This window comes from Paenibacillus sp. B2(2019), from assembly GCF_008370385.1.
In the GTDB taxonomy this organism is placed as follows: Bacteria; Bacillota; Bacilli; order Paenibacillales; family Paenibacillaceae; genus Paenibacillus_AQ.
Map to the genome: position 1 here is coordinate 57,672 of NZ_VTZR01000030.1, position 57,671 is coordinate 115,342.

General features: G+C 43.4%; 39 protein-coding genes and 1 pseudogene (2 of these 40 cut by a window edge). 6 read left to right on the forward strand and 34 right to left on the reverse strand.

Translation table 11 applies throughout. From position 1 onward, the window contains the following. The 4 genes from PAENI_RS29840 to PAENI_RS29855 form a co-directional block, all read right to left on the reverse strand. Positions 1 to 484 carry the 5' portion of an MBL fold metallo-hydrolase gene (locus PAENI_RS29840; protein ID WP_149647740.1) on the reverse strand. The gene continues 239 nt to the left of window position 1, outside the view, so only the first 484 of its 723 coding nucleotides appear in the window; the start codon lies at positions 482 to 484; its stop codon lies off the left edge, out of view. A 203-nt stretch (positions 485 to 687) separates the two neighbouring features. Further along, positions 688 to 2,535 carry a hypothetical protein gene (locus tag PAENI_RS29845; RefSeq protein WP_223179031.1) on the reverse strand — a complete coding sequence of 616 codons (1,848 nt, stop codon included), beginning with the start codon at positions 2,533 to 2,535 and terminating at the stop codon, positions 688 to 690. 541 nt (positions 2,536 to 3,076) lie between these two features. Continuing rightward, positions 3,077 to 4,243: a DUF4317 domain-containing protein gene (locus tag PAENI_RS29850; RefSeq protein WP_149647742.1), complete on the reverse strand. Its 1,167-nt coding sequence runs from the start codon at positions 4,241 to 4,243 to the stop codon at positions 3,077 to 3,079. A gap of 203 nt (positions 4,244 to 4,446) precedes the next feature. Further along, positions 4,447 to 5,979, reverse strand: coding sequence for an MFS transporter (locus PAENI_RS29855; protein ID WP_149647743.1), 1,533 nt, complete (start codon positions 5,977 to 5,979; stop codon positions 4,447 to 4,449). A 249-nt stretch (positions 5,980 to 6,228) separates the two neighbouring features. On the opposite strand from PAENI_RS29855, the gene PAENI_RS29860 reads away from it, so the two are divergent. Continuing rightward, on the forward strand, positions 6,229 to 6,681 hold the full coding sequence (locus PAENI_RS29860; protein ID WP_149647744.1) for an Lrp/AsnC family transcriptional regulator: 453 nt from the start codon (positions 6,229 to 6,231) through the stop codon (positions 6,679 to 6,681). Positions 6,682 to 6,844: 163 nt separating this feature from the next. Here PAENI_RS29860 and PAENI_RS29865 read toward each other — a convergent pair whose 3' ends face one another. The 12 genes from PAENI_RS29865 to PAENI_RS32100 form a co-directional block, all read right to left on the reverse strand. Further along, positions 6,845 to 7,969, reverse strand: a complete 1,125-nt coding sequence (locus PAENI_RS29865; RefSeq protein WP_149647745.1) for an NAD(P)/FAD-dependent oxidoreductase — start codon at positions 7,967 to 7,969, stop codon at positions 6,845 to 6,847. Positions 7,970 to 7,986: 17 nt separating this feature from the next. Continuing rightward, positions 7,987 to 8,082 (reverse strand): iron chelate uptake ABC transporter family permease subunit, encoded by a 96-nt coding sequence (locus PAENI_RS33145; RefSeq protein WP_149647746.1) that lies wholly within the window; start codon positions 8,080 to 8,082, stop codon positions 7,987 to 7,989. A 213-nt stretch (positions 8,083 to 8,295) separates the two neighbouring features. Continuing rightward, entirely contained in the window at positions 8,296 to 9,156 is an 861-nt protein-coding gene (locus PAENI_RS29875; RefSeq protein WP_188114740.1) for a hypothetical protein, read from the reverse strand. Continuing rightward, entirely contained in the window at positions 9,149 to 9,727 is a 579-nt protein-coding gene (locus PAENI_RS29880; RefSeq protein WP_052404147.1) for a sigma-70 family RNA polymerase sigma factor, read from the reverse strand. Before PAENI_RS29880 ends, PAENI_RS29875 begins: the two co-directional genes overlap by 8 nt. 279 nt (positions 9,728 to 10,006) lie before the next feature. Next, entirely contained in the window at positions 10,007 to 10,540 is a 534-nt protein-coding gene (gene ssuE, locus PAENI_RS29885) for an NADPH-dependent FMN reductase (protein ID WP_149647747.1), read from the reverse strand. Further along, positions 10,540 to 11,898: an LLM class flavin-dependent oxidoreductase gene (locus tag PAENI_RS29890; protein WP_149647748.1), complete on the reverse strand. Its 1,359-nt coding sequence runs from the start codon at positions 11,896 to 11,898 to the stop codon at positions 10,540 to 10,542. Before PAENI_RS29890 ends, ssuE begins: the two co-directional genes overlap by 1 nt. 42 nt (positions 11,899 to 11,940) lie before the next feature. After that, positions 11,941 to 12,948, reverse strand: coding sequence for an ABC transporter substrate-binding protein (locus PAENI_RS29895; protein WP_149647749.1), 1,008 nt, complete (start codon positions 12,946 to 12,948; stop codon positions 11,941 to 11,943). A 163-nt stretch (positions 12,949 to 13,111) separates the two neighbouring features. After that, the gene (locus tag PAENI_RS29900; RefSeq protein ID WP_262495776.1) at positions 13,112 to 13,900 is read right to left on the reverse strand and encodes an ABC transporter permease; all 789 of its coding nucleotides are present in this window, start codon (positions 13,898 to 13,900) and stop codon (positions 13,112 to 13,114) included. Positions 13,901 to 13,957: 57 nt separating this feature from the next. Further along, positions 13,958 to 14,767, reverse strand: a complete 810-nt coding sequence (locus PAENI_RS29905; protein ID WP_149647750.1) for an ABC transporter ATP-binding protein — start codon at positions 14,765 to 14,767, stop codon at positions 13,958 to 13,960. Positions 14,768 to 15,011: 244 nt separating this feature from the next. Continuing rightward, positions 15,012 to 15,782: a CPBP family intramembrane glutamic endopeptidase gene (locus tag PAENI_RS29910; protein ID WP_149647751.1), complete on the reverse strand. Its 771-nt coding sequence runs from the start codon at positions 15,780 to 15,782 to the stop codon at positions 15,012 to 15,014. A gap of 168 nt (positions 15,783 to 15,950) precedes the next feature. Continuing rightward, a complete protein-coding gene (locus PAENI_RS29915; RefSeq protein WP_149647752.1) occupies positions 15,951 to 17,066 on the reverse strand; it encodes a slipin family protein in 1,116 nt (371 codons plus the stop codon). A 386-nt stretch (positions 17,067 to 17,452) separates the two neighbouring features. Beyond that, entirely contained in the window at positions 17,453 to 17,602 is a 150-nt protein-coding gene (locus PAENI_RS32100; RefSeq protein WP_188114741.1) for a hypothetical protein, read from the reverse strand. 62 nt (positions 17,603 to 17,664) lie between these two features. Between PAENI_RS32100 and PAENI_RS29920 the strand changes: the two genes are divergently transcribed. Next, on the forward strand, positions 17,665 to 18,975 hold the full coding sequence (locus tag PAENI_RS29920; protein ID WP_149647753.1) for a helix-turn-helix transcriptional regulator: 1,311 nt from the start codon (positions 17,665 to 17,667) through the stop codon (positions 18,973 to 18,975). Continuing rightward, the gene (locus PAENI_RS29925) at positions 18,962 to 19,786 is read left to right on the forward strand and encodes a WYL domain-containing protein (RefSeq protein ID WP_149647754.1); all 825 of its coding nucleotides are present in this window, start codon (positions 18,962 to 18,964) and stop codon (positions 19,784 to 19,786) included. Before PAENI_RS29920 ends, PAENI_RS29925 begins: the two co-directional genes overlap by 14 nt. Before the next feature lie 64 nt (positions 19,787 to 19,850). Here the strand turns inward: PAENI_RS29925 and PAENI_RS29930 are convergent, their stop codons facing one another. From PAENI_RS29930 to PAENI_RS29955, 6 genes are all read right to left on the reverse strand, one after another. Continuing rightward, positions 19,851 to 20,792 (reverse strand): threonine ammonia-lyase, encoded by a 942-nt coding sequence (locus tag PAENI_RS29930; RefSeq protein WP_262495775.1) that lies wholly within the window; start codon positions 20,790 to 20,792, stop codon positions 19,851 to 19,853. Positions 20,793 to 20,828: 36 nt separating this feature from the next. Next, positions 20,829 to 21,833 carry an ornithine cyclodeaminase family protein gene (locus PAENI_RS29935; protein WP_149647756.1) on the reverse strand — a complete coding sequence of 335 codons (1,005 nt, stop codon included), beginning with the start codon at positions 21,831 to 21,833 and terminating at the stop codon, positions 20,829 to 20,831. A 362-nt stretch (positions 21,834 to 22,195) separates the two neighbouring features. Then, entirely contained in the window at positions 22,196 to 24,610 is a 2,415-nt protein-coding gene (locus tag PAENI_RS29940; RefSeq protein WP_149647757.1) for a restriction endonuclease-like protein, read from the reverse strand. Then, positions 24,582 to 26,774, reverse strand: a complete 2,193-nt coding sequence (locus tag PAENI_RS29945; RefSeq protein ID WP_149647758.1) for an McrB family protein — start codon at positions 26,772 to 26,774, stop codon at positions 24,582 to 24,584. Before PAENI_RS29945 ends, PAENI_RS29940 begins: the two co-directional genes overlap by 29 nt. A gap of 46 nt (positions 26,775 to 26,820) precedes the next feature. Next, positions 26,821 to 27,507 carry a nuclease-related domain-containing protein gene (locus PAENI_RS29950; protein ID WP_149647759.1) on the reverse strand — a complete coding sequence of 229 codons (687 nt, stop codon included), beginning with the start codon at positions 27,505 to 27,507 and terminating at the stop codon, positions 26,821 to 26,823. 247 nt (positions 27,508 to 27,754) lie between these two features. After that, complete coding sequence (locus tag PAENI_RS29955; protein ID WP_149647760.1) at positions 27,755 to 28,252, reverse strand: hypothetical protein; 498 nt, start codon at positions 28,250 to 28,252, stop codon at positions 27,755 to 27,757. A 151-nt stretch (positions 28,253 to 28,403) separates the two neighbouring features. Here PAENI_RS29955 and PAENI_RS29960 point away from each other — a divergent pair, with 151 nt between their 5' ends. After that, a complete protein-coding gene (locus PAENI_RS29960; RefSeq protein ID WP_149647761.1) occupies positions 28,404 to 28,670 on the forward strand; it encodes a helix-turn-helix domain-containing protein in 267 nt (88 codons plus the stop codon). 898 nt (positions 28,671 to 29,568) lie between these two features. Here PAENI_RS29960 and PAENI_RS29965 read toward each other — a convergent pair. The 4 genes from PAENI_RS29965 to scfA all read right to left on the reverse strand — a co-directional run bounded on the left by PAENI_RS29965 (position 29,569) and on the right by scfA (position 39,336). Further along, complete coding sequence (locus tag PAENI_RS29965; protein WP_149647762.1) at positions 29,569 to 30,249, reverse strand: hypothetical protein; 681 nt, start codon at positions 30,247 to 30,249, stop codon at positions 29,569 to 29,571. Positions 30,250 to 31,236: 987 nt separating this feature from the next. Next, entirely contained in the window at positions 31,237 to 37,239 is a 6,003-nt protein-coding gene (locus PAENI_RS29975) for an S-layer homology domain-containing protein (RefSeq protein WP_188114742.1), read from the reverse strand. Between the two features lie 430 nt (positions 37,240 to 37,669). After that, complete coding sequence (gene scfB / locus PAENI_RS29980) at positions 37,670 to 39,064, reverse strand: thioether cross-link-forming SCIFF peptide maturase (RefSeq protein ID WP_149647764.1); 1,395 nt, start codon at positions 39,062 to 39,064, stop codon at positions 37,670 to 37,672. A gap of 122 nt (positions 39,065 to 39,186) precedes the next feature. Beyond that, the gene (scfA, locus tag PAENI_RS29985) at positions 39,187 to 39,336 is read right to left on the reverse strand and encodes a six-cysteine ranthipeptide SCIFF (RefSeq protein WP_076098734.1); all 150 of its coding nucleotides are present in this window, start codon (positions 39,334 to 39,336) and stop codon (positions 39,187 to 39,189) included. Between the two features lie 220 nt (positions 39,337 to 39,556). On the opposite strand from scfA, the pseudogene PAENI_RS29990 reads away from it, so the two are divergent. Then, a pseudogene (locus tag PAENI_RS29990) lies at positions 39,557 to 41,274 on the forward strand (alpha-keto acid decarboxylase family protein). 153 nt (positions 41,275 to 41,427) lie between these two features. Here the strand turns inward: PAENI_RS29990 and PAENI_RS29995 are convergent. The 8 genes from PAENI_RS29995 to PAENI_RS30030 all read right to left on the reverse strand — a co-directional run bounded on the left by PAENI_RS29995 (position 41,428) and on the right by PAENI_RS30030 (position 56,594). Then, on the reverse strand, positions 41,428 to 42,987 hold the full coding sequence (locus PAENI_RS29995; protein WP_149647765.1) for a family 43 glycosylhydrolase: 1,560 nt from the start codon (positions 42,985 to 42,987) through the stop codon (positions 41,428 to 41,430). A 3-nt stretch (positions 42,988 to 42,990) separates the two neighbouring features. After that, a complete protein-coding gene (locus PAENI_RS30000; RefSeq protein ID WP_149647766.1) occupies positions 42,991 to 45,402 on the reverse strand; it encodes a glycoside hydrolase family 3 N-terminal domain-containing protein in 2,412 nt (803 codons plus the stop codon). Positions 45,403 to 45,438: 36 nt separating this feature from the next. Continuing rightward, positions 45,439 to 46,788, reverse strand: a complete 1,350-nt coding sequence (locus tag PAENI_RS30005) for an MFS transporter (protein ID WP_149647767.1) — start codon at positions 46,786 to 46,788, stop codon at positions 45,439 to 45,441. Between the two features lie 295 nt (positions 46,789 to 47,083). Then, on the reverse strand, positions 47,084 to 49,627 hold the full coding sequence (locus PAENI_RS30010) for a GH39 family glycosyl hydrolase (RefSeq protein WP_149647768.1): 2,544 nt from the start codon (positions 49,625 to 49,627) through the stop codon (positions 47,084 to 47,086). 227 nt (positions 49,628 to 49,854) lie between these two features. Further along, on the reverse strand, positions 49,855 to 50,424 hold the full coding sequence (locus PAENI_RS30015; RefSeq protein ID WP_042184812.1) for an SF0329 family protein: 570 nt from the start codon (positions 50,422 to 50,424) through the stop codon (positions 49,855 to 49,857). A gap of 353 nt (positions 50,425 to 50,777) precedes the next feature. Continuing rightward, positions 50,778 to 53,798: a DUF4855 domain-containing protein gene (locus PAENI_RS30020; RefSeq protein ID WP_149647769.1), complete on the reverse strand. Its 3,021-nt coding sequence runs from the start codon at positions 53,796 to 53,798 to the stop codon at positions 50,778 to 50,780. A gap of 401 nt (positions 53,799 to 54,199) precedes the next feature. Beyond that, entirely contained in the window at positions 54,200 to 54,988 is a 789-nt protein-coding gene (locus PAENI_RS30025; protein WP_188114743.1) for a response regulator transcription factor, read from the reverse strand. Next, on the reverse strand, positions 54,957 to 56,594 hold the full coding sequence (locus PAENI_RS30030; RefSeq protein WP_188114744.1) for a sensor histidine kinase: 1,638 nt from the start codon (positions 56,592 to 56,594) through the stop codon (positions 54,957 to 54,959). Before PAENI_RS30030 ends, PAENI_RS30025 begins: the two co-directional genes overlap by 32 nt. Before the next feature lie 224 nt (positions 56,595 to 56,818). Between PAENI_RS30030 and PAENI_RS30035 the strand changes: the two genes are divergently transcribed. Beyond that, positions 56,819 to 57,671: the 5' portion of a flavocytochrome c gene (locus tag PAENI_RS30035; protein ID WP_223179032.1), read on the forward strand. It continues 938 nt past the right edge of the window; the window shows 853 of its 1,791 coding nt (coding positions 1-853); its start codon is at positions 56,819 to 56,821; its stop codon lies beyond the right edge, outside the window.

Below are 57,671 nucleotides of genomic sequence, written 5' to 3' on the forward strand. Positions count from 1 at the left end.
CTCCTACCTTGAGGATTTGGCAAGTGATGCCCCCTAAATCCAACGTTAAAGAATCCTCGAAAATAATCGATCCTGTGCTGACCGAAATCTTATCGAACGTATCGTATTCTTTTTTCATACAGTTATAGGCGAATTCTATTTCTTCTTTTGTCTCTAAACGTTTTACAACGGACTCTTCATCCCATTTCCACGCTTTCAATCGCTTTAGTACCTCATTCGTTGCTGAAGATACTATGGTTTCCCCCTCAAAAGCATGCATGCCAAAGGTATGATCCCAATGCCAGTGCGTAATCAATGCATATTTGGGACGTGGTAGATTGTGATCATCTAAACCCTTTATAAAGGCATCAAAATGCGATTTTGAATTGCCACAATCAATCATAATTGAAAAGTTCTCACCTACAACATATCCCAAAACAGGTCTGTCTGTTTCCCTAACATTTTCTAAGTAATAAATAGATTCATTTATTTTTTTCAGTTCCATAAGATTGTTTTCTCTCCTTTAGAATAGCGGGTCATTTTGTAATTTAATAATGGATCCGCAAGACTTATTGAGCAAGGGAGAGTTTAGTTTTAGGCGTTCTCACCAAGAGCACAAGTCAATCATACTCAAAAAAAAGAGAGTCCCCCGGTAGCCACTTTTGATGACTATCGGGAGACTCCCTCAATGAGGTATCTGTTATAAGATTATTTAGATTTCTTTACAGTCGTCGATTTAACTTGAAATGCTCCATTTTTGTAAGCAAGAACAGCGGTTTCTTCGCCTTTAATTACGGAAGTAGCTTCACCATGAATCGTTTTTGTTGCAACAATCTCATAGACTCCGTTTTTATCTACATCAGTGACTTTCATTGAGTTGTAGAGCGAGCGTTTGCCATTCACTTTCACGTACTCATTAAGAAGAACTTTCACACCACTGTCTTTGAAGGATACTACGTAAGCATTGGTGCTGCCGTTGTTACCGCCAGAGTATACAGTAATCATGACATCTTTAGATTTATCTCCGTTAAAATCGTCAACGAAGTTGATTTTTGGTTGGTAACCCGTGAAGTCTTTGATATTACTGTTAATCACTTTTTTAGTTTTTCCTTCTAGAACGACGATGTTGATATCTGTAACTAATCCACCATTAGCGGCATCCTTGTTACCAATCAGTAAGACGTTATCCGCAACACCATTACCAGTTACATCCACTTGTTGTTTCTCAAGCAGGATTGTTTTTGCTGTTGTTGTAATTCCCTTAAGCTCAAAACGTTTGCCAACGGTGTAATCACTTGTTGTAGTTGTTGGAGTAGTCGCTGGCTTGCTATCGGACTTAATGGTTTCTGTACCTACAACCTTGAAGGCACCGTCTTTGAATGTGAATGTTGTTTTTTCCTCACCTAGAACTATAGCTTCAGCGTCACCGCGAATTTTTCTAGTCCCCACCAGATCATATACACCATCTTTATTAAGATCTACTTGCTCTAAAGTGTTGAAAAATGCTGGTTTACCATCCACAACAGGTTTTACACTCAAAAGCGGTTGTACCTTATCACCTGTGAAAGACAATATGTAAGCATCTGTCGTACCATTGTTACCACCGGAGAATGCTGTAAACATTACATCATTTGCTTTGTCCCCGTTGAAATCACCAATCCATTGAATTTCTGGTTTAAAGCCATCGAAACCGCTGATTTTTGCATCTTTCAATGTATTTGTTTTGCCATCGACAACAACCAGGTTGATGTTGCTTACATAACCAAGTTCATCTGCTTTGTCACCGATCAGATAAATTTTATCTTGGACACCGTCTTTATTAACATCGTTAACTTGTTTTCTGATAAGAACAGTCTTATCTGTTGTGTTAACACCTTGCAATGCGAAAGGTTGGCCAACAGTCAGTTCTCCAAGTGCAGGTTGTTTAAATGGATCTTCTTTAGTAGTTTCTGTTTTGCTAACTTGGAATTCGCCGTTTTTGTACGCAAACCATACTTTTTCATAGCCTGTTACCATTGAAGTAGCTTCACCATGGAGGATTCTGATTCCAAGCAGTTCGTTCACGCCATCATTTTCCACATCGACTGCTTCTAATGTTCTGAATAATGCCCGTTCGCCTTTCACCTTCAAATCCCCGCCCAGAATAATAGAAGGGGTATCATTCTTGAAAGTTACGATTCTAGCATTGGTAGAACCTTGGTTGCCACCGGAGTACGCAGTAATCATCACATCAAGTGCATGGTCATTATTGAAATCACTCACATAGCTGATTTTCGCGTTCAAACCACCAAAGTCTTTAATCCCTGCGTTTAACACTTTGTTTGTTTTGCCGTTTACAACGATGAGATTAATGTTGTCGAAATCAGGAGATTCATTTTTGTCGCCAATGAGATATAAAGTGTCCTTCACGCCATCCAAATCAAGATCAACCGTGCTTGTTGCTATCAATACTGTATTGGCGTTCGTTTTAACACCAGCTAGTGTAAATTTTTGTCCAACTTGATTAGTGGATGATGCTACGGTTGAACTGGTTGGCGTTGTGACAGGATTGGCCATTGCTTGAGATGAGAAAGATGCGACTGCTGCTACACATAATGCAACGGATAATGTTTTCTTAATTTTCATTGTGTTTCCTCCGATGGTTTATAAAGGTTGGTGTCGAATACAATCTCATTATATTCCTAGAAACATAGGACAGAGTGACGGTAAGGTAACATTATCCTATTAAAATAAAACAATAACTAAATAAAATATCCAAATCAGAGGAACTTCAAGCACTAAATAATGCCAATTTCTTTCGGGGATAGCGGTCGCAAAATCAATAGAAACGCTTTCATTGGCTATACCGTGGGATTTGAACAACCCTACTTTTTTTTAATAGTTTGATAACAATTCTGTAAAATCAGTTTGATTCAAATGACGCGCAAACCTATTCAAAGGCTACAACGCTTGGAACTTCATTTCAAGCCAGCGATGAAGAAATTAATACTAGTGCAAAAGAATATATTAACTATATCTTTAAGTACCATATTTGATACAAAAAGGGCTATCCCAAGTCTTCATAAAAGACTTTAAGGATAGCCCGCTATTAAAAAATCTAAAGCGTTTCTGTAGTGAGTGTAAATCCTTCGATCACAGCATCTTCGTCAACCTCAATCAAAATGCAGCGTCTACCTTGATAATTCACTTGCTTCACATATTTCAAATCCTGCGGACTGACCGAAATCGTAGCTACCTTTGTTTCGATCTTTATCGATTTTGTAGTGAATTTCGGCATCACACTACTTGCCTTCATCTCATAGTGCTTGTCGTCGACGATGGTTTCAAAAGCACGTTCCACTTTTTCCATCGTCACGTCTTCAACGCCGCTTACCTTTAGTACACGTTCTACATCTCTATAGTCGAGCTTAGGAGGTTCTTCTTCCCCTTCGCCACCTTCGATGACCTGGTGGATTTCCTCGTACAACTGAGCAATAGTAGTCGCGTCAAGTTGTTCGCCCGCCACTTCCTTCACGATGTCTTCGAAAATAGCTCTCTCTTCCAGTGCCGTCACGGATCTTTCGGCGTTCAAGACCTGCTCGATGAAATGCGGATCCGGAAAGTTCGATTTTCCTGTACAATACAGAATACGGTTCACATCGGAATAATTGTCCGTCACGCTCGGGTAAAAGAAGCCCTGCTCCGGTGTACTTAATTTAACAATCGGATCTACAATGACGTTGTACTTGAATTCCCTTTCCACATAATCAAATAAGAGAGCTTTCCGTTGTTTCTCCGTGGAATTCACGCTGCATAGAATAAACGGATGCGCGAACATTTCATTTTTCTCACTTTCCTCGGCTTCATCGTTTCTATCTTTGGTCGGGCGGTAATACTGTCCGCGAACAAAAGTGATCACCGTATCGCGTTCATAATGAGTATCCGCCATCATTCTGTCCACCAACAGCAGCATCAGGTCCTGCCATTCATCTGGATCCCCTGTCACCAAAGCTTGGTGAAGCATCACCTGCGCTGGCTCCTCCGCTTCCGCCTGAAACTTCAACTCGAACAATTTCTGATCCAGTTCGCCGGTCAAGAGTTTTTTGAAATTGCCCATGTACAACTCCTGCTTCTCTCTATCCACCATTCCAAACGGCAGGCGCTCCCAATGATAGATCTCATTGCTTTCCTTCATAATATACACGTTGAGAATATCGTAAATATTCATTAAATCGTGATCTAGCTTAAATTGCTTGCGTATATGCGCGACTTCTTTCTTTATCATGATTCGTTAGACAACTCCTAGGAAGATTAATTGGTCTTATCAGTATAAAGGATAAAAAAAACCTTCGCTAGAAGGGGTTTTTAACGTTACTTCTTTTCAGTTTCGTTCCAAAGCAATAATACAACGCACTTTACGTCATAATACTAGGCGGCTTAATCAGTTGAGACTCACGAATCGCCTGTGGGCGCGGTAGTCTTCACTCTCTACTTTTGCAGCAATGCTCTCTTGGGTCCAAAAATTATAAAACTGATCGCGGCCAAAACCCAGACACCAATACCGCCATAGAGCATCACCAAACCAAAGCCGTGTACAAGTGATGCATGGACGATAGCTCCGGATGCATCCAGTGAGGAAAGTTCTGGAAAACCCTGATTGAGAGACGAAGTGTTTCCGGCAGCTGTTTTTTCGGCCAAAGATCGCAATTGTAATGCATCGACAGTCTCAGGAAAAGCCCTCTTCAAATATGAAAAGATGCCTTCCTGTAAAATGAAGCCCATTACGGCGATGTTGATGGCTAGACTGATTAATCTGGCACTCATGTCTATGCCGGAAGCCATGCCTGCACGAGTACTAGGTACCGAGCCGGTAGTCGTATTGGTGACAGGCGTGTTGGTTAATCCCAGCCCAATACCAGCCAACAGAGAGCCGGGGAGCATAGTCAACCAGCTGGCGTGATCGCCACCGCTGCCATACTTCATCAAAATGAAGCCCAAGCCGATAACGAATAGACCCAATGGGATAACTATGCGCGGTTGATAGCGGAGCGAAAATCGCTCTGCCAGAGGCGGAATTACCAGGGTGGGCAGTGCATAAGCCAGAACAGACAACCCGGCGATTACGATGCCGTAACCAAGCCCGCTCTGAAAATAAATCGGAAGATAGATCATGAATGGCCAAAAACTGAAATTCATCCCTATGGAGCCAAGGAGAGCACCAGAAAAATTACGTATCTTGAATACGGAAAAGTCGAACATTGGATGGGCACTGTGCTTCTCCGCAAATAGAAATACAATGAAACTTATTGCCACTGCAACAAGGGTGCTGATGGATGCTGTACTGGTAAAGCCAAGTTCCGACCCTTGTGTGATAAAATAGACCAGGCCAAAAACCGTCAACGAAAGCGTGAGGATGCCGATGATGTCCAGCTTTTTCGCCTGCGGATCGCTGGACTCCTCCACGCCGCTGAAGACAAGGATCAAAGTGAAAATGGTCAGCGGGACATGGACCAGAAAAACCCAATGCCAGTTCAATACAGCCACGATCATACCGCCAATGATAGGTCCAAAACCGAGACCGATACCGAACACGATCCCCCATGTGCTAAAGGCTTTGCTGCGTTCTTCTCCTTCCTGAAACCGATGTGAAAGAATGGCTATCTGGCAAATCTGCATCGCGCCAGCACCCACGCCTTGAAGAAACCGGCTGACGATCAGAACCGATGTGCTTTGCGCCAAGCCACAAATCAAAGATGTAATACCGAACAAGATGAGGCTGATAATAAAAATACGCCTCCTTCCATACCGGTCAGCCAGCGTTCCAACAGCCATCAGAACTGTCGCACAGGCAATGGTGTAGGCGTTCATAATCCATTGCATATCCTTGAGGTTGCCGTGCAATACCTTTTCCAGGGTAGGCAGTATCACAGGCACACTGGAAATTTCGAGGCCAAACATCAATGCGGACAAACATATAGCAGCTAATGTGATTATATTATTGCGGGAGTGGGAGAGTCTCATTGGGAGTTTCCTCCAGACTCATCAATACATGCCTGTAAATCTTCTGTACCTACCTTATTTAAATCAAATTTTCTCAATGGTAGCCATCCTCTCTAACTTTCCAAGTGTAGATCATCATTTTGGTGAGAGTCATATTATATAATGAAAATTATTCATTTTACATATTAAAATCAATCAATTATGATGATTTAACAAAGTAATTAAAGGAGTTTTAATGAATTACCTTAAATCTAAAGGAGGGCATCCAAAGTGGATCATGTAGACAAACAAATTCTCTTCTATCTTCAAAATCAAGCGAGGATTTCAATGACAGAACTGGGGAAATGCGTAGGTCTGTCCCAACCTGCTGTAACGGAACGAGTTAGAAGAATGGAAGAGAAAGGAATCATTGAGGAATATCGCACCATCATCTCCCCTGAAAAAATCGGAAAAAATGCGGCAGCCTATATGTTGTTTCGGACTAGAGACTGCCTGGCATTTCTTGATTTTGTCGATGCATCTCCCCAAGTTGCCGAGTGCCACCGTATAAGTGGAGAACACAGCTATTTATTAAAAGTAGTGACCGAATCTACACATGCTCTTGAAGAGTTTGGCAATCAATGTGATAAGTATGGAACCTATACGATCCTGATTGTTATGTCTTCACCGATAGATCATAGATTTCTCATTCATTCTCTCGAAGAGGCATCTAAAGTTGACTAATGCCAAGCAGAAGGGCACCGAGTTTACAGAGAAGTAGCTTTATTAAGAGCGTCTTACAATAAGCAGGAATAAATGTATAGTTAAAAAAACGACATCTCTGTCGTTTTGAGGAATACGTATGGTGGCACTTTAGCGGATCGAATCGCTGACCTTCCTTTTTTTACTACTCATTTATCTCATGCTCTAATGCATAGTCTTCAAGCGGAATATCTACCTGTTGATCCATGGCTAGCTTGGCTAGCTGCTCACCAAGAAAGGGTCCCATCGTTAATCCGGATGACCCTAGCCCATTAGCAACAATTAGTTTATTCCATCCTTGAACCCTGCCCAACACGGGCAGAAAATCTGCTGTAAATGGACGGAACCCTACTCTTATCTCATTTAGGCTACAATCCGCAAGACCGGAAGCCGTTTGAAGACCTTTATTTAATATTTCTTGCATTCCTCCTGCGGTTACAGCAGTATCATAACCTACTACATCATTTTCGTGAGTAGCACCTACTACGATATTTTGATCCGCAAATGCAAGGATATATTGATCTGTAGGCGGCATTACCACAGGCCATTGCTCTGTACTCGCTTGTTCAGCAAGCTTCAAGTGCATAATTTGGGCCTTCTGATAACGCACCTGGAGCATGATCCCAAGCGGATGAAGTACCGCATTGGACCAGGCTCCTGCACACACAATCACTTCATCCGCTGTGAATGTCTGTTCTCCTACGCTAACCCCTTTAATTTCATGATCATCATGCTCTAGAATAGCATCTCCCTCAATCATCTGCGCACCGTTACGCTGTGCCGCCCTTAGCAAAGCATCACGTAATTCACGTCCATCCACTCTTGCTGCACCCGATACATGCAGCGCATGATAACCTTCCGACAATAACGGAAACTTCTCTTGTGCTTCAAGATCCGTCAGCATCGTAAGCTCACCTATTTCAGGGGCATCCTCTCTGCGAAGCTCCGCTCTTTCTTTCATCGCATGTAATTTTTTCAGATCATCATGAATACATATTGCCCCTACTTTTGCGTATCCGGTCTCGGTTTCTCCAGCCTCTTCCAACTCTTGAATAAGTGCCGGATAAAAGCTTGCTCCCGCTTTAGCAAGACGATACCATGCTTTGTTTCTGCGTTGAGATAACCAGGGACAAATAATCCCTGCTGCTGCATCCGTTGCTTGCCCTGCATCTTTACGATCTATAATGATGACCTCAGCACCTAACTTACTTATCTGATAAGCTGCTGAAGCCCCTAATATCCCTGCACCAATTACAATAACCTTGTTCATGTCCTAAGTCCTTTCAGTTATAAATATAAAAAGTATGGAGCACCGATTAAAGCCAAGATAGCTCCTGCTGTTATTTCAGTATTGGCTACTACCATTTTACCAACTGCATCCAAGGTAGCATAGCATACACATGATTCGAATTGCTATTCCCTATATTCCCTGCCAGCCACACCTTTATCATCTGTTATTGTGAGCATCCAAGGCAACATTTGCTGTATGAGAACCTGTATATTAAAGTAGAGTGCGCTAAAAAAAGACGCTCAGGGAAATCCCCTCGCGTCTTCTTTGTGTGTATCTATGGGCATTTCTACCCTAAGTAGACCATCTTATTTTGAGTCAACAACCGGAACGGAAGCTGGAGCTGCAACTGCTCCTTCATTCTTCTGCAAATTCTCTTTCACTTCTTCAGTCCCTAAGGACTGCACAGGTGCACCGATGCTGAAACTACCGATGATCTTTCCAAGTGTGGCTTTGTCAAAGTCTTCTTGGGCATACAGTTCAACGGTGAAGCCATCTTTTTCCCAAATCACAATTCCATTTGCAAAATAAACTTTAGTCCCGTTAATTACTTCTGTTTTCACTTCTTCTGTAGTGCTGATCCCATTGTCGCCGCCCTTGGAGATTAGGAAATTAACAGCTTTATCCCCGGAGTTATACTGCACTTCAACCATGCTGGTCCCCTGAAGAACAACATTCACAAACTCATAGTCTGCCATCCAGGTTGGTGCCGGGAAGTTCATTCCAAGCTCCGCACGTGCTTCATCCAGGGTCAACTTGGCCGCAACCGGCAATTCAATGGCAACATTCTCCCCGCCTTTCCCCTCTTCAGATGGAGTCATTGACTGTGCAGCCGAAGGGATTTCCTTATCGTATTGCGTGATTTCGAGATTTCCTACTTCAAACTTTGCCATGATCGATTGGAACATATCCTGTGCATAGGAGGTTGCAGAGAATGCGCCACCTAGACAAATTACTGCACTACCAATCACTATTGCATTTCTCCAGCTACTTTTTTTCATCGTTATCCCGTCCTTTTTCTCTGATTTGAGTTCAAGAGCTCCATGGTCCAACTTGTATACTAAACGGTTATAAATTCTTTCTTTGGCGGCAGTGTTATCCTGTTCAACATTCTCAAGCAGTTCTATGGTTTTGCTGAATTTTGTGAGATCATCATTTTTCTTATTCATGGTTGAATCCTCCTGCTTTTAAGGAAATATGCAGTTTCTTCAGACTTCTATGCAATACGACACCAATATTGGACTCACTGACGCCCATGATCTGTGCGACTTCGGAATTTTTCAGCCCAGCCCCATATTTCATTGCAATGATATTACGTTCCTTCTCACGCAGCTTGGAGAGCGCCTTAAACAGTGCTTGATTATTATCCTCACGAATCGCCAATTCCTCCGGAGACGGCTTGGGAAATATGAGCTCCAGCAAAGAATCTAGTGAGGTGTAGCTTCTTTTCTTCTGCCCCCGGAAGTAATCCGTCACAGCGTTCCTTACAATGGCAAACAGCCAAACCTCAAAATTCGATTTTTCTTCTGAAAAGCTATAATACTTACACATCACCGTCTCAAACACCTGACTGCAAATGTCCTCCGACACGTGGTGGTTATTAATACGATAACTAATATATTTGTAAACACGTTTGTAGTACGTATCGTACATCCGGGTAAATTCCTCTTTTGACATCATGGCACCACGTGATCTTTCGATATTCTTGTAACGGTCCGCAGTACCCTGGATAACTTCCATCTTCACCCTCCTTCCACCTCACCTTCATCGAAAAGCTAAACAAATTGCGCAATTTGTTGTGAAGAAACTTACATAAGTTAATACGTAGAAAAGCCCAAACCATTAACAAATGTTTTGATAATTGTGAGATTAAGAAACCATCATACAACTTATAGTTCACCAAATGGAGACGGAGGACCTTTTTCAGCGATCGTTCATGGGGTTAATGATCACAACACAAAAAAACGCAACCCTGAAAGGCTGCGTTAATGCTCCCCCTAACTTCCTGTTCTCCCTAGTCTAATTAGTTATTTTTGTAGGTGCAAGCTTTAGTAATTCCACGGTTAGCCGCTGCGCCGCTTCCTCATCAATACGATACCCATCAGCTTCTAAACGTTCAATTTGCCGATCCAAGAAATAAACCGTATTTAAAATCTCAGTAGCACCCAGTACAGACAAAACGGGTTTTAATGCATATTCAATGGCTAGAAGATGGCCTAACGAACCCCCAATAGCAATAGGTACAATCCGCTTATCAACCAGCGCTTTTTGCGGAAGGAGATCTAAATACGTTTTTAAAATCCCCGTATAGGAAGCTTTATAGATAGGCGTTAATATGGCAACAATATCTGCTTCTTCCACTAGCGCATTAGCCTCTAGAATCTCCTCGCTGGCAAAATTGGCCGTAAGCAAATCAATTGCAGGTAGCTCATGGACATAGATCGAATGATGCCCAATCCCCTCTTGTTCTAAAAATCTTCCAACCTGCTGATGGATAGCAGTTAACCGGGACTTTCTAGTATTTCCTCCATTAATAATGACTGCTTTGCTCATTACACATTCCCTCCTGTGCTCGCAACGGTTAGTGCTTTTTCAAGTGTGGGTACAACAGGTACAGATAGTCCTAAATTTCCTCGAAGCGTGTTACTCTCATATTCAGTGCGGAATAAGCCCCTACGCTGTAGTTCAGGAATTACCAATTCAACAATATCGTTAAAACCTTCTGGGAAATGGGGAGGCATCACATTAAATCCATCTGCCCCTTCATTTAAGAACCATTCTTCTAATTGATCTACGATTTGTTCAGGTGTTCCAACGATTTCCCGGTGCCCGCGTGCTCCAGCGATCCGTTCATAAATTGCACGTATGGATTGCAGATTTTCACGTTTGGCAATATCACGAATAATGTTGTAGCGGATCCTCGGATTGGTCTCATCTTCAATGGAACTGAATTCCGGAAGTGGTTCTTCGACATCATACCCTGACAGATCAATGTTAGTGAAAGCTGACAAATACGATAATCCTACCTCAGGCAAAATGTAGCTGTTTAATTGCTGCTGTTTCAACAAAGCTTCTTCCTCAGTTTTCGCTACAGTAATAAACACACCGGGCATGATCTTCAAGTCCTCCGGCTTACGTCCATATTTAGCCAACCGACCCTTAACATCTCGATAAAAGGTTTGCGCTTCTTCAAGGGTTTGCCATGCTGTAAAAATAACCTCCGCGGTCTTCGCCGCCAGTTCTTTTCCAGATTCAGACGACCCGGCTTGAACTATCACGGGATGTCCTTGTGGTGTTGTGGATGAGTCAAGTGAACCTTGCACTTTAAACCAGGCTCCTTCATGGTCAACGGGATGTACCTTGTCTACATTTAAATACTGGCCTTGTTCCTTATCGATGACTAGCGCCTCAGACTCAATGGATAACCAGAGCTGTTTGACAACCTCCACAAATTCCTCTGCACGTTCATAGCGGGATGCATGCTGCAAATGTTTATCCTTACCAAACAGGAGAGCTTCCCCCTCATTAGCTGATGTTACTACATTCCAGGCGGCACGCCCCTTGGATAAATGATCAATAGCTGCAAATTTACGCGCTACATGGTATGGATCGTTATAGGTAGTCGTCAAAGTGGCCGTTAACCCAATATTCTTAGTTACCGCTGCGAGTGCCGAAATAATAATAACGGGGTCTAGCTTCAATGATGATTGTGCATTTCCCGAAAGCTTTTGACCCAATACATCTGCAAAAAACACCATGTCGAACTTACCACGCTCAGCCGTTTGTGCAATCTCCGTTAAATACTCCAAATCAAATGCCCGACTTGCCCCTGAAGAAGGATGACGCCAGCTTGCTACATGATGACCAGGTAGATTAATGAATGCCCCGAGTTTCATTTGTTTTTTTGTCATGCTAATCACTCCTATGGTTTATTTTTCAACTTATATAGAAAATTATTTAGCAAAAGGATTAAATTCGTTCGTATATAACTCTTCCGGTTTCACTTGGCCTTCTTTAAGCTCCCCATTTGCCACAAGCCAATCAATCCAAACATCGTATTCCGATGGTGTAATGACGCCGCCCTCTTCAGATATGCCTGTACTCTTCCAAAACTTAAGATTGTCCGTTGTTTCCTTTCGTTCACGCTTATTAATAATTTCCTCAAATCGCTTAATGACTTCCTCCCTAGGTGTGGTTCGTGCCCATTCAATCGCCTTAGCCACTCCATCTACAAATTGCCTGACGGTATTAGGATTATCCTTGATATACTGATCTGTGAAAAAGTAATCACCCGCAGTAAACTCTGTCCCAAACACATCAATATCCTTGAATATTTCTGCGACCCCTCCTGTTGTTAAAGCCCGATCCCGGGCAATCCCGCTTAACATAACCACATCGATCTGATGATTTCGCAGAATCTGTTCTGCACTAGAACTTGGGACTGTAACCAAGGTTACTTGTTCAATTTCCTTTTCGGTCAAGTTGCCTTGGCGTAAATAATCTTTAATGACGAATTCCGAATGGGCACCGAGAATATTCACCCCTACCTTTTTACCAATAAAATCTTTAGCCGACTTTATAGCTCCCCCCTCGAGGGCATATGCACCTACATACGTATTTTTATCACTGCCATAGGAGCCAATGACCGACTTTATTTTTACGTTCTTGGCGTAAGATTTAATAATGGCTCCATTGAATGCTGCACCAAAGTCAATTTGTTTCGTCGCGGTTAATTGAATGCTTTCCGGACCACCCACGCTGTCACCTATAGACTCTAGCTTCAAATCTCCTAAGTAACCTAAATCCGCCGCCAGCTCTGGGAAAGAGACACTTCCAGGTGCAGACTGATATTGCAGAATCTGATCTTCTCCACTTTTCGCGGAGGACTTACCCTCTGAGCAGCCAGATAAAATCCCACTAACCAAGCCTACAAGTATAAGCAGTGCTACTGTTTTGTTCATCTCGCTTCTCCTTTTCCAAATGAATTCTATTTTTCTGAGCTACAGTTCCAAACTTCCCCTCCGCCACTCTTCCTTTTTAGATTTTTTAAGTTCAATTAATATAATTAATTCAAGTGTTTTAGTTGGTATTATTCATAAAAAAATATCATTAAACATCATCCTGCTACTCGTTCACCGGTTGCTTCCATTTAGAAAATTTACGTTCGAGCAAGGTCAACCCTTGGTTGATTAACAAGCCCAACAAGGCAATGGTCAATATACCAGCATACATTTGAGGGATCTGGAAGTTATATTGAGAATAAGTGATTAAATACCCTAAGCCCTCTTTTGCCCCTACCATTTCTGCAGCAATCAATACTAATATCGCCCCTGTTCCTGCCATCCGAATACCTGTAAAAATAGTTGGCACGGATGCCGGCAAAATCACCTTCAGAAATAATTTGAACGACTTAATATTCATGGATTTGGCTGCTTTAATAAGTAAGGTATCAACGTTCCCTACAGCAGCAATCGTATTTAGAAGAATAGGCCATGTGCAAGCAAATAGGACGATCGTAATCTTGGAGGTTTCACCAATCCCTAGCAGCAGCATAAATACCGGAAGTAAAGCGAGCGCAGCCGTATTTCGGAACAACTCCAATACTGGATTTAACAACTCCCTAGCTAATGGATACCAGCCAATCAGTAATCCTAACGGGATCGCAATTATTACCGCTAACGCAAATCCACTGAACGAGCGAATGATACTCGCTAAGAAATGAGTGAATAGCTCACCTGAAGCTATCAAATTCCATAAGGCGGTGATTACCTCAGAAATAGGTGGGAAAAATGCTGCGTCAACTAAGCCCGCCCGTGGTGCGATTTCCCATAGTAAGAACAATAAGACTAAAACAATAGACTGTTTAAACACCTTAAGCACGCCGGAAAAAGAAACAGGATTTCGTTTCTTCAGCTGTAACGTTGAATGAGCAGTCTTTACGGATTCGATGGGAATACCCTCCTTTATCAACTAAATATACGCACCTCTGTATTCAGGTTCATGCAAATAACCCCACACTTCATGACGAGCCTTCACAAAATCAGGATGTGAGCGAATATCTGCATCTTCCAATCGTGATTGAAGCGGAATATCTACAATCTTCCTCACAGTACCCGGCCCTGGTGTCAAGACGACTACTCGCTCCCCAAGATAAACGGCCTCATCAATACCATGCGTAATAAAAATTATGGTTTTTTGGGTCTTCTGCCAAATTCGTAAAAGCTCACTTTGCAGTGATTCTCTTGTTTGGGCATCCAGTGCGGCAAAAGGCTCATCCATTAACAAGACGTCTGGGTTAAAGGCAAGACTTCTGGCAATGGCTACACGCTGCTTCATCCCCCCGGAAAGCTCATGTGGATAACGATCTCCGAAATTACTAAGCCCAACTAACGAAAGAAAATGCCCAACCTGCTCTCTACGTTCATGCTTAGGAATCCCCTTTGCTTCCAATCCAAATTCAATATTGCTGCGCGCAGTCTTCCACGGAAATAAAGCATACTGCTGAAACACAATGCCCCGATCAAGCCCTGGACCTGTTATGGGGTGACCATCTATTAAAATGCGACCTTGTGTTGGTGATGATAAACCGCTGATCAAATCAAGCAAAGTTGATTTACCACACCCGCTTGGACCTACTATCGTTATAAACTCACCTTTTTTTACGGAAAAATCCAACTCTTTTACCGCTGTAAATTGCCCTGTTGCCTCCTTTTGCTTGGAATCTCGGACACTGAAGGTTTTGGTGACACTCTCAAACCTGATTTTTTCAGAAGCGGCCATGGACTTCACCTCTTTTAGTTATTATTCGGATAAGTAAACAAAAAGGCTCAGATGACAACGACTAGCGTTTGTCCTCTGAGCCTCTGGTTGAACCAGTCAGCTTATTTCGTTTAAACATTTGAATCCTTAAATTTAAATATTTGTAATTTGTATTAATCTGATGGGATTACTATATTTTAATCCGATAGGATTGTCAACAATAAATTCAACTCTAATTACTTAAACCCATTCTTGGCAGATTTATTCAACGAATGAAATGCTGCATGATGAATGGTGCTACGGACGAAGCTGTAAGCAAGCTGAACAATGTAATTGCATAGTCGTTCAAAATATGCGCGATACTAGATGCCCAAATATTCTTAGTCTTCATATAAGCCCCTGTAAGAACAAGACGTACAAGGCCAATACCTACAAGTGCTTGTACGAGATTCCAATGATACGTTGGTAGGTGAATGGCTCCGAAGATTATTGCTGTAACAAGAAATGAAATCCAGATTCCCGCTTTGCGAGAAAGCTTGAAATTTGCCACACATAATTGCAATATAAACAGGAATGGTAAAATGGTTAACAATTCTTCCCCAACAAGTTGAATCCCTATTTTGACAAACATTATTACTTTATCAAGAGTATCAAGTTGTGTAATAGCAGTAATTCCCGCATCAGCTACAGTATTAACTTTTACTACATAGACTAGAATGAGACCGACAATCGGAGTAGCAATTATATTAAATATAAAGAACAGCACACCCCACTTAACATCATTCTTTGTAATTTTACGAAACAGGTGATTCGCATGACCCTTAGATGCCCAAATGAATGCAACAAGCGGAATTCCCGTGAACAATATAGGTGCTAAATATTCGTTAACTTTCAATGGGATAAACGGTATTCGAGTGGTCAACGCGATAAATCCCAATACAATCGCTACCATTACAACGAGCCATTTCATAACAGGAATTTGTACAGGTAATTCATTGTAAAACGGGTAATCTAAATTTTTCTTTGGTTTTTTCATGGGTTTTCTTCCTCCAAATATCGTACTAAACTCTTGATACCCATAAGTTAAACCACTTATATGAACCTAATGTGAACTGGATGAATATACAGAAACTTTTCAGAAAAAAACCAAAAAAAATGCCAATCTCCATTAAGAGTGGCACTTATCTATTCCATTTGATATTCCTTATTTGCCCGTCGCTTTTCGTTCGCCAAGCAAAGAGTTTAATTGCTCCAACAAATCCCCGCCACCCGTAAAAGATATGGATCCGATTTTCTCGCATATTCTCTCGAGGAATTCCAGCTCTTTCAGTCGGAACAGCGTCTGATTCTCATCCATTAGCTTTGCGGTGTTAAGCAAGCTTCGGGTTGAGGCCGTTTCTTCACGACGAGTAATTAGATTTGCCTGTGCTCTTTTCTCCGCAAGCAGAACGGTGTTAATTATATCTCTCATTTCCCCTGGCAAAACGACATCCTTAACCCCAGCACTCAGGAAATCTACTCCGAACTCTTCACCCTTCTCACGTAAACGGGATAGGACGAACGACGCAACGTCCTCTTTTCGTTTCAAAAGATCATCCAATTTGAGCGTTCCGACATATTCCCGCAGCATAAGCTGAAGCTGGATATGGATTTGCTCGTCAAATGACTTCATTTCCAGAGCACGTAATGGCGTTACGATCTTGTACTGACAAACGAAGTTAAGCCGCAGCGAAACTTTGTCTTCAGTCATGATCTCTTGGCCGATGAGATCCATTTGTTGTTGTCTTAAATCAATCGTCTTTACCACAGTCGAAACTGGACCTCTCCAGAAGTGGTACTTGCCAGGAGGAAGTTCTCGTTGTAATACATGATCATAAAACAGAAATCCAGATTCGTAGCTCGCAATTTCGTAGGACTGCACATTTGCTGTTAGCTTCGCTATAATTGCGCGGTTTACCTCGACAGGCAATTCGGGTTGTCTGATATCTGCATGGAAAAAGGTGTGTTCTTTTAGTATATTCCAGAATGCGTAGACACCAGGCTTAAGTAATTGAACAAATTGCCCGTCCTCATAGTACAGAATATACTCGTGATCTTGTACACGTACGATATCGAGCTCACGCACGAGATCTTCATCATGAAGGAATAACTTCATATCTTTTCCTTCCACATTAAACGGTTTAGCGATATTCAACACCACAACGGTGGATTTTGACCACATTGAAAAGTGATAGCTCCCCGGCATCAGCTTTTTCACATAACTTCCTTTATGAAATAGCAAACCACGTTCGTCAGCTTGAATCGTTACTTTGTTCAACATAATGTTTCCCCCTAATTAGTTCGACCATTGGTCTTAGAATCCCACTGAAGTTCTGGCGGAATCTCGTTTTAGCTTAGCGATTTATCTGATGTTCTCATGGATATTGTCACTCTTTAATCCAAGAGAACTTCCTGTAATTTCGCACAAGCGGTATCCACGGATTGCAGAGCCTAACTTCAGTGCACTAAAACTAGCTGCAAGGGATTCTAGCCTTTGGTCTTTTCTTCAATTTTTCGCTCGATTTAAAGTCGAGTGCTCTACCAGAATCGCGTCCAAGGCGATTGGGGAATCGAACCCCTAATAAGGGATTCTTACCGATCCGATCGTACAGGATACCGTAACATAGCATGCACGGCACTGCGGGATACATCGATATCCGCGCCTCGTTACGACCGTCCATATAAGAACCAATGTATGATGAAACGCCATTTGGCGTTTACCATCTTGCTAAATGCTGCCTTACAGGTTCTATAATCGCTCATTTCAGCCTTAACGAACATGGTGAAAGTATTACGACTGCATATAAACTTTTCCATTACACCCAAATCCCTCCCCTGTTACAATGGAAGAAGATGCTTCATTTGAACGGAGGATACCTTTGGCTAAGGAAAGCTTTGATAAAGAAATACAGTTTCTGCGAATGCTGGTGCTTACGAGCGGGGCATTCAGCAGACAACAGTTCGCAGACAGATTGGGGATTTCCGTTCACACCTTTGATAAAACGATCCGACGACTCAAACAAGTAGCTAGCTCCACGCACCAGCACTTGGCGGATGAACAGAGCAGGGAATTTTCCGAGACCTTTCGCCTCAGATATTATGACTCCACCGATCCATTACTCTTATTTCTATTCCGCGCCAAATCCGTAAAGGAATCTGAAAGCCAGCGAGTCTCGCTGCTTCTAGGTGCAATGAATGGACAAGCCTTGACTGCGAAGGATTTATTGGAGATGTGCTGCAGCAGTCTGCCTTCTGATCTACCTTTACCTGACGAAAAGACCATTCGCTCGGATCTCAAATACTTGGAGGAGGTCGGAGTCATTACAAGAGAGCCGGGATCTCGCCCGTACCGGTATCGAATCCAAGACGACTTGATTCGAAGCTTATTGGATGAAGAGCTTATCGATTTATATGATTTTGTAGATGTGATGGCGAACACTCAAGTCCCTTCCGTTCAAGGATATTTACTGCGTGATGGATTAAAAAAACATCTTCTCCGCAATCAAGTTGAGCGGCATGCCGTTGAACCATTTTTATATAAATATCACTATTACTCGAGGATTTTAGATGAGGCGCATCTGTTTACACTTCTTCATGCCATGCGCCATCGCCGCAAAGTCAGGTTTCTGTATTTCTCACCGAAGTCTGAGAAAAGCTACGCATCCAAAAACACGAATCCCCTGTTTGAACGTGAACCAGAGGGCAAAGCTGAAAAGGTGGTTCCACTTAAAATTGTGTACGATCATCAATATGGAAGATGGTATTTGCTCTCATATGATAGACAGGGTATTCGGAAATACCGGATGGAAGGAATTACGCAAATCGAAGAAGCTGAACCTGTGGATGAGATCTGGTACGACGAAAAGAATAAAGAACTTGCCGAGAAGATTAGGTACAGCTGGTTGATAGATACTGGCCGGCCGGTGACCGTACGTGTCCGGTTTTTTAATCCGGGAGGTTCAGAACCGAACTTCATCAAGGAACGGGTACTCTTGCAGGGACAATGGGGGGAAATTGTGTTTGAGGATGAACATTCGTTTATTTATGAAATCATCGTAAACGGGGTTACTGAAATTAAGCCATGGCTACGTAGCTTCGGTTCTAGCTGCGAGGTTCTGGAGCCCGCTTCGTTTCGCCAGGAAATAATTGCTGAATGGAAGGAGATCCAAGCTTACTATGAATCTGTTTGAGAAAATATTCAATCACCAGATCATTTCCCGATTGGAGGATTCCGGTACTTTCATGATCACTACGCACGAACGGGCCTGGCTGAAGACGATGCTGGAGCATCCCTCGGCAGCTGATGCTTTCACTGCGGATACTATGGACAAGCTACGTACTGCTCTTGAGTCGGAACAGGGGATGGATATTTCCAATCATTTGATTGAAAAAGCCCGTACGCTAGAAAAACAGGTCTACCACCCTCTTCTGCGATCTTTGCGCCGGCATATCATGAATAAAACGGGCATTCTTATCACCTACGCGATTAAGGGCGACCGTATTAATAAGGATCATTTGGGTTTTCCGTATAAGCTGGAATACTCCATGGTCAAAAGAGAATGGTATTTGCTCTGGTATCACACTCGGCATCACTCCTTGATGAGTACCCGGCTAAAGAAGATTCAGTCCGTCACATCAGAACCAATCGAACCCTCAGCAGCAGAGAACATTCTAAGAAAGATCGGAAAAACGCTTGAATCGCGTAAAACCGAAGTCATCATTGAAATTGTCCGCGTTTATAACGCAGAGCTATCCCGTATTCTATACGCCTTCTCCAGCTTTGAAAAAAATGTAGAGTATGATACGGAGAAGGATACCTATCGAGTCAGAGTTTCTCTGCTTGGGGATGAGCTCGAGTATTTACTTTCCAAGATACGTTTTCTGGGAAAGCGGGTTTGGGTGGTCGAAGGCGATTATTTGAAAAAGCGGATGCTCGAATCATCGTCAAAAGCTTTAGAGCGTTATGGAATCATACCCACCGATGAAGAACTATCTTCGTAATCTGAGATAAATAAGAGTCATGTAGTTAGCAATCTATGCCTACATGACTCTTTTGAATTACCTATTAATATTTGGTCAATATAGCTGTTAATACATCTCCATCAATGTTGCCTCCGCTTATGACAAGAGCGATGTTAGTTCCACCAATTCTTTCCCTGTAATCCATGATGGCTGCAACTGCTGTGGCACTTCCTGCTTCCACAATATATTTCTCTTCTTTGGCCATAAAACTTACAGCTCTAGCGATAGAGTCTTCTGAAACAGCTATGAAATCGTCAACATAATCTTTTGCCATCTCATAACTCAGTTTCCCGACTCCACCAACAAGAGCATCACACAATGACTCCTCGCTAGGATATTCTTCATAGAAGACGTTATCTTCGTAAGATTTCAACATTGCAGGACAAGCCTCTGTTTGTACTCCAATAATACGGATAGCTGGGTTAATCGCTTTAGCCGCAACCGCGATTCCAGTAATAAGGCCTCCACCACCTATCGGAACTACTATGGTATCAATATCTTTATTCTGTTCCACAATTTCAATTGCAACGGTCCCTTGTCCTCCATAGATTTCTGGATCACTATAGTATGCGTCAATATAGGTTAAGCCGCGTTCATTAATATACTTCATGCCTAAAGAATGAGCCTCATCATAGCTTTTACCTAATTGCAATATATCGGCTCCGAAATACTTGATTTTATCTATCTTACTTATGGGAGTACCTAGTGGCACAATTACAATTACATTTTTTATTCCTAGGATTGATGCTGCATAGCTTACGGAGCTTCCATGGTTTCCTGAAGAAATTGCTGCTACGCCACAGTTTTTTTCATCTTCAGTTAACGTCATCATTTTGTTTAAAGCACCTCTGATTTTGAAACTTTTCGCCCTTTGTTGAGACTCAAGTTTGAAGAAATATCTTCTTTCTTCATCACCTAAATAAAAGGACTCCTCAAGTGGTGTTCTGTTCACATAGTTCTTGATCCGATCATAAGCTTTCGTCACATTTTCATAGCTAAAAGTCATTTTCTCATTCTCTCCTTAATTGTTAAATTCGACACCGAGATCATTTTCTTCTGCACTCTGTAATGCAATTTTCGCTGCGTAGATATCCAAAATCGCCATACCTGTAGCATCAAAAATCGTGATTTGCTCACTATCCGTCCTACCATTTATTTTCCCAAGAATTAAATCACCTATTTCACCAGATATATTCTTCTCAGTAATAATGCCCTGTTTAAGAGGGATCTCTATCTCGCCAACTTGCATGCAGTGTTCCTTATCATCTAAGAAAATAATGGCATTTGAAACAATGCGTGAGTCTATTTCCTGTTTTCCTACCATATCCGCACCTATGCAAGAAATATGCGTTCCCTTTTTGATCCACTCCATTTTTATGATCGGTGTTCTTGATGACGTTACAGTTATGATGATGTCACTATTGCTCGCTGCATGTTCTAAACAATCTACTGTTTCAAAAATAATTGTTTTAGCTTCCATTCCAAATTCAGATTGAAGTCTATGGGGTAAGCTATCGACAAAGCTTTTCAATTTCACTTGATCTCTGGCAGCAATCCTGACTACTTTCAAATTCGGGAGTGCATACAAAGCAGATGCAATTTGATAAATGGCTTGGTTTCCAGATCCTACAACAAGAAGATTCTCTGAATCTTTTCTAGCCAAATATTTTGCACCGATAGCCCCTGAAGCACCTGTCCGTATTCCTGTAATGAAAGCAGCCTCAGCAATCCCTAATGGTTGTCCTGATTCAGCATCAAATACAGTAATTAACCCCATTAAAGTTGGAATATTCTTCTCTTCATTATCAGCAAACCACGTGACTGTTTTATGTCCAAACACCTTATCCTTCTTTAAGTAGCCTGATTTAATATCCATATCTGCCTTGCCCGGAACAAAATCATAAAAAATAGTTGGCCATGTCTCTGTTTTATGATCACTTTTAGATTTGTAAACTGCTTCAACTAGATCGATTACCTGCTGAACATTCAATACTTTTTTAACATCCTTATCACTTAATATTCGCATTTGTTATGACACCTCTGTACATTAGAATAGGTTTAAAAAAAGGCATTGAATCTCACCCCTCCTATAAATAGGCCCTAATGGGAATGAGATTCAATGCCTTTGTAAGTTTTTACCCGGGGATAAAAACAAGCATGATATTTTTTTGTATCCATATTATATCTAATTACTGTTGAATCTACAACAACAAAGATGTTGTTTGTTTTCTCATACAGCTTGCGAGAAGATATTACTGCAATAATCAGACATGGAATGAGTGTGAATAATAAAATGGCGTTCAATGCCTGCGTCAGGTACAGGGCCACACCTGTGATGAAGTTTTTGCCTTTTAGCCTTATTAAATACTTTACTCATTTTCTCTAACTTTAAATATTCCGAACTTCCACAACGTTCCCTAATTCCACATACTGCTCATGATCCAGCTTCACCTTTACTCTTCCCTTTCGGCGCTTCTCACGCCATTCACGAAGATCTTTTTCTGTTTCTAAGCGAAGCTCTGCAATCTCCAAAGCCCGGTCCAGGATGTACTTGCTCGTATAAAGCACCGTGTAGATCCCTTGTCCTCCTAGTGTGATAGGTGCGGTTAAACTCTTCCATTTCTCAACCGTAAATCGCACATAAAGCTCTTCTTCAGTACCCGGGCGACAAGAAACCTCCTTAATCTCCTTACGCCGTAACACCTTCCAATCGGAAACTTTTCCTACCCAGTGAATGCCCGTTTTTGCAGGATCAACAAACTTTTTTCTGGATTGGCACATTGCTATGTATTCGATCTGGGTAAGTATCTTAACATCTGTAAGGTTTTTTAACGGCATATGATAAAAAGATTTCTGCAGCGCCACCTCCACTTGTTTGGGGCCACGAACAGAGCCGACAAGAACATTTTTACCCGCGAGTTGGTTGGCATAGTATTCTTTCGTACCGCGTGGACGAGTAGATCGTTCATAAGCCTTTTCCGGACTATCCTGAATAATCTCATCCAAGAATTGCTCCACCAGGCTTGTAGAATTCGGTAGGAACGGCAAAGCGCCTATATTCAATAGCTCGATGCTCTTGTAGAATTGGTGGGTCTTATACCGCTCCTCATCCGGATAGGGAAATAACACATAGGCGCCGAACATGCTTCGTTCGTATTCCCCCGAGCCTTTCTCCTGATACACTATGGCGTCCCGGTAGCGGTGCATCGTGTTGATATCATCCTCTTCAGGGCCAGGTTGTCTATAAGTCCCGTGATAGGAAGTGCCTTCATAAGCTGGATTTAACCGGTATTTCGCATCAAAAACATACTTATACTCTTTGATTTTTCCAGCATCCTTCTTCTTGAGTGTCAGTACATTATCCGGACGCTGATTGAGCGTCGGTGTCTTATCCGAGCCAGGAATCGTATTATAATACAAGATGAACTGCTCCCCGTTAACTGGATTCTCGTACACCATATTAGCGCTCTGCGAGCGGTCAAGCGTAACAAATATACCGTTCCGATTCACCTTAATGATGTCCTGTTTCACCAGTTTATACTTCTGCCCCAGGAGCTGATTCAGCTTCAAAAAGCACCAATACTCATAGAGCTGAGCGACATCCTTCATGGATAAGCGAAACAGATCGCTTTGGATAGACAGACCTTTAAGCAGCATCAGATAACAGCGATAAACTTCGCGGTATCCAGGAGCCATCTGCAGTACAAGCGTAACAGACATCTGTTTCAGCACTCCAGCCTCACGCAAGAAATCCATCTTGAGCACGCGTTCGAGCTGGGTAAGCATGGTGTCTAACCTTTTTATAAGTAATGGATCTGGGGTTCGGTTTCTTTTCTTCCAGCGCCCCTTGAGCTCTTTCAGCTTCCCATGAATACGTTCCATCATCCAGCGGATGAACCGATTCTCGTTCGTATCATAGGCGAGACGTCTACGCGTCTCTATTAAATGTGTGGCTGTGTAATTTCGACTGCCGATATTCAAGAATCCATTGTTCATGTCTTCTCTTAATCGTTCAGGATGCTTCGCGAGCTCGCGGATGTTCTCTCTTCCGGACTTTTTGACCCGATTGGCGTCCACTAGTCGGCGGTCCTGGAGCAGAGCGTAATTAGGATTCTTGTTAATCCGCTCAACAGCATCCAAGAGCTGTCTAAAGACATGCTGTAGTATGGTGAAGAACTCCGTTAAGCTCTGATGCTGTGTCTCCCGCAAGCCTGTTAGTTGGTAGGTTTTGCGCAAAAAATCAAACGCCAAATTATAAATCTGCTCATTCACTTCATTCAAAATATTCTGGTAATCCAGCTTGTAATCCATTTTAGAGGGGAAGATCTCCATTTCTACCCGCAGTAAAGCCTGTCCCGAACTGCGGATCTCCCATTCCGTCAAACCGACCTCATTCCCAAAGTTCAGCACACCCGCAAGAATAGACTCACCTAGGGGCTTAATTGCCTGCCGAAGCAGCACATTTTCATGATAAAAAGAGAGGTTAGCAGCGGTCTTCCTCTGAATCACCAGCTCATACGACTGTGTCTCATAAAAACAAGGAAAGACAGACTCCCCCGGCTGCCAGTCCACCATCCCGTGGACTTCAGGGGAAAACACTTTAATCTGAACATTACCAAGCCGTTCGGAGCAAACAAGCCCAAGCTGCGCATTCACCCACTCCTGACTAGAAGAACGATGAAGCTGCAAGGTCTCCACAGTAGGATGATAAGGCCGTCCTTGAAGAAAAAGCGTAAAAAGCTCCGTTTCTACACGGAGCAATTCTACCGTCTGACTAAGAGAGCCAGTATGAGGTGAATCCATCTTCCTCTAGCCTCCTAAGCATAAAAGCCAATTTACGCGCACTTTGTGGATGTTTGGCTGTAGGTGGAGTTTGGCCAGCAGCCCATTTCAGGTAGAGTGGAGAAGCATCATTCTCCATAAGATCTTCAATATTTACCGTCACACCAGATCCGGTACCAAGAGCCCCTTTCATCAATTTCAATAATACCCGGCGAACCGAAGAATGACTTCCTTGAATACGTGGTAGTATCTTTTGCAGCAGTTGCCAGTCAAAAGCTTCTTCCTCACTCATCAGCTTGTACCGTTCGTTATAGATCATATAGAAGCAAATCGCATCCCGTACCCGAAAACCTACATGAGCGTGGATATCCTCAAGCAAGGCATTGATCTTAACCAATCTCTCTGTCGTCCGTACAACAAGCTCTTTGTTGGTATCATAGGCATCCACTAACTGCAAATAATCGGAGCGCAGAAAAAGATGATTCAGTTCGGCAACGTCAGAGCTATCATTGGTCTCTACCTGCACACCCAAATCCGGATACTGCTGCAGATTAATATAATTGAATTCTAGTGTATTGGCTCGATCCAGTACCTTTTTGCTAAAAGGATGTGTCGTTTCGTCCATGTTCACAGTCCCGATTAAGAACACATTCTCCGGGATACCCAGGCTACCAAACTTCACTTGATCCTCAGACGTATCCAGCATGGTAGAAGATATGAGATCCTGTGTCTGGATCTTTCCCTCCTGCCAGTCCTGTGTTTCCAGCACACTTAGCAGGTCACTGAAATAATGCTCTACCCGCGCCAGATTCATCTCATCCATGCAGATAAAATAAGGTTTATACTGATTCTCCGGTTTCCGCGCCTCTACTAATACTTCCGTGAGTGGCCCCGGTTTGAACCTACCCGAAAGATCCTTGTACCCCAGCAGATCCGCAGGATCACTCCAATCCGGCCGCACTGGGATCAAGGTAAACTGGCCGTTATTCCTCGTTGCACCAAGAGCCTCTGCAAACAGCTTCACCAACCGAGTCTTCCCTGTACCCGATATCCCCGCCAAGATGACAAAAGGCTTAGTTTTTAGCGAGAGGTAAAAGTTTTCAATAAGGTGCTCAGGGAAGAAGAAACCTTTGCGGAGTATGTGGGATTGGATTTGGTGGAGCAATGTTGTAATACTAGAATCTGATGGCGGTAAAATAGGAATCACCTCATGCGGGCTCTCCGTATTGGAGGCAGCCTCATCTTGATCTAGAATGGTGAAATCTGGCCAAATGACCTCTGAAGTTAACGATTGAAGTACTTGAAGTCCTTGTCTTGAAAAGCGAAACAAATATCCTTGATTAACTCCGCCTCCAGAATGAAGCGGACCTTGGGTTAAGTTCACTTGAATAATTTGCTGATTAAACTGTTGTAGCATAATGGGCGGAATGAGTTCCACATACTCTGTTCGAACCAAACGACCATCCTCTTGCCAGTTCGTATTGGCCATAGAGTCTGGCTTGGGTGCTTCCACCGCAGCATCTGTTACCTGGCTTACATAACGAATAGCTTTATTTGAATAATGGAGGATGATATCTCCTTGTTTAACTTCCTTCATCGTCTCCCAATGATATAGCTTTCGGCCTTGCGAATTCAGTAGGGGCGCCCACAGAATCCCCTCTTCCTTCTCCGCTTGAATTGTCGTTCCCTGATTCACCCACCAAACATTAGGCTTCGATTTAAACGTTATAAACTCTAAACGGTATTCGAAAGGAACTCCTGTGGCAAAGAAATCTATGTATTCAGCTTGATCTTCAGGAACAACAACCTGAGGTCTCTTCGCATCATCTGCTTGTTGGTTCGTTCTTTCTTGCATAATGTAGGAACATGAATGCGAGAAGGTTTCAATTAACAAATTCTTCAACGTTTGATTTCCGTTATAACGGAGTTGAAGAGCTTCCCGACCAGCAGATACTTGATCAATTTTAAATAATGTGGCTTCATAGTTCCGATCTTCATGGACCAGCTTAACTTTTCGCCCTTCACCTAAACTAGGCTGTTGACCTTGATTAGCTTCCAAAAAATCCGGATGAAACTCAACAGGAATATGAGTACCGTCACGAAAAATGGAAAAGTCCACCTTTTTCCGACCGATTAAGTTAGGGATCTCTGTATCCTTCCACCAGCTTCGTAGTTGTTTGATCATTTATGTTAACTCCCTTAGTACAATGATAGGTAACTCATAGGTACTTCTAGTTTTTTTGCTTTATTCTCTGTACGTGAAGCTTGCGAATCTCCGCATCGGTTATATTGGCCTGAAGCAAATGCTCATAAATCGTTTGTATTTGCGCCGGAGAGATAGAAGGTTCAGGAGTTCCTGTTTTTAAACTGATCAGCTTCCTAGAGATAAACTCACTTAGTTCCACATCATAGACAACCAGTTCGTCCGAGTGGATTTTCCGAAGATCCGGATCAATACTGAACCGACATCTCATCGCGAATGAAACCATAGAGATAAATTTTACTGAAGCTATACCTTGTGTCAGACTCTCAATGGCCTTTATATGTCCATAGTTTTGCTTCAGCGGATTATACATCTTGTAACGGTTGCTGACTGTCCATTGTTGATCCGTTCGTCCACCTTTAATTTCCCCATTGTAGTTTTTCGTCTCAATGACAAATAAGCAATAGGGGGAAATAACGATATGATCAATCTGGGTGTAACCTGTTCGAGACTTGGGATTAGGAAGCATTAGATCGCTTAATGATTTACACTCCTTAGGTAGCTGGTCAAGTTGGATATTGATTTTATGCTCACCTAACTCTCCAATTCGTGTGGAAGCAACCTTCGGTTTCGACTTGGGAGTTTGTGCCTTACGCACTGCTTGTGGTGGCTTAGTGTCGGATTTTTTAAAGAGAGACAATAGCGCTTTAAACATTGCAAAACCTCATCTGATATAGATTTACAATATGTATGGTTATTCGACAATATGGGAAGATATCCCTTTATTCAAATCATGAATGGAGCTCTGCCCTCTTTTTGGATGAAAAGCATCTAAAAAATAAAAATTCCAAATATATATAAAGAAAAAAAGACTGTCGCATTGACAGTCCGAAGATAAGATATGCGTATATCCCCTTTGGTTCCGATACCTATGTGCTTCTCCGCTACCCACAGGGCATGTCTTAGTCCGAGAGAACTGAAGGGGCAGTAAAGGCATTTGCAAGCTGCATGCCATCCTTTAGTCCTTGAAGATATAGACGTTCATAAAGAACGGCTTGCTTCAATTGAAGCTTATCCTCCCAGTGCTCTAACTCTGGCATACGTGCAATGTCCATGGAGTCAAACAACGCTTGAAAAGCTTTGCGCTCTTCTTCAAAAACATATCTAGGCTCGGATTGATGTTCAATCTGTGCGGTCACCTCATCCAATCGACCTTGAATCGTCTGTAAAAACCATGCAGGAAAGCTCAACATATCCCCTCCAAGATAAAAACTCAAACGAAATGATGCTGCATGTCCGTTTTTTTCTTGGTACATCCGATTAATGAGTTCGTCAACCTTACGACTCTGAGCCTGAACTGCTTCATTGCTGCTTAACGGAATTCCCTGCTCCAGTGATTTCTGTCCGAGTACATTCAGCTTTCGCTTTTCCTCCTCATATTTGCGCTTCAGATGTTGCATTGCACCCCCACCTTCCTGGAAAAGCTATGTCTGTAGACGATGTGCAGAGACTTTAATGCGTTTATCGGTTTATTTTATTTTAATTCGATATTCGCATTAAAACAACCTTTACCTCGCATACAATTTGGTTAAATTGTGAGGTGACACGGAAATGAGACATCGAAAAGAGCCCCCAGGTGACAAAAACATCATAGGGACCCGAGTTATAGCTATTCGAAAAGCTAAGCAAATGAAGCAAAAAGACTTCCTCGCCAAGTTGCAAACTTTCGGCTTAGACATCAGCCCAACTAGTTTATCGCGGTTAGAGGGTCAGTATAGGCTTGTGCAGGATTATGAAGTGGTGGCTATAGCTAAGGCGTTGGAGGTTTCTGTAGGGGAGTTGTTGGGGGAGGGGGGGGTGAAGAATGGGGAATCTTAATTTCTCATTCGATATCTACATTTCAATCTAAAGTGAATAGCATCCCACATGCACTGTATGCTGTAACATATGGGTTTGTCCGGAATTTGTGTTAAGTAGTTAAATCCCTTGATTAACGGATTTTAACCATTTCATTTTGTTCTATTTGCATACGTTTTTTTTGCTTGTTGAAGCTGTTCGTCAACAAGACATCAACAAGTCCGTAAAGGTTCTACTCAAAACAAAAATCCCTCCTCCGGCTTGTTTTGAGCAAGTTGAGAAAAAGGGATTTATCGTCTGAATCCTGTGGCTATAAGATACCGCAGAACTCAAGCCTATTTTGGCCTTGAATACCGAGCCTGGGAATGTTCAGTATTCTTCCAATTAATAGAGAAATTCAAGCAGATAAACTTTACTAATAATAAAGTTTATACTGTATTTGAAATTATTTCTCACGGCTATAGTCCTTCAGAAAAGAGAAATTACTGTAGCTTATCAGATGAAATTTTAAGAGAGTTGCAATAACATTTACACTTAAGCAACTTGATATGAGGAAACGAATACACTCAGTATCGCAGGATTTATGCATATGAACATACATCAGGCGTTATAGAAGCCCTCTACGGCACTCATAAGCTTGTCTTTGATGTTAGACTGCTAGTAACTAGTAAGCCCGAAATCGAGTTTGAGTCTACTGGCTTGTTCCAGCCACACCGTAACACCCGAATCAGCGCAGTAGCCACGTTGGAGGACAGGTTGACGTAGAATGGATTCACCGAAAAGCCCATTGCAACGACAATCTTTGATGGCTGCGAGCAGTTTGTATTCAATGATAGAACAGAAGCCATGGAAGGGGTCGTTAATCAATCCTAAACATTGAGACAAGCCCTTAAGAATAAGGGCTTCTTCCAATATTCTTCTATTTAAGCTTTTCCAAAAGCGATTTTACTTCTTCAAGTTTATCCCCTTTTATTAGATCGCTTAAACCTGTTAATTGCTTCTTCAATGAATTATCTACGATTTTATTCGCTTGTTGCAGAACTACTTTAGAATATTCTTCTATTCTATCAGTAGATAATGTACCGTTTTTTTCAGTAAGTTCAACATAAGTTCCAGCTTGGGATAGGGCTATTTCCTTAAAAGAATCTTGCCATTCCTTACTAGTTTGATCATCCTTTTTATCGACAGTTGTATCTGCGTTATCATCAGTTTGTTCTTCAATTTTGTATGACTCTTTTTTTGTTAAACCAACTTGCACTGCACCCTTTTGGGTATAAGCTATGTAGGAATGAGCCTTCAACACGCCAAATGAATCTTTGTCACTAGGTGCATGTATGTATAGGTGTAGCGAGTCCAGTTTTTGATCAGCAAACTTACTTTGAATTTCTTGTGTGATACCTTCAAAGTTAGTTTCTTTTGTTGTAACCCTAATCTCACGCTGTTCCGTTTTTTCAAACTTTTTGTCTGCAACGATATTATAGTTCAGCTTCGATTGGCTTACGTTAGATGATGCTGTAGGAGTTGTGTTTGTGCTACACGCCCCTAAAGCTACACTACAAGCTACTAAAAAAACACATCCTAACAATGGTACTTTCTTCAAACTTATTATCCCCTTTTTATCTTTTATTTTTCATTTTTCATTTTTCATTTTTCATTTTTCATTTTTCATTTTTTAAAAATATTACCTTACCATTCTACTGATAAATCATTCAACAATCTACCATTATTATTATCAATTTCCAGATAAAACGATAAGATAACTCTGTCCAAACCACAGCAGGGTTGCCGTTTGTGGCACGATAGAAGCGAATCGTAATTATAAACGAACGAGATTGTCCTATAATCAAAAATAAGCAGAAGCCATCCACTTAATAAGGGATGGCTTCTGCTTATTTTTTATCTCGAATCATCATTTTTAATTCTTCGATTGAAAAGGCTGACTTACGTTTGTGTAGCATTGCATGCCAATTGGGACATACAGGCCGCATGTCCTTTGCTGCATCAACCTCATATTCTCTACCAACCTTATACAACGGTTTTAAATGATGAACATGAATGAAATCCTTACCTACTTCACCATAATATTCATAGAAATTAAAATTACAGACGCTGCATTGGCAACCATGATGCTAAATGCATTTTTTCTAAGCAATCGGATTCCCCTCATAGACATTGACGAACACTTGCTTTACCGCACCCTCAATAAGCTTCTCTGGTTCACTTTCTTCCTCTAAAAGGATTTCAGGGTGATTCTTTAGTGAGTCGTTAAACTGTCAAAAAATAAACATTGGAGATGTATCTTCAAAGCTTTTCACTTTACCATTACCTATATAAACGAATTGAGTATCATCACTATCTTCTACTCTATCCGATGATCTTATAGTACTTAAATTACCTCTACTTCCACTCCCTCAGTCAGATCTATAAAATAAATCCGAACCGCAACTCCGTCATTACTTCTATACATAATTCTAGCACTTCTATTTCAGATATAGCTATTACCCAAGGATAGACCATACGATGGGCAGCAAAAAAAAAAGCGAATTCAGCCCTATGCTGAATCCGCTCTTCCCTTACTCATCACAATCTAATCAATAAGCCCCGAATTCTGCAGCATCCGCTGAATCAGAACTGCCACTTCCGCACGAGTGACATTAGCCTTTGCCTCCAGCTTATTGTCGCCACGGCCACTAATCAAGCCAGCTTTGGCGGCAAGCGCCAGACTGTCCTTAGCCCAAACGCCTATGTTGCCTGCATCTATAAAGGTTGCGAGTATGCTTGTCGCATCTACTGTACCAGTCTTGTCCGCAAGGCCAGTTAACTTCATCGCTTTGGCGATAATGTTCATGGCCTGCTCACGTGTGATGGGAGCATTCGGTTGGAATGTCCCGTCCTCAAAACCAGTGATCAGACCGTACTCGGAAGCCGTTTCAACTGCTCCTGCATACCAGCTATTCGCTGATACATCCGCAAACGCTGTCTTTCCTTCTCCAAGCTTCAGTCCCAGACCGCGTACGATGATCGCCGCGAACTCCGTTCGGGTAATATCTGCATTCGGGTTGAACGTCGTTTGGTTCATTCCATTAATTACTAGACGAGATCCCATATCGTTCACAGCATCCTTCGCCCAATGATTCTCCACATCCGCAAAAATCAGCGGATGCCAGATCACCGAATACGAGCTATTCGTCACACTCTTAATAACTGCGTAGTATTTGCCGTCCTTCAGAACGAATCTGGTCGGCACATGGCGCACTGTGCCATCTGGCTCCACAACGACTCCAGTCGTAATCCGATTCGGATCAATACCACCTGGAAGTGCCACTATCCGCTCTACGTAAGCATTGAACTGACTCACTTCCACTGTCGATGTACCGTAAGTAGCGGTAACAGTGAAATCTAGTGACGGTGCAACGAGTGTGAAGCCACCACTGCTTGCAGCACCCGCCACTACCTGGTTCATGGATGGTGTGGTCTCGCTGATCGTAATCTTCAGTGTGATATCTTCCAGCTTCAAGCCGCTTCCAAATTTTTTAGCTAACGCATCAATATTGATTTCGTCGGCTGGCAAAGTATAAGTACCTTTGCTTGTCTGAAACACTAGAGTAGCCGATGCGTTCTCCATGTTCTTAATTATTTGACCGTTTAACTCAGCGACGATGATGTTGGAATCCAGCGTCACAGGAACGGTCACCACCGCCCCATTACCTTCCGCGTCCAGCTTCGCTTGGAGTTTAGCTGGGTCAACGACGATAATAGTCGTTCCCACGTTTCCTACGGTCGTTGTTGTTGCTTTGCCCGCGTTCTCTTCTTTACCGTTAACGAGTACGATCACATCGGTAACAACTGTGTTCGCATTACCGGGGGTTGTTCCGCTATTCGAGTTGCTTCCGGATCCTGGGCTGACCGGATCAGTACCAGATGTTACGGTATCAGCCACCACAGCTGCTGTTGCACTACCGTATTTCACCACCTTACCGTCAGCATCTACCTCTGCAATCCCAATCGTATCCCCATTGGCCGCAGGAACCAATCCCTCACTACCTAAAAGCGAATATCCAGTCAGGACATCTCCCACATTTGGTACGACTACGCTACCAGCGCCAAAGTTCTTATAAAAGAGCTTATGTCCTTCAGCCAATGCAGGCGTAACAGTGATTTGCGTATAGCCGTTATTTGCCGAGCCACTTGGATCGATGGCGCTCACGTTCAGGCCACCCGCAGGGTTAAGCATATTAATTGTAAAAGTCAGCGTGGTTGCCGGTCCCGCCGGAACGGACCCGCTAGCTACCACCCGTACCTTAACGTTGTGCTCACCACTCAAGTCCGGCAAGTTGGTTCCGTCGAACCGTACATATGGTCCGTCGTCCACTGAAAATTCCATACTTGTGTCCAGACCAACAATCGTATTGTTCAGATCATCAGCCGTGACTTCAGGCGCGGACGGAATGACCGCATTCGAGTCATGAACGATAACCTGAGCAGCAATAGAAGCGAATGCTGTTGCCGTTGCCTTTTCCCGAACATAATACGTGTCCGGCGCAAGGTCAGTAATCATTGTGTCTGTAACTTCTGTCCAAAGACCAGTGCTGCCTATTTTGTATTCCATTTGGACTGACAGATTCTGAATGGTACCATTATTAGCCCCATTGTACGTCACATCCGTGACAGTCACACCTACCGGAGCCGCTGCACGAGATGGAATGCTTAACGTCTTTACCGCACTATCCGTAGTTGTTGAACCGTCACCTTTCTTAAGGATGCTCAGTGACGTTCCCAACCAGCTGCTATCAATTTCCAGCTTGCCATCTACTGGCACCGTAATCGCTGTATCGTTTACCATGTATGAGCCACTTGGCGTCAGGCCTGCCAACTGTTCAGTAGCATAGTCGATGACGGCCGCTGGCATCGCTTCTGGTTTTTTCGTGAATGCCGATACCGTCACTTGCACCGAAGCCGAGGTAAATGCCGTCGCTGTTGCTTTCGTCCGCACATAATACGTGTCTGGAGTGATCCCCGTCACGCTTGTACCAGGAACATCTGTCCATGCACCTGCTGTACCTTTCTTGTATTCCATTGCAGTAGTAACATTGATGAGCGTACCATCGTTTGTGTTCAATCCCGTTTCACCCGTTGCTGTCACACCAATCGGCGCCACTGAACGGGACGGAATGCTTAACGTCTGCGCCGCGCTATCCGTTGTCGTCGAGCTGTTGCCCTTCTTCACGATGCTTAGCGATATTCCCATCCAACTACTATTAATGTCCAGCTTACCATCTGCTGTCGCCGTAACCGCTGAACCATTTACCGTGTACAAGCCACTTGGCGTCAAGCCTGTCAACTGCTCTGCCGCATAGTCAATGATGGCTGTCGGTGTTGCTTCCAGCGTTGGCACGAACGTAGCCACCGTCACGATCTTCGCTTCTGACGCAAATGCTGTCAAAGTCGCTTTCGTCCGCACATAATATGTGTCCGGAATAAGTCCTGTCACGGTTGTGCCTGACACATCCGTCCATGCACCTGCTGTGCCCTTCTTGTATTCCATCACGGTTGTTACGTTCGTCAATTTGCCATCGTTGGCATTTATCGCCGTTTCATCCGTCGCCGTTACACCAGTCGGCACCCCTGCACGGGACGGAATGCTTAACGTCTGCGCCGCACTATCCGTTGTCGTCGAGCCATTGCCTTTCTTCACAATACTCAGCGACATTCCCAACCAACTGTTACCAATAGCTAATTTGCCATCAGCTGTCGCTGTTACCAAAGCTCCGTTTACTGTGTACGAGCTGTTTGGCGTGAGACCTGTCAATTGTTCGGCCGAATAATCAATAACAGCTGTCGGCACCACTTCCGGTGTTGCTACAAAAGCAACCACCGCCACTTGCACTGAAGCTGACGCAAATGCCGTCGCCGTCGCTTTCGTCCGCACATGGTACGTGTCCGGAGTTAGTCCCGTTACGGTTACACCCGTCACATCTTTCCATGCACCTGCCGCACCCTTCTTGTATTCCATCTCGGTTGTCACGTTCGTCAAGGTACCATTATTAGCATTTATCGTCGTTTCGTCTGTCGCCATCACACCTATCGGCGCCCCTGGACGGATCGGAATGCTTAGCGTCTGCGCTGGGCTATCCGTTGTCGTAGAACTATTGCCCTTCTTCACGATGCTCAGTGACGTCCCCAACCAACTGTTGCCAATAGCTAATTTGCCATCAACTGCCGCTGTTACCAAGACGCCGTTTATCGTGTACGAGCCGTTTGCCGTCAAACCTGTTAACTGCTCAGCCGCATAATCAATGGTAGCTACCGGTGCCGCTTCCGGCGTTGGCACAAACGTAGCCACCGTAACAATCTGCGCTTCTGAAGCAAATGCCGTCGCCGTTGCTTTCGTCCGCACATAATAAGCGTCCGGAACAAGTCCCGTTACGGTTACACCTGCTACATTCGTCCATACACCTGCTGTACCTTTCTTGAATTCCATCTCGGTTGTCACGTTCGTCAATGTACCATTGTTAGCACTGATCTCCGTTTCATCCGTCGCTATCACACCAGTCGGCGCCCCTGCACGTGGCGGAATGCTTAGCATCTGCGCCGCGCTATCTAATGTCGTCGAGGCATTGCCTTTTTTCACGATGCTCAGCGACGTATCCAACCAACCACTGTTAATGGCCATCTTACCATCTGTTGTCGCTGTTACTGCCGTACCGTTCACCGTGTACGAACCGCTTGGTGCCAGACCGGTTAACTGCTCTGCCGTATAATCAATGATGGCTGCCGGTGTCACTTCCGGTGTTGCCACGAACGTAGCCACCGTCACGCTCTTCGCTTCTGACGCAAACGCCGTCACCGTCGCTTTTGTCCGGACATAGTAGATGTCCGGATCAAGTCCCGTTACGATCGCACCTGAAATATTCTTCCAAGTACCCGCCACACCCTTCTTGTACTCCATTGCAGTTGTTACGTTAGTCAATGTACCATCGTTAGCACTTATCGCCGTTTCATTCGTCGCCGTTACACCAGTCGGCGCCCCTGGACGGGATGGAATAATCAGCGTTTGTGCCGGGCTATCCGTTGTCGTCGAACCATCACCTTTTTTCACTATGCTCACTGACGTTCCAAACCAGCCGATGTCTATAGCTAGCTTACCATCCGCTGTCGCCGTTACCGCCGTACCGTTGTTAACGGAGTACGCGCTGTTTGGCGTCAGTCCAGTCAGTTGCTCAGCTGCATAGTCAATGATGGCTGCTGGTGCCGGAGCTCCCGCCTCAAATATTTTGGCGGTTATTCTATAATGATCAGCGTCCGTATTATCGGTTGTCACCAAGACAAGATTGTCACCAAAGGTAGGATACAATCGGAAGCTTGGATAATATTCCACAGCGTACATCCAAGTGTCTTCATTGTAACCCTGCAAAGCCACCGGCGCGGAATCCACCGGCTGATCCGATGTAAAGACCAAACTACCGTCATTGTCATAATAATTCAGGTAAGCATACTGCGTTCCCGACCATTCTTTACCGTTGTTGTACGCATCATTGATGGCATTGTTAGAAGTGGGGTCCGTACTTACTGTTACAAATCCCGGATTTACACCATCTCTATAAATAGCAGCCGAAGATTCACCTAGAGAGCCGCTTACTGTAAAATCACCCTTACTCGTACCGTTCTTATCATATAAAGAAACCGTTGATGAGTCGTTTCTATAGTTATATTGGCTGAACATGAAATTCCCGTTGTTCAACGTTGATAGAAACAGCTGTTTTTCATCCGTTCTTATTCCTTTATTAATCGTATTTAACAGAGTCCCACTATTACTGAATATTTTCAGATAAACAGTATCCGTCTGGGGTCCTACTCCCGAATTGTAAGCAACCATATATACACCGTCTCCAGCGGATATATAAGACATGCTTGCATTATGGGAAACCAGCAGTGTTTCGCTCGAGATCGGGTTACCCGTAACAGAGAACACACGCGTAGCCGTGCTAATATTGTCGTTTCGTTGCCAGGAAAAAGCTATATTGCCGTCAGACAACTCCGTTATAGAGACAAAGCGTGTAAGTGCCGGGGTACTGGCGGCAGAGTATGTATTAATCTGCGTCTGACCGACCACCTTTTGTCCTAACTGGTTTAGCACCATGAAATAGGCATTGGGAGTACTCTCCCTAACGGTTCCCAATTGCAAATTGTTATCGCCGCTGTCGCTTTTATGGTAAGTAATCAGAATCCTTCCATCACTTAGCGCAAGCATATTCACATCAGTCATTTTGTAATAGGTATCCATTAAGTTACTTAGAGGAACATCCGCTTTAGGAGCTCCCGTGCGGTCAAAAATCTTCAAAAAATAAGAATAAACGTAGGAATTGCCTTGATAAGCGAATGTGTTCAACACTACTGCGGTACTTCCGTCAGGAAGAACATCAACATCAGAAACATTCTTACCCGAGGCGTTTGTAACTGGAGGCTGAATGGGAAAGTCCACCGTTTTGGTGAATGAGGGTATGGCAGCGTATGCCTGGAGTGAAATCATCGGCAGCAGCCCAATGACTAAAATAAATGCCAATCCAATCTTGCCTAACTTTTTTAACATCGCTTTCCTCCTTGTCGAATGACTATTCATATAATTGTTAACGCTTCCGTAATTGCAGTTACTACAGAAAAGAAGATTTCTATACTATTATATCGACACTTCTTAGAAAATAGTTTATTTTTCGACAAAAAAATATACTAAATCGCGAATTTAATATGACTTTAGTCATATATATTTGTGATCAAAGAAAAAATCATAGATTCGCACATTAAAAAAGCCCTCTCTGTCTATTAAACAGATTAGGCCGTCACGTTTTGAATTCCTCATCCTGATTGCCAATGGAAAAGACGATCTATGATCATAGTAGCATTTTTAAGAAATCGCACAACACCACCAACTAAAGACTCTAATTAATACAAAAAAACCGAGAAAGGCACTTTATTTAAAAGTGTCTATTTCTCGGTTATAGTTTATTCGTCCGTTACGTTAACTAGCTAGATTGCCCTTCCATCGCTCTAATGGATTCATCAACCTTCACCATCATGGAACATTCGACTCTTTTGCGGAAGACGTCACAGCTGAAGTCATAGGTTCCGACGAGGGAACCCGTCGCGTGCAGTGCATTGGCAGGACAACCACCGCTGCAGTAGAGTTTAGCCCAGCAGTCCTTGCATTCCGGCTTCGAGTAGCAGTTGCTCTCTTTAAACTGACATTGCAGCTCAGGTTGTGTGATCCCATCCCAGAGGTTTCCCATGCTGTACTCTTCATCCCCGACGAACTGGTGACAAGGAAAAAGCTCACCCCAAGGGGTGACAGCAAGATATTCCGTTCCCGAACCACAGCCAGTGATTCTCTTCTGGATGCAAGGCCCTTCTGAGAGGTCAAGCATGTAGTGATAAAAGGTAAACCCCTTGCCTTGTTCACCGCGACCGATCATTTCCTTGGCAAGAATTTCGTACTGGTTGTATATCTCCGGCAGGTCCTCCTCGGTAAGTGCATAAGGTTCCTTTGGATCACAGATGACTGGTTCCATTGAGATTTTGTCAAAACCAAGGTCTGCGATATGAAATATATCGTTGGTAAAATCGACATTGTTACGAGTGTAGGTTCCTCGTACATAGTACTCTTGGTCTCCGCGCTTACGAACGAATTCTTGGAACTTCGGAACAATATGATCGTAGCTGCCTTTTCCGTTAACCGTTTGGCGAAGTCGGTCATGAACCTCTTTTCTTCCATCCAGGCTTAATACGACATTGTACATTTCCTGATTTAAAAACTCGGTGACCTCATCGTTCAGCAGCATCCCGTTCGTCGTGAAGGTGAAGCGGAACTTCTTTTTGTATTCTTGTTCTTTGCTTCTTGCATAAGCTACGATCTGTTTAACCACTTTCCAAGCCAAGAGCGGCTCCCCGCCGAAAAAGTCGATGTCCAGGTTTCGATGATGACCCGAATTTTCAAGCAGGTAATCGATAGCTTTTTGTCCAACCTCATAGCTCATGATTGCCCTATCTCCGTTGTATTTCCCCTGGCTGGCGAAGCAATAGTCGCATGACAAATTACAGGTATGCGCAACATTGAGGCAGAGTGCCTTAACATAAGTTTTCCGTTTTTTTAAATCGAGCGAGAGATTCTCATACTCATCTTTTGTAAAGAGCTGTCCATCATTTTTAAGTTCCTCGATATCCGCGATGGTTTCTCGAATGTCGCTCACGGAAATGCTGGAATCATCTTTATATTTATCCAACAGCGTTGTCACGATTTTTTCGGCAGAAGTTTTCTCATAATCCGCTATAATTTCATAAGCTAGGTCATCAACAACATGCACCGAGCCACTATAGGTATCGAGCACGATATTGTATCCGTTTAGTTTATATTGATGAATCATACTTACTAATCAAGCTCCTTTTGCACACAAGTAGAAACGGCTTTGCCATCCTTTAGGGATAGTATCCATTTCTTAAAAATAGCCGCCCATCAGCAGAGCAATGGGCGGTAAAATTCCGAATCCTATCTGTTCATTGCATTTTCACACTTCTGGTTTGCAACGCCGCAGGAAGTTTTACAAGCGGACTGGCAAGATGTCTGGCATGCGCCGCATCCGCCGTGTTTTGCGGTATCCATCAGTTTGCGGGTGCTCAGTGTTACGATTCTTTTCACGATAAATAACTCCTTCTGTAATTTCTTGTGATCACTTTCACTTAATTTCCATGGAACATCGTAGCAACCTCACGTAAGTACGTCTATGATTCCCGTCACCTATGTGGCTGCCACCATTCAACTTCAACTATCTTTCTTCGTTATTCAACAACGAATAACCAGTAATGAAAAGGGGATCTTATTCAAGAAAAGACTTAAAAGTATAGGAAGTGAGCATGAGGTGGGATTGAAAGCAGCGGTGAACAGCTCTAACCCGACAACTGGAACAGCTCAAAAAACACTTGGTCAGTATTTGTTCGATTGTTTGAAGCTGGAGGGTATTACCGAAATTTTCGGCGTTGCCGGAGACTATAATTTCACACTACTGGATGCACTGGAGCAATATAATGGCATCCGGTTTATTAGCGGACGGAATGAATTGAATTCAGGTTATGCAGCGGATGGCTACGCAAGAGTCAAAGGTATGTCCGCTCTTATCACAACTTTCGGGGTCGGGGAGCTCAGTGCCTGTAATGCGATAGCCGGAGCTAACAGTGAGCATGTGCCGCTGATTCACATCGTAGGTGCGCCTCCCGAGAAGGATCAGATGGAACACAAGCTGATGCACCACACGCTTATGAATGGAGACTTCGATGTCTTCCATAAGGTGTATGAGCTGATTACGGCTTATACCGCGAAACTGACACCGGAAAATGCCGAGATTGAAATTCCTGCCGCCATACGTATTGCCAAGGAAAAAAAAAAGCCGGTATATCTGGTTGTGGCTGATGATTTAGTGGCTAAGCCAATCATTGCCCGTCAAGAGCCCGTCCCGCCGCGTCCAGCCACCAATTTAAAAACCCTTCAGGCAGCAACGGAACATGTCCGCCAGCTGCTGGAGCGTGCCCACCGGCCGGTGATTCTGATTGATGTCAAAACAATGCGGTTCAGCCTAGAGACAGCGGTTCAGCGGTTAGCAGACGCCATAAATGCCCCTGTTGCGACAATGATGTTCGGAAAAGGGGCATTCGACGAGACCCATCCGAATTATATTGGGATGTACGAAGGCTCTTTCGGAAGTTCTGAAGTCCAAGCCACTGTAGAAAATGCAGATTGTATCATTGCGATAGGCATGGTAAGGGCGGACACTAACACTGCGAATTTCACCGCGAAGCTGAACCCACTGGTGACCATCGATATTCAACCGGATATGGTCAAGGTCGCAGAAGCGGAGTATCCAAATGTATTCGCTGCTGACATGCTGCTTGCAGTGCAGAAGATTGGCTACAAAGGCCAAGGTTTGGCTGGCAAGCCGACATTTCCGTACGACCAAATCACCGGTAGCACCAATGATTCACTAACTGCAGCCATTTATTATCCTCGTTTTCAGCAAATGCTGAAAGAAGGAGATATTGTGATCGCTGAGACCGGTACGTTTTACAACGGAATGGCGCAAGTAAGACTGCCGCGCAATGTAACGTATATTGCTCAGGGAGGCTGGGAGTCCATTGGTTATGCCACACCCTCGGCATACGGCGCCAGTATCGCTGCCCCGGATCGACGAGTGTTGTTATTTACAGGTGACGGTTCCCTGCAGTTGACAGCCCAAGAGATCAGCTCCATGCTCTATTATGAATGTAAGCCCATTATCTTCGTCTTGAACAATGATGGTTATACGATCGAGAAATATTTAAATGTAAAAACAGAGGATCAGCAATATAACAAAATTCCGCGCTGGTCATACACCAAGCTAGCCAAGCTTTTGGAGGCGATGCGTTTACCGTGACTGTCCGGACCTATGGAGAGCTTGACCAGGCTATAACCCAAGCTGATAAGGAACGTGCCGGGAGACTCTGTATCATTGAAATGATCGCCGCTGATCCTATGGACGCTCCCGAGAATATGCGCCGGATGCGCAACTATTTAGAGATGCAGGAGAAGCAGCGTAGCCAGAATTAGAATTAGCGGGGCCTAGGTTAGCCTTTTCTTATTTCGTAACATGATAAGCATTCTCAAAATAAGGCCCGATTAGCTTATGAATCAAGCTTATCGGGCCTTATTTATTTCAACCGACTCCAGTATCTAAAGACCATTGATTGCTTTACTTTCGTTTTACATAAATGCAAAATGCGAGAGATCACCTAACGTCTTGCCTTCAGGATGGAATACAAAATAAACTGCATGCTCACCAGTGATTGCCTTTAGTGGCGATAGAAAATCAGTATACTCGCTCGAAATTTCCACTTGTACTTTTGCAATCAACTCACCGCTAATAGGATTGTCTACGAAGATTTCCACATAGCCATTGCTTTCGGCAAGAATTGATAAAATAACCTTCGTATTTTCACGTGCTTCATGACCGAAGTCGAAGTATTTATATCCAACGACACTTCCACTTGTAGTATTTGTAACGACTTGGAAGACCTTTTTGCCTGAATGATCGTCCACTAATCCAAATGCTAACTCCCTTTGCAGAATATACGGAGAGTTAGTTTTTGCTTTTGTTTTTCCTTGTGCATCTGTCAGATAGCACGCCATGAATGCTGGCCACTGATAATATGCAGGTAAGGCAGATTTGCTAAAGCCCATAGAATGATGCTCTGCGTGTTCAAAATTCCCATCAGGTCGCATAGTGAGCGCAGCAACCATAGCCTGTCTGCCTCCTATTTGGTTGCTCGTATGTCTGTGGTAAATGATATACCAAGTACCATTGAGATGTACCATTCCACCATGGGTATTACCCACATATTCAGTAGGAGCATTCTGACCTTTATATCTTGAATTTCCAAGAGAAACAAGAATGCCTCCATACTCAAATGGACCGAATGGACTCTTGGAAGTCGCATAGCACATTGCATTGCATTTATTTGGACCAGTTCCATAATAAACTAAGTAGAAAACGTCATTTATTTTTCTGATGGAGGGTCCGTTGAGCATACCCATGCCATCGAAATCTTTCCTCTTTGAACGTTGAGTGAACATTGAGGGTATTAGCGATTCACTTATATAATGACCTGTCTTTTCATTCTTTATTACCGTTCTCATATCGTTTGTATCCAACTCCACCACGTGGCAGAAACAAAGTCCAAAGTACATGTATAATCTTCCATTATCATAAATAACAGATGGATCATATGGATAGCTAGCCATATTCAACAGCGGGCCTTTACCTTTACCAAAAACGTAGTCACCGTCTTCGATTCCGTCTCTACCATCTTTCCAGTTTTTTGGCTTTTCTGATTCTGGATAACGCACACGTCCGATATATTCAAAAGGTCCAACTGGCGAATCCGAAACCGCAACACCGAAGCCAGACTTAGAAAGTCCGATACCATAGTACAGATAATATTTCCCTTCTATCTCTACAATATCTGGGGCAAACATATTGGTTTTCATCATACCCTTTTTCCCTGAATTGACCATTTTTTTCACAAACGGATCCTGCATCTTCTTGTAGATAACACCTTCGTATCTCCAGTCAGATAAATTGTCGACGGGTGCTGACCAAGTCACATAATCACCGCCACAGAACTCCCCACTTCCAAACAGATCGTGTGAGCCGTACAAATATAATCTGTCACCGAAGACATATGGTTCTCCATCTGGGATATACTCATTACAGGGTAACAATGGGTTACTTGAAAATCTATCTGGTCCATAATTCGTTTCCATAATCTAGACCTCATTGCTAAATACTTCAGCTTTAGCGTAGAAACCTCTGTCTTTTCCAGAAATATGTGTTGTATCCTCAATCTCAAATGTATCACTCAAACGAATATCTTCTGAGGACGCCCCAACAGCAATAGTCATTGTTCCAGCTTCTACAACCCAATTCATCTTAGTATCAAGGAATGCAAACTGGTCTGCACGCATTTCGAAAGTTACAGTTTTTGTCTCGCCAGCTTTTATTTCAACACGCTTAAATCCAGCCAATTCTTTATTCGGACGAACCATTGTTGCAAGCTCATCTGTTACATAAACTTGAACAACCTCTTCACCATTGATCTTCCCTGTATTTGTAATGTCGCAAGAAACTTTAATTGTGCCATTAGATTTAACCGTTTTATCCACTTTTAAGTTGCTGTAAGTAAACTCAGTGTAGCTTTTACCTTCTCCAAAATAGAACAGCGGAGTCTTAGGTCCATCGATATAATAGTTTAATAGCATGACACCTGGCCCTACTTTTGTATAGCTATTTCCATTTTTGTAGGTTGCATAAGTAGGCGTTTGGCCAACGAATCTTGGAGCTGTGATAGGCATACGGCCAGATGGGTTGTAATCCCCAAATAATACGTCTGCGAGAGCAGTTCCACCTGTTTCGCCAGGGAACCAGTTTTCGATTATAGCAGGGAAGTTCTCAGCTACGAATTCACTGCAAAGTGGTCTTGCATCCATATGCACGAAAACCGCAGGAGTTCCTGTTTCGTAGATTGCTTTTGCAAACTCTTCTTGTATACCTGGCATTCCGATATCCCAGTTATCAATACCTTCGCCGATTGTAGCACTTTCACCCCAACCGTATTTACCACCGAGAGTAAGAATAACCACGTCTGCATTCTTAGCGGCTTCAACGGCCTCTGCAAAACCATTACGGTTCGTTCCTGCGAAGTCACAGCCTTTTACATAGCTGATATTTGCATTAGTGCATTGTGCCTTAATAGACTCTAGAATTGTAGGTGTTTTACCACGATAGATATGGTTGAGCGCGGCTATAACTTTCGGATCTTCTTGTCTTACGGTATTACTTCCTTCAAAATATGGCATTTGAGGAGGAACTTCGCCCATATCCATGCCCATAACCCCTGCCATAGCAGCCATTCCGCCTGTTAGAGCCATTTCAAGCATTGCAGGGTAGGTGTATCCACCGAAAAGCAGTCTAATAGAATCTGCATGCGGACCAATAACAGCGATATTTTTGATGTCTTTGCTAAGTGGCAATATATTTTCATTTTTAAGCAATACAATAGATTCTCTTGCGGCTTTCAAGCTGTGTTCAAGGCAGCCTTTGTCTCCATAGGCTTCGGTAATTGTCTCGGGTTTAGGATATGGATTTTCAAATAGTCCTAGTTTAAATTTGGTTGAAAGCATTCTCTTTAATGCTCGATCAATGTATTTTTCTTCTAAATCCCCACTTCTTACCGCCTCGATTAGTTCTTGTGTATATCCAAAAGGCATAGGAAGTTCCGAATCAAGTCCTGCTTTCAAAGCCGCTATACCGCCCTCTGTAGGGTTTCCCGCGATTTTAAGTCCGATTGTTCTCATGATAGACATATAGTCAGATACCACTACGCCATCAAATCCCATTTCTTCACGTAGTAGGTCATTTAAAATATGCTCTGATGTTATTACTGCTTCGCCGTCAATCGTTCCGTATGAGTTCATCATAGATTCTAGATTCGCTTCAGTTATGGCAGCTTGGAATGGTTTTGCATAAACTTCACGAAGCTCACGTGGTGTTATAGGGTTTGTTGTCATATTCAATCCACCCTCAGAAACCGCATAGCCTATAAAATGTTTCCCCGTAGCAACAACACCATCTTTTAGGTCGTTTCCTTGCAGTCCCTTTACGAAAGCAGTGCTAAAGGCAGCACAATGTGTAGGGTCTTCTCCGTAAGTTTCGCCAACTCTTCCCCAACGCAAATCACGGGCAACATCCATTACTGGTGAAAGAGCTTGACGGACACCAATTGCTACCATTTGCTTACGAATGATGTCTGTCATTTTTTCTACTATCTCAGGGTTCCAAGTAGCTCCCAGAGCGATAGCTGAAGGGAATATTGTCCCACCGATTGTATTTACTCCGGTTATAGCCTCCGCATGAAGTAAAATAGGTATGCCAATTTCATTAGCATGAGTAGCCACATCTTGAACTGCTTTCGCAAATGCTGCATTTTCCTCAACAGTTTGCGCACCACTCATGGCTGTTGCCTCACCCAAACCATTAGGAAAACCTTGCAATATATCCGCTGGATTTCCCATAAGCATCGAACATTGAAGCTGCGCCAATTTTTGCTCAAGCGTCATTTTTGAAACTAAATCTGCAACTCTTTCGTTGATAGGTAATGCCGAATTTTTATATTTTTCCATTGTAATCTCTCCTATTCACAATATTTTCTAGTTCAACTATACGTTTCTTCTTTCTTCTAACTCTTTCATCATAGTTGGATAAATTTTGTCTAGCTTATAAATAAGCAGAAGAACTGTAGTTAAAATTAATAACGCAAATTGAACATATATAAAGCTTGCTTTGAAAGCGAGAATTGCTGAATCTGATTGTGTATCTGCACCAGCAACGTAACCTCCAACAGATAATAAGGCAGCAACAATAGCCACACCGCCTGCTGTTCCAATCTTTGAAGCAACGCTAGACATACTGTAGGTTAAAGCTTCTGCACGAATACCAGTTTTCCACTCACCGTATTCGATCGTGTCAAATACCATTGGAAATGCAGTTGCCGTTAGCGTACCCATACCTAACCCTTTAATCAAACTGCCAATGAGTACGATGTTAAAGTTCTCTGGCGCCATCAGCATGATTACAAAGCCGACAATTGATATAATGCAACCAACTAATGCATAGTTACGCTTGCCAAGTTTTTTAACAAAAGGTGCGCTTACCAGTAGAACCAGTAACATAGGTGCGAAAGATGCAATCGTTAGTAGGCTCATTTTTGTTTCATCGCCAAAAATGTATTTGCAGTAGTAAATGTTTATTCCACTCATACCTTGAGTGAGGAACATTGTGATAGACAATGCAAAAACAATCCACATATTTTTGTTTTTAAGCATGGATGCGATTCTCATTTTTGTCGTAGCCTGTGTGCCTGCCTCAGTTTTTGTGACGATTTTTACTCTTTCCTTTGTTCCAAAGAAGGTAATGCAATACATAACAACTGCAATTACTGAGTAAATAATAAATGTTTTTTGCCAAGCTCCACCGTCATTACCGAAAGCTTTAACAAAACCTGTTGTTCCAACCATAACAACTAGAGATACTAATAAAGCCGTTAACATTCTGAAAATATTAAGAACTTGTCTTTCTTGTTGGTCTTGTGTAATAAGTGAATTCAGGGTTCCGTAAGGAATGTTAATGCAAGAATAAATAATATTTACTGCAAAATAAGCAATAGAATAGTAAACAATTTTCCCTGTCATGCTAAAGTCTGGTACACTAAATAGCATTATTGTAAAAAGAGCGAAGGGCACAGCCATCCACAAAATCCAGGGGCGAGCTTTCCCAAAACGTGTTTTTGTACGATCCACTAAAGTACCAACAAGAACGTCAACAAAACCATCAATCACCCTCGCCCAAAGAAGAATTGCACCCGCCACAGCTGCTGTTAAACCAGCAATATCTGTAAAGAAGAACAACATGAATGCGCCAACAGAAGCCCATACTACGCTGTTTGCACCATCTCCTAATCCATATGCAAGTTTTTCCCTTAACTTAATTTTCTCATTATTCGTTTCCATCGCATTACCCCCAATACATGATTTAAAGTATTGATCATGCCAAGCCTTTTACAAGCACGGTAATGATATTCGTACGTAGGGACAATTACGCCGCATAGTCGAAAGTCCCCGACATCTTCTCTCCTCCTTGTTCCACTTCTTGATTTTCATTCTACAATGGAAGCGCTTCACTTTCGTTCCGAACATCGTCTTTGGTTATTCCTTTTATGATCTTCTTTCGGTTAATAAGTAATTGTAACGGCAAAAGTAGATTAAAAAAAGGAACACGCATCGGGTGCGTGTTCCTTTTATTCCATCAATACTGCTTTGTCACCAGAATCAGCTGGATCTCGTGCGGCTCGAGCTCGACATCAAGCTTAATGAACTCATTTGCCTTCTCTAGCCAGGTCCGATATTGCGGTTGCGCCATCCGATCGAGATACGCTCGGCCTTCGGCTGTCAACTTGTCCGGTGCGCCCATCTCCACCCAAGCATCAAAAGACGAGCCATGCTTCCGGTTGACTCGCATTTGTTCCAATAAGTAATGTCCGTTAAGTTCTTCAAGCCGCAAACCGAATCGGTTCTGCGCTGTCTCGTTGAAGATGCCATAACGGTTCTTCGAAGTAACCTGCGAATAATCAAATTGATTGTACAGCTCGTTGTAGTGGCAATAATTGTACAAAAGAATTTGATAATCTTCCCCGCGACGCGTCACGGTGACGCCCTCTCGCTGCATCACGATTTCATCCCCTAACCTTGCGAGGAACGTGAACGCGTGGAAGCCCGCCTTTTTGATGCCGTTATACGTCAGCAAACCGTAGCCTCCATGAAATAAAGGCTGCGGCAATTGAAACTCCTCATGCAGGTCCGTCGCCGTCCAATAACCCATTCCTTCGACCAAATGTCCGCATTGCAATGCCGTTTTCACAATAAAAGCGGCCATAAAACACGTGTCATGGATCAAATCTCGGCAGTCAATATTACCGTTCCATTCGGTAATCCAATACTCTCGCTCCTTCATCGGCAGCTCAGCCGTCCATTCAATGGTCTGCTTCACGGCCCGCTCGATCACATTCTCATCGCCCAAACGGAAGTTCGGGTTAGCCGTAAACAATTCACTGAAATCTTCGTGAAAGGTAAGCATCTGAGGCGCATTTATTCGTAATTTTTCGTCCACCAGGTCATATGGATCAATCGCCAACTGATACGCATGAAAAGAAAAGAAATCGAGCTCGATCCCGTGTTCACGAGCATACGAAACAAACGACCGCAACCAGGAATCGCCGCTGAAAACACATATGTTTCCGAATCCGCCCACTTTAAGCATCGGACTGATCGACTTGATGCGCGAGAAAGTCGCTTTGAACAGTTCAAAAAATTGTTCGCGCGTGCCTTTCCAGAAGGTGCCTTCCAAATCAGGCTCGTTCCAAAATTCGAAGTACCATCGCGACACTTCCGCCATGCCGTATCGGTTTATTATATGCCGGACGAAAGCTTCGACCATGTCCAGCCATCGATCCAAGCTTTTCGGTGGCGTAACGTTTGCTTTCCACCAGAAAATGTCGCCTTCCGCGGAAGCAAGCAACGAAGGCATTAAGCCAAGCTCCAAAAACGGCCTAACGTCTTCCTCAAGCAATCCGTCCAGCAGCGTATCGACGTGATTGAAATTATAATACGGCTTACCCGAAGGAGATTCATTATAGACGAGCAACTCATCAGCAAAAATACCATGAAACCGGATGTATTCGAATCCGATGTCCTGTTGCAGCGTCCTGAGTTGTCTGCGGAAATCTTGACGAAGCCCATGCGGCGCATAGCCGAATGTCATCAGGCGCTTCCAGCTTGACCGAAGCTTCCCTTTTGCCCCCCCCATGTCAACGGTATACGTGACGGACCTCTCTCTTCCATCGTCCGAAGAAACCGATTCATTCTCATTCCAGTCGATATATTGAAATAGCTCGGACAACGTCTTTTTGCTGCTGATGCTGAAATAATCCTTCGGCTTTTCAAGGTTCATATCGACCTTCTGAAGCTCGCGGAACTCCGTCGGGGTCATGCCGAGCACTTCCCGAAACACCCGGTAATACGACTTCGCATCCGGAAAACCGTGCTGAAGCGCGACGTCGAGAATATTGTTTTCCGACAGCCTAAGCGGTTTTAACGATTTGTTTAAGCGGATGTTTTCGATGAACTTCTTGAGCGAAACGCCTATGTTAGTCTTGAAGTATTTAGACAAATATTGCGGTGTCAAAAAGAACTGGTCCGCGATTTTATTGAGGCTGAGGCTTGAATTGTTATAATTGGCATTGATATATTTGAGGATTTCGAGAAGGCGTTCGTCACCTTCTCGGATTTGCGCGGCAAGAGTCTCTACCGGTAAGCTGAAATGGTTCTTCAAAATAATGTATAGATCGAGCATATGCCGCTCGATCAGCAAATTTTGCGACTCTTCTCGGTTGATTACAATCTTCATCATTGAAGCAAGCAGTGACCGGATCCGATGATATTCCTTCGTTTTCGTTCCTTTCGAGGTACTTGAGTCAAGCTTGAAGCTCATTCCGTTCGTTTCGACGCCGTATTTTTGAAATTGCTCGAGACTAAATTGAAGAATAAGCAGATGCGCCCGTTCCTGCTTGTCCAATGAACGAAGGAAGTGGATCTCATTCCGGTTTACAAGAAAGATATCCCCGGCTTTCAGAACCGTTCCTTGCCTGTCAATCATGACTTCGATTGATCCCTTGAGGATGAACAAGATCTCTGTTTCTTCGTGCCAATGGTAAGGAAACAGTTCGAGGGACTGTGTGAAAATCTTGACCGGAATTTGCCCGCTCTGCTCGATCGCTTCGTAATGGATTTGCATGGTCTCACCTCTTCGGGAAATTGGCCTTCATGATGTAACCATTATATAGTTTTTGCCTTTGGCATTATAGATGTTACGAAGAACCGTATCATAGTAAAATTGTGGGCATTTCGCTGACGGGACACGTTAGTTCAAAACACTCAAATCTATATTTACATCCGATTCTGCACAAACACAAAAAAAAGAAGACACACAGGAGTTTCCCGGGGTCTTCTGTTCGTTTATTTTCACAATGTACTACGCCGTAGTTCATAAAAATATTGTACAATTGGATGCTTTAACTTCATCTTCTCGCTCATGTTTAAAATTCGCTTTTTCCCAACTCGTCTGTCCACTAAAGCTAGAATATTCAATAAGATATCGTCGCTTTCTAAGCTCTCCTCTATGGAAATAGATAAATACTTAGTAGCTATAACAATAAAATTCGATTTACTTAATGATGTCTGTGCTGACAAAAGCTCCTTTGCAACTTCTGATATTTTTCTGCTTCTTGCAATGACTATTAGCCGATCCTCCGGGATGATCCCCTTACTATCTTTTCTAACCGCTTCAATGTCTTCATGGTTGATAGGAATTTGGAGATCTGAATCATTCTTAATCTCCTGCTCCGTCTGATACCACCTAATTGAGCTAGTTCTATCATTCATATTGAGTACGTTCTTTTTATCTACCGAAATATAACAATTCCCTGATTTATCAGGTAAATAACGGTAACTGCTTGCGCGATATTCAACCCTGCCGTATAACGCAGGACAGAGAAAACTCTCCAGTTGTTGCTTCAATTTGCTCCAGGACATGTATCCTCCTATGTTTTATGTTATAAATAACTGCTCAGGCAGTCGTTCTATTATACAATACATAATACAATCCCACTAAAACCTGAATAATATCTTGATATAAAAACAGAGGAACGACTTGAAATATTTGGTTTTCTCCCCAATTTCCATTCATCTAATCCTCTATTTTTCACGTCTACATAGAAACAAGCCGATTAGGTATAGACCCAATGGTCTGGCACCTAATCGGCTTGTTATGTTACGTCTCAAACGTTTTTACTTCGGTTATTAGTCTTACTCGGACAGATAATTAGATAACCGGTACGGAAGTTTCAGCGCGGGTCGTATTGCTGCTTGGATGGATTATTTCTCCATTACTTATCGTGACCTTTACCCGGGTTTTCTTTTGAGTATTCAAAGGTCACTTTTACAGGCTCGCTCATATAGCCAGTCGATAGATACGCCTCATTGGTTCCCTTTAAATTACCCGTAAGTTTGAATGTGAATTGGAAGCTTCCCGCGACTGTACTCTTCGTCTCATCTTCGAGTTGAACCTTGCCTTTCGGATCAAGCACCTTCAACTTCACATTTGTAAGGACGCCATTCATCAGCAACCCATCAATTGTTACTTTTTTTGCTTCCTCGTCAACCTTTACTTGTATGCCCTCAATGCCCTTCACGTCTACAGCGCCCGAGAGGTTATAGACACCAAACTCGTAGATGGAATATCCGTAATCGGTTGCTCTTTTTATGCCTTGTAACTTCATGTATCTTGCCTTGACCGGGTTGAACTGAATCGTTTCTTTGCCATCATGCGCGGTAATAATTCCGTCATTTGGCATGACATTGATCCAGTTCTGCTTATCGTTCGACACAAGAAGTTTGTATTTATCGGCACGAGCATATTCCCAATCGATTCGAACCGTATCCATTTCCTTCACTTCATCGAGATCGACCAGGAACCAAGTATTGTCCACGTATTCGCTCGCCCATCTTGAAGCAGGGAATCCATCGACGGCTTTAGCCGGTGCATAATTCGCATTATTGCCTTCGGTCGATGAAGCTTCTACCGTTTTATTCTGCGCCAAATTGCCTATTAGGTAATAGACGCTTTCCTTCAGCGTATTGTACGCCTCATCTTTTATCGTACCCGCCATCTTGAATTCATCCAGCTTTGCGTTAAAGCCTTGGAGATACTTGGTGACTTGCGCTGCATCTTTCCCTTCATAGCGCTTCATCATTTCCAAATAGTTGTTCAAAGAACGCACCGTTGCAGAATTGGTAAATTGCTTCGCTTTTTCGAAGCGGTCGACTAACGCTTTCATACCAGATGCATTCGTCGTTGCTTCGATAACATATGACTTTGTCACCATACGCCCCGCCGTAACGGTAATGTTAAGCTCATGCTTGCCAAGCTTGCCTGCAAGCGGAATAACGTTACCCGCTGTATATGGCTTGCCGTCATACGTCGCCGTCACTTTTGTCAGACCATCATCCGTTCTAAGCTTCCATGTAAAGGATACGGATTCTGAATCGGGCAGCTTCATCCCGCTCTGGAACGGCTTGCCGTTCATCTGAACGTCTACCTCGGAAGGCGGAGCTTCGTTGACCTGATATGTTCCTTTAACAAATTGATACAGCCAGTCGTAAAGAACGCGTGTCGCTGGATCTTTACTTACCGCGGTGTTATAGACTGCATTGTTACCTTGGTAATACGATTTGAAGCCATCCTTCATGAGCCCTGTCTTCGCACCGCTGTTCAAGTAATCGATATACCGCTCGCGGAACACGCCGTCCGTCAGCATCCGATCATCAAACTCGAGTTCATTGGACATGCCATACTGCTTCGCCAGATTCGCAGAATCCTCCAAGCGCTCGATATCCGTCGGCTCGAAGAAGTAGTTCGGTTGGATCGTCACCGCATCGAAGCCGACATCCTTCCACATGAAAGCTTTATAAGCGAAGAAGTGCGGAATCCAGAAGAACTTCAGGTCCTTGCCGCTAATTTGCATGTCATGCAGGGTGCTGCTCACCGAACGGATCAGATCCGGTCCGGATTGGCTTGTGCTGATTTGCTCTTCGAACCAGTACATACCTACAAGCTCGAGGTTAGCGTAACCTTTTGCTTCCCATCTCGATTTGACTTGCTGCAGCCACCATTGAACTGCTTTTTCACGGTTCGCAAGGGCTTTCTCTTTGCCAACGGAATCATTGAAGTTCAGCGATTCTCCACCTTGTTCAACAGCTCCGAAATTAGTGATCGATTCACCTGGATCCGGAATCATGAGGACAACCTTTTCCTTCACGCCAGACTCGTTCAGCGCATCGGATACTTCCTTAGCCGCTGCGTTTAACGCATCCATATCGCCGCCTACCGCAAAGGTTTTATCCAGATACCATTTCCAATCTTCCAGATAAGCCCGCCCGCCGAAATCACGACCTGGATTTGGAGAGTTTATGCCAAGATACAGGACGCCGTCGAAGAGTCGATCCTTAATCTTGCCGTCCTTATCGACATAACTAATGTTCGGAATGATCCGTTCTTTCGTCCAGATGCCTAAGTCATTCGCATATTGCCCGTTATACAAAAGTCCAAGATGCTCGATACCCGCTGTCGCTTCGCCTGCCTCCAAGAATTTCGGCGTATACGTTGGAACAGTTACGGCTCCGGCAACTTTGCCCTCTTCACCGAGGATTTCAATCTCATCCACGAAGGTCATTGCACGCGTATGCATTGTGAATGTTACTTTCACGTACCGAGCATACGCGATTTTCTCATCTGGGCCGATCGCTTTAATACCGTCCTTGCTGCCATCCCACACATAGGTCTCCGTGTATTTACCATCATTCCACAGCTTCTGCGTGGCATTGTCTTTGAGCAGTCCCCAGTTCACCTTGTCATCGGAGACGTACATCGATACCGTGAGTGGCACGAGTACATTGTTCGTTGGCCAATCTTCGAGGAAATTGGCTTTAATACCCGTGAGTGATTTCTTCGCCCCCAAATCAAACACAACTTCGCGTGTCTTACCCAAATGATGTCCAACCCATGCTACGTCGGATCTATTGCTTGCCCCATATATACCATCCGTAAGTTTGTTGCCTTCATCCGGATTTGAAGCTTCCGGCTCTTGCGACCACTCATAAGATAAGCCCGCTGCAAGATTGTGATATACCGCCCCATACACTGACGCAATAACACCCTCCGTACCCGCTCCCGGTAGGTCTGATGGAATCGTCACCTCGACCGGATCGGCTTCGATCGGCGGGTTCGCTGGTGTCTGTTCCTCTGTCTGTGTAGGCGGCAGCGCCTCTTCCGCTTGCGCGATTGGCATCATGGTTACAATCATGATCGCAACCATGACGAGAGCTACCCATTTTCTACTCCTCTTCATATCGTACTATCTCCCTTCTGATTCTTGAGTCAAGAAACATCAATCTCCTAAATGGTATGCGCTTCCATTTTAGCTTACCTCGATGCTCTTTCCTCCCTTCCGAGATTCCGACACGTCATAGAAGCTTATAACATATGTCAATGTCCTTAAAGTAACATTATGAAAAGTGGCCTTTCTTTCAAATAGATAATTAATGACATTGGGTATACACTTGTTGACATGAAGGCCTTCACGTCGCGTTTTCATAGGTATAAAGATAGCGTTTACCTCCTTAGGTCCTACCTATTTTCTAGCAATGTCCTCTAAGCAATCCGCCAAATAAAAAACGCAACCCCTCGAGGTTGCGTCGTGTTTATATATGGTGGCGCCTAATTGCTGCGGCGTTCTACTAAATTGATGCTCTATCCATAACCGAACGGATGCTTTTTGTACTCTAAGGGGCTTGAGCCGACTCTATTTTTGAACACACGACTAAAATAGTACTGGCTCTTATACCCTACCTTCACGGCCAGATCCCCGATTTTGATATTCGGCATTACGTCATCCAGAATCTCCTTCGCCTTCGATATCCGAAGCTCAGTGACATAGTCAAGGAATGAAGCACCGATTTCTTGCTTCATACGCTTGCTAAGATAGGTTTGGTTGATATGAAATAGTGCTGCTACTCGAGTAATAGACAGCTCCGGATCCTGATAATGACTGTCAATATACTCGGTCACTTTTTGGATAAGCACTGTTCCATCCCCTGTATACCCGGGAAGCTCCCGCTCCTTATCCACCCTGCTTTCATGTGAATGCAAAGGATATTTTGCCTGAAGATGCTCATCGATCCGATGAAGCAGCTTGTTCAGATCACTCTTCGGCACAGGTTTCAATACATAATCGAATGCTTGCAGTTGCACAGCTTGACGCGCATATTCAAAGTTATCGTAGCCGCTGATGATGACAACCAGAACCGACGGGCAGCGTTCGCGCAATATATTTATCAGATCGAGCCCATTCATATTCGGCATGTTGATGTCCACAAGACATACATGTGGTGGGGCTTCCTCCACCATATTCAATGCTTCGTTTGCACTTTTCGCTTCTCCTGCAACTTCAAAAAGATACGAACTCTCCTCAATGTATTGTCGCAAGCCTTTGCGAATGATCGTTTCATCATCGACGATGACAATCTTCCACATCTTCATTTCGCTCCCCTTCCAAAGGTATTCGAATGACCATAACGGTAATGCCATTTTCGCTCTTCACTGCAAGGCCATATGGCACCCCGTAAGCTAGTCGAATGCGATGGTTTACACTGTATAGCCCAAAACCTGTGGCAGAACGATCATATTTATCATCAAGAAGGGCTTGATTCATCTGTTCAAGCTTCTCTTCAGGAATCATAACCCCATTATTTTCAACCTTAATGACCAAATAATCGACCTGTTTATATGCTGTAATCGAAATTTTGCACTTTTGATCCCCAAGTGGCTTAATCCCGTGATAAATCGCATTTTCCACCAACGGCTGCAGCATGAAGCGAACGACTTGGCACTGAGCAAGCTTTTCATCATATCGAAGCTCGTAGTCCAGAATCTCCTCATATCGCACGCCTTGAATATGAAGATAACTCTCGACATGGTACAACTCCTGATCAAGCAGAATGTAGGGACTGCCTGTGCCAAGCCCTACTCGGAAATACGCGCTAAGCGCTTCCACCATCTCCACCACATTGTCTGCTCCATGTTCCATTGCCATCCACTGGATCGTATCCAATGTGTTGTATAAAAAGTGTGGCTTGATCTGCTCATGAATCAGTCTGAGTTCCATCTCCTTTCGGTCCTGCTCCACAGCGTATAATTGAACAAGCATGTCATTGAAGCTTCGCCCAAGATCGCCGATCTCATCCGAGCGCGTAACATCTGCTCGTATGGTTTGGTTGCCGTTCTGCACATTTTCCATTACCTGGCGAAGCGACTGAATTGGACGAATAATGGAAGAAGCAAGCAGCATCAGAAAGACGATAAACGCACTACCGATAAGAACGCCTACCAGCAATGCAGTCCGCTGGGTTTTGATCACCGCTAGCGATAGACTTGAATTCGGTACTTCGAGTACTAGCTTCCAGCCTTCCACATTTTGAATTGGAGCCTCAAATACACTCATGTTCTTCTTATCTGCTGCATCCTCCGCTCCATCTCCTTCACCCAGCTCTCTGCAATCGATGATAAGCTGGCCTGACTGGTCATATAGCATTACATCTTGAGCAATCTCCTTCATCTTCTTGACGGAGACGGCTGCAGCAATATAAGCTACCTCATCATTCACCGATGGATTCACGCGATATAGAATGACGACGATTTCAACTGCATTCGCTTTGGATACGATCGGATTACTCACCACATAATTGGAATCTGAATTTAGCAGTTGTTTTCGATAGTAGGGTCGGTTTAGTATCGAAAAAGGCTTGTCCTTTGCTGACCAGGAATTTCCGTGAATATCCACCACTCGTATGGATTCGTACTCTACTTGCTTCTTCGCCTCGAACTTATCGATCTCTTGCAGCAATTCATCTCGTGTCCAATGATGGTCCGAAGCTAGAGAAGCAAGCATGTCTATCTCACCGATGCGCTGATTAAACCAATAATCGATCTGGTCGCTGCGTGCATTAACCACTTGCTGCGTTAAGTTCTTATTCAAAGGGACAACCGTATGGTTCATCTCCAAATATATTGTTACAAGCAATGCAATGAACAGCAGCAAGAAGCAGCTTCCTGCGATTAACGTAATTTTTAAGTGAATTGATTTCATTGTAATCATAGCCCTTCACAATATCCGTTTCTTACATGCCCGAAAAAGACAAAAAAACGCTAATCTGTGCAAATACATAATGCAGTACTAAATCTATAATAGGTCTTGTGCATATTTTCACATGAAACACCATTCATGTCTAGGCTAAAGATAAAGGATTTGTCTAGCAAATCTTCCTCTCCCTAGTGTATGTAACCAATTCACAACAGAATGAAGGAGATATTATGCGAACTCACACGAAAAAGCTGTTATCTATTCTACTAGTCCTCAGTCTTATGTTCACACTTGCTGCCTGCGGCGGTAAAGATGCAGCACCCGCTGCAGATGCAAACGGTGTTCAAGTCTTTGAAGGAGTTGGGCAAGGTAAACATGGCGATATTAAAGTACAAGTTTCCTTATTAGATAACAAGATCACTGACATTAAAGTAACAGAGCATAAGGAAAATGAAGTACTTGCAGAACCTGTTTATACACAGCTCAAGCAAGATGTCATGGCAACTAACAGCGCAAAAGTTGATGCCATTAGCGGATCTACGGTTACAAGCAAAGGATATCTCGAAGCCATTCAAGATGCAATTACGAAGTCTGGACTTACCCTTGTCGCTGGCGCTGCAGTCAGTGGAAGCAAAGACAAAGAAGAAGCCGAGCAAACCTATGATGTTGTCGTCATCGGTGCCGGGGGTGCTGGCTTTAGTGCGGCTATCGAAGCGAAGAGCGCTGGAGCTAATGTAGTTCTGCTCGAGAAAATGCCAGCTGTTGGCGGCAACACATTGATCTCCGGTGGTGAGATGAATGCGCCTGACAACTGGGTTGAACGTGCTCTTGGCATCACAGATGACACGGCTGAATTATTCTATAATGATACGATGAAAGGCGGAGACAACCTCGGGGATCCAAAGATGGTTCGTATTCTTGCCGACAATGCTCTAACATCTGCCGAATGGCTGCGCGATGATATCAAGGTAGAGTTCTTACCTGATCATCTGTTCCAATTTGGAGGCCATTCCAGAAAACGTGCGTTGATTCCTGTAGGTCATACAGGCGTTGAATTGATTACCAAGTTAAAAGCCAAAACAG

What these genes read in the sequence shown, in the direction of transcription:
- PAENI_RS29960 (WP_149647761.1), top strand. Translation starts at nt 28,404, where the DNA reads ATGAGACATCGAAAAGAGCCCCCAGGTGACAAAAACATCATAGGGACC.
- PAENI_RS29950 (WP_149647759.1), bottom strand. Translation starts at nt 27,507, where the DNA reads ATGTTTAAAGCGCTATTGTCTCTCTTTAAAAAATCCGACACTAAGCCA.
- PAENI_RS30030 (WP_188114744.1), bottom strand. Translation starts at nt 56,594, where the DNA reads ATGAAATCAATTCACTTAAAAATTACGTTAATCGCAGGAAGCTGCTTC.
- PAENI_RS29865 (WP_149647745.1), bottom strand. Translation starts at nt 7,969, where the DNA reads ATGAACAAGGTTATTGTAATTGGTGCAGGGATATTAGGGGCTTCAGCA.
- PAENI_RS29910 (WP_149647751.1), bottom strand. Translation starts at nt 15,782, where the DNA reads ATGAAAAAACCAAAGAAAAATTTAGATTACCCGTTTTACAATGAATTA.
- PAENI_RS29880 (WP_052404147.1), bottom strand. Translation starts at nt 9,727, where the DNA reads ATGGAAGTTATCCAGGGTACTGCGGACCGTTACAAGAATATCGAAAGA.
- PAENI_RS29875 (WP_188114740.1), bottom strand. Translation starts at nt 9,156, where the DNA reads ATGAATAAGAAAAATGATGATCTCACAAAATTCAGCAAAACCATAGAA.
- PAENI_RS29925 (WP_149647754.1), top strand. Translation starts at nt 18,962, where the DNA reads ATGAATCTGTTTGAGAAAATATTCAATCACCAGATCATTTCCCGATTG.
- PAENI_RS29955 (WP_149647760.1), bottom strand. Translation starts at nt 28,252, where the DNA reads ATGCAACATCTGAAGCGCAAATATGAGGAGGAAAAGCGAAAGCTGAAT.
- PAENI_RS29850 (WP_149647742.1), bottom strand. Translation starts at nt 4,243, where the DNA reads ATGATAAAGAAAGAAGTCGCGCATATACGCAAGCAATTTAAGCTAGAT.
- PAENI_RS30000 (WP_149647766.1), bottom strand. Translation starts at nt 45,402, where the DNA reads ATGGAAAAATATAAAAATTCGGCATTACCTATCAACGAAAGAGTTGCA.
- PAENI_RS29945 (WP_149647758.1), bottom strand. Translation starts at nt 26,774, where the DNA reads ATGATCAAACAACTACGAAGCTGGTGGAAGGATACAGAGATCCCTAAC.
- PAENI_RS29975 (WP_188114742.1), bottom strand. Translation starts at nt 37,239, where the DNA reads ATGTTAAAAAAGTTAGGCAAGATTGGATTGGCATTTATTTTAGTCATT.
- scfB (WP_149647764.1), bottom strand. Translation starts at nt 39,064, where the DNA reads ATGATTCATCAATATAAACTAAACGGATACAATATCGTGCTCGATACC.
- ssuE (WP_149647747.1), bottom strand. Translation starts at nt 10,540, where the DNA reads ATGAGCAAAGCAGTCATTATTAATGGAGGAAATACTAGAAAGTCCCGG.
- PAENI_RS30025 (WP_188114743.1), bottom strand. Translation starts at nt 54,988, where the DNA reads ATGAAGATGTGGAAGATTGTCATCGTCGATGATGAAACGATCATTCGC.
- PAENI_RS30005 (WP_149647767.1), bottom strand. Translation starts at nt 46,788, where the DNA reads ATGGAAACGAATAATGAGAAAATTAAGTTAAGGGAAAAACTTGCATAT.
- PAENI_RS29890 (WP_149647748.1), bottom strand. Translation starts at nt 11,898, where the DNA reads ATGACAAAAAAACAAATGAAACTCGGGGCATTCATTAATCTACCTGGT.
- PAENI_RS29940 (WP_149647757.1), bottom strand. Translation starts at nt 24,610, where the DNA reads ATGGATTCACCTCATACTGGCTCTCTTAGTCAGACGGTAGAATTGCTC.
- PAENI_RS30015 (WP_042184812.1), bottom strand. Translation starts at nt 50,424, where the DNA reads ATGTCCTGGAGCAAATTGAAGCAACAACTGGAGAGTTTTCTCTGTCCT.
- PAENI_RS32100 (WP_188114741.1), bottom strand. Translation starts at nt 17,602, where the DNA reads ATGGAAAAGTTTATATGCAGTCGTAATACTTTCACCATGTTCGTTAAG.
- PAENI_RS30020 (WP_149647769.1), bottom strand. Translation starts at nt 53,798, where the DNA reads ATGAAGAGGAGTAGAAAATGGGTAGCTCTCGTCATGGTTGCGATCATG.
- PAENI_RS29995 (WP_149647765.1), bottom strand. Translation starts at nt 42,987, where the DNA reads ATGGAAACGAATTATGGACCAGATAGATTTTCAAGTAACCCATTGTTA.
- PAENI_RS30010 (WP_149647768.1), bottom strand. Translation starts at nt 49,627, where the DNA reads ATGCAAATCCATTACGAAGCGATCGAGCAGAGCGGGCAAATTCCGGTC.
- PAENI_RS29855 (WP_149647743.1), bottom strand. Translation starts at nt 5,979, where the DNA reads ATGAGACTCTCCCACTCCCGCAATAATATAATCACATTAGCTGCTATA.
- PAENI_RS29915 (WP_149647752.1), bottom strand. Translation starts at nt 17,066, where the DNA reads ATGTTGAACAAAGTAACGATTCAAGCTGACGAACGTGGTTTGCTATTT.
- PAENI_RS29845 (WP_223179031.1), bottom strand. Translation starts at nt 2,535, where the DNA reads ATGGCCAATCCTGTCACAACGCCAACCAGTTCAACCGTAGCATCATCC.
- PAENI_RS29895 (WP_149647749.1), bottom strand. Translation starts at nt 12,948, where the DNA reads ATGAACAAAACAGTAGCACTGCTTATACTTGTAGGCTTGGTTAGTGGG.
- PAENI_RS29935 (WP_149647756.1), bottom strand. Translation starts at nt 21,833, where the DNA reads ATGCGAATATTAAGTGATAAGGATGTTAAAAAAGTATTGAATGTTCAG.
- PAENI_RS29905 (WP_149647750.1), bottom strand. Translation starts at nt 14,767, where the DNA reads ATGGCCGCTTCTGAAAAAATCAGGTTTGAGAGTGTCACCAAAACCTTC.